Raw genomic sequence first — 57,671 nt, 5'->3', positions numbered from 1 at the left:
TAATAACCCTACTTACCAATAAGTTTAAGCATTTCTGCTGCCGTATCCTGGTCGGTGACCAGCGCGTTGATGTAGCGGCCTTTCAATGCGGCCACAATCGCCTCGGCCTTTTGTATGCCACCAGCGACCCCGACCACGGTCGGGATGGTGGCAAGCGTGGTCAGACTCAGCCCAATCAATTCATGATGGATCTGCATGTCGGGAATGATTGCGCCGTTGGCATCAAAAAAGTAGCCAAGAATATCGCCAACGGCCCCTTTGCGGCCGATCATCAGTTGCTCACCTTCGGTGATATAGCCCGCGCGTAAAATGGTGGCAGCATCTTTTTGGCTGACCGAACCGATCCCCACCACGGCGACATCTGCCGCCTGAGCCGCCAGCAGAATATCCCTGACGCTATTTTCTTCCCGCAGGGTACGGGCGATATCGGCGGAAGAGGCCCGCAACGGAGCTGGAACCATGCTGACGCTGCACGCGGCATCCAGTTGGCCAATCCCGGTCATATAAGGCCCGACGCCGCCGGAAAGCGTGACCAGCCGAATTTGTTGTGAAGAAATAAAGCCGCTTAGGCGCTTCAACGTGCTCATGGCGGCCTCACCAAACCCCGCTGCCAGCAATTGCTGAGGCTGAAGCGACTCCATCAGCATATGTGCCGCCCCGATCCCCAATCTCACGCTGTCATCCGCCTCGGCCAACGCGGGTAACACGCGAATATTTTTCAGGTCAAAATGCTTTTTCAGAGCGTCCTCATACTGCAGGCAGCCTTCAAAACGGGAATTAATCTGCACCCGAATGATCCCTGACTGGTGCCCTTTCTCCAGCAGGCGCGACACCTTAAGGCGCGTCAGCCCAAGCCGGGCGCTGATCTCGCTCTGGGTCAAACCGTCGTGGTAGTAGAACCAGGCGATACGGGCAACCTGCTCTTCCTCACACATTCCATGTTCGCTGGCCGTGGCACTGTCATTTATCATCATAAATCCGCTTCTCTTTGAACATTTTTAAATCCTGAACGCAATTGTTCTTCCATTGACCCACAATAGCTGTGATGCATGCCTCAAATATACATCAAAATTGAACATTGGGTTTCAATAAACACAATTATTCAAAAAACGTGATCCTGGTGGCGGTTTTATCGCCAAACCCTGACTAAGGTTATGAACAATTAGTTTTCAAAAAACTTTTTGTTCAACTCGATAACCCTTTTCGGCTGAACGGAGGCACGATGCAAACCGGTGAATACTCAGTTCCACCTCTGCTCTGCGTACAAAACATCAATAAGCACTATTCCGGTGTTGATGTGCTGAAAGGCATCGACTTTACCCTGCATGCCGGTGAAGTCCATGCCCTGCTCGGTGGCAATGGCGCAGGGAAATCGACGCTGATGAAGATTATTGCCGGCGTGGTGCCCCCGGATGGCGGTTCCATCGAGATCCACGGCCAACGTTGTGCCAATCTGACCCCGGTAAAAGCTCATCAGTTGGGGATTTATCTGGTGCCACAAGAACCACTGTTGTTTCCCAGCCTGTCGGTGAAAGAGAACATTCTGTTTGGCCTACCTGCCAACCGGGCTGCCGTGGCAAAAATGCAGCAGTTACTGGAGCTGTTGGGATGCAAACTTCAACCCAATAGCACAGCGGGTTCGCTGGAGGTGGCCGACCGCCAGATCGTCGAAATCATGCGGGGATTGATGCGTGACTCCCGGATCCTGATCCTGGATGAGCCCACCGCATCACTGACGCCTGCCGAAACAGAGCGGCTGTTTGCCCGTCTGCACGAGCTGCTGGGTAAAGGGGTCGGCATTGTATTTATTTCACATAAGCTGCCGGAAATCCGCCAGATTGCCGACCGGGTCAGCGTGATGCGGGACGGGAGGATCGCCCTCACGGGCAAAACCGCCGCGCTGACCACCGATGAAATTATTCAGGCGATCACCCCAGCCACCCGTAATGTCGATCTCTGCGCCAACCAGAAGCTGTGGCTCGAACTTCCTGGCAACCGCCCTGCCAACCCACAAGGTAAAGCGGTCTTGCAGTTGGCTAATCTCACTGGGGAAGGCTTCATACAGGTCAATTTGGAGCTCCATGCCGGGGAGATCCTTGGCCTGGCGGGCCTGGTCGGCTCAGGGCGTACCGAGCTGGCAGAAACCCTGTATGGATTACGCCCCATCCAGGCCGGCAGTATCCTGCTCAATGGTAAAGAGATAGCCGGGCTGAGCACCCGGCATAGGTTGCAACTCGGCCTGGTCTACCTGCCAGAGGACCGTCAGTCTTCCGGGCTGTATCTGGACGCATCGCTATCCTGGAACGTGTGTGCCCTGACCCACAATCACAGCGGCTTCTGGGCCAATCCGCAACGTGACAACGCTACGCTGGAACGGTATCGCCGGGCGCTGGATATCAAGTACCACGATCCTGAACAACCCGCTCGCACCCTGTCGGGTGGTAATCAGCAAAAAATTCTGATCGCCAAATGCCTGGAGGCATCGCCACAGGTGCTGATTGTCGATGAACCGACCCGCGGGGTGGACGTCGGTGCACGCAACGATATCTATCAGTTGATACGCAGTATTGCCCAGCAGAATGTCGCTATCCTGTTTATTTCTTCCGATCTCGAAGAGATCGCCATGATGGCCGATCGCGTCTACGTCATGCACCAGGGCGAACTGGCCACTACCGCGCTTTGCGGTGAGCAGATTGATGTCGATACCATTATGCATATGGCCTTTGGCGAACAGCACGGCGCCCCCCATCAACCTTATGCCAACGGGGAGGCAACATGTTAAAGGTGATACAAAACAATCGTGAACTGACGGCGCTGTTGGCGATCGTCGGCCTGTTTGCGCTACTGGGCTGCATCGATAGCAACTATTTCAGTTTCCAGACGCTGACCATGATCTTCAGCAGTTCGCAAATCCTGATGCTATTGGCGATTGGCGCTGCGCTGGTGATGCTGACCCGCAACATCGACGTCTCCGTCGGCTCTATCACCGGGATGTGTGCGGTGCTGCTCGGGATAACGCTCAATGCCGGATACAGCTTGCCGTTCGCCTTCACGGTTACGCTGTTGCTCGGCTTGCTGGCGGGGTTTATCAACGGAGTGCTGGTTGCCTGGTTTAAAATTCCTGCCATTGTCGCCACCCTGGGCACTCTTGGCCTGTATCGCGGCATCATGCTGTTGTGGACCGGTGGCAAATGGATTGAGGGGCTGCCCAGTTCACTAAAACAGCTCTCCTCGCCACTCTGGCTGGGCATCTCACCGATTGGTTGGTTGACCTTGTTGTTGCTGGCATTAATGGCGTGGTTGCTGGCGAAAACCCCATTTGGCCGCAGTTTCTATGCCACCGGTGACAATCTGCAGGGCGCACGTCAACTCGGGATCCGCACGGAAGCCATTCGCATCATCGCGTTTTCACTCAATGGGCTGATGGCGGCGCTCGCCGGGATCGTGTTTGCTGCCCAGATCGGCTTTATCCCCAACCAGACCGGTACCGGCCTGGAAATGAAAGCCATTGCCGCCTGCGTGCTTGGCGGTATCAGCCTGCTCGGCGGTTCTGGCACGGTAGTCGGCGCCATTCTCGGTGCCTATTTCCTGACACAAATCGACAGCGTGTTGGTGTTGCTGCGCATTCCTGCCTGGTGGAACGACTTTATTGCTGGCCTGGTGCTGTTGGGTGTGCTGGTCTTCGATGGCCGCCTGCGTTGCGCCCTGGAAAGGAATATCCGCCGCCAGAAATATGCCCGTTTTATCGATCCTCCAGCCTCGGCCCCACCATCCCCTCACTCCACCAAACTGCCTGCGCAGGGCAAAAAACGGGAGATCGCATAATGGCAAACTGGCGACGTTACGGCTGGGAGCTGGCGCTGGCCGCCCTGTTGGTGATTGAAATTCTGGCGTTCGGTGTGGTTAACCCACGCATGCTGGATATTAATGTGCTGCTATTCAGCACCAGTGATTTTATCTGTATCGGCATTGTGGCATTGCCATTGACCATGGTGATCGTCAGCGGCGGGATTGATATTTCCTTTGGTTCCACCATTGGACTGTGTGCCATTGCGCTGGGAGTGATGTTCCAGGCGGACCTGCCCATGCCATTGGCAATCGTCATCACGCTGGCCCTGGGTGCGCTGTGCGGTTTACTCAATGCCGGGCTGATTATCTACACCGGTATCAATCCGCTGGTTATCACCCTCGGCACCCTTTATCTGTTTGGCGGCAGCGCCCTGCTGCTTTCGGGGATCTCCGGCGCGACAGGCTATGAAGGTATCGGCGGCTTCCCAATGGCCTTTACCGATTTCGCCAATCTGACGCTGTTAGGTCTGCCCGTGCCGCTGGTCTTCTTCATTGTCTGTGTCCTGCTGTGTTGGCTGCTGATGCACCGTACGCACAGTGGCCGCAACATCTTCCTGATCGGCCAAAGCAATCGCGTAGCGCAATACAGCGCCATTCCGGTTAACCGTACGCTGTGCGCACTCTATGCGATGACCGGATTGGCCTCAGCCATCGCTGCGGTGCTGCTGGTGTCCTACTTCGGTTCCGCACGCTCCGATCTGGGCGCTTCTTTCCTGATGCCCGCCATCACGGCGGTAGTGCTTGGCGGGGCGAATATTTATGGCGGCTCTGGCTCGATTATCGGCACCGCCGTTGCCGTGTTGCTGGTCGGTTATCTGCAACAGGGGTTGCAAATGGCTGGCGTGCCCAACCAGATTTCCAGCGCACTTTCCGGGGCATTGCTGATCGTCGTCGTCGTTGGCCGTTCCATCAGCCTGCATCGGCATCAAATCAGAGAGTGGCTGCAACGGCGGCGCACCATCAAACAGGCTTGATCTGATCCAACCTCCAGATGCTCTTGGTCTGGCAACGCGATATACGGAGAACAACATGACCATTCAGCGTATCAAAAAAATCGCGCTTTTAAGCGTACTCGGCATGGCTTCACTGAGCATTGGCGTGCAGGCAGCAGAACGCATCGCCTTTATCCCTAAGCTGGTTGGCGTCGGCTTTTTCACCAGCGGTGGCAACGGCGCACAACAGGCGGGGAAAGAGTTGGGCGTTGACGTGACCTACGACGGCCCAACCGAGCCCAGCGTTTCAGGCCAGGTGCAACTGATCAATAACTTCGTCAACCAGGGCTATAACGCCATCATCGTCTCTGCGGTATCTCCTGAAGGACTGTGCCCGGCGTTAAAACGTGCCATGCAACGCGGCGTGAAGGTCTTGACCTGGGATTCAGACACCAAGCCCGAATGCCGTTCTTACTACATCAATCAGGGGACGCCAGCGCAACTCGGCGGCATGTTGATCGATATGGCCGCCAATCAGGTGAAGAAAGAAAAAGCCAAGGTGGCCTTCTTCTATTCCAGCCCGACGGTCACCGACCAAAACCAGTGGGTGAATGCCGCCAAGCTTAAGATCGAAAAAGAGCATCCAGGCTGGGAAGTGGTCACCACGCAGTTCGGTTACAACGATGCCACCAAGTCACTACAAACCGCCGAAGGGATCCTGAAGGCCTACGGCGATCTGGACGCCATCATCGCCCCGGATGCCAATGCCCTGCCCGCCGCAGCCCAGGCGGCAGAGAACCTCAAGCGTGACAACGTGGCGATTGTCGGTTTCAGCACCCCGAACGTGATGCGCCCCTATATACAACGCGGCACGGTGAAAGAATTCGGCCTGTGGGACGTGGTCAAACAGGGGAAAATCTCGGTTTACGTGGCTGACGCCATGCTGAAAAACGGCGAGTTAAAGGTTGGCGACAAGCTTGATGTTCCTGGAGTGGGCCAGGTAGAGGTTTCGCCAAACAGCGTTCAAGGCTACGACTACCAGGCAACAGGCAATGGCATTGTGCTGCTGCCTGAACGCGTGGTGTTCAATAAAGACAATATCGACAAATTCGACTTCTAACCCGCCACACCGATTATTTCGAGGGAGTAATACAATGGCAGATTTAGATGACATCAAAGACGGTAAAGACTTCCATATTGACAAGCCGCAGCAAAATGCCCTGTTTAGTTTGAAGGGCTGCGGTGCGCTGGACTGGGGCATGCAGTCCCGTCTGGCGCGCATTTTCAATCCCCGTACCAACAGAACCGTGATGTTGGCCTTCGATCATGGCTATTTCCAGGGGCCGACGACGGGGTTGGAACGTATTGATATCAATATAGCGCCGCTGTTCGAACATGCAGACGTGTTGATGTGTACCCGGGGCATCCTGCGCAGCGTGATCCCACCGGCCACCAACAAGCCCATCGCCCTGCGCGCGTCAGGGGCAAACTCCATTCTGACCGAGTTGAGCAATGAGGCGGTGGCCGTCGCCATGGATGATGCGGTGCGTCTAAATAGCTGTGCCGTCGCGGCGCAGGTGTATATCGGCACGGAACATGAACATCAGTCGATTAAAAACATCATCCAGTTAATCGATGCCGGTCTGAAAGTCGGTATGCCCACCATGGCGGTAACCGGCGTTGGCAAAGATATGGCGCGCGATCAGCGCTATTTCTCGCTGGCCACGCGTATCGCCGCCGAGATGGGGGCGCAAATCATCAAGACTTACTACGTGGATAAAGGGTTTGAACGCATTGTGGCCGGTTGCCCGGTGCCCATCGTTATCGCCGGCGGGAAGAAACTGCCAGAACGCGAGGCGTTGGAGATGTGCTACCAGGCGATTGATCAAGGCGCATCCGGGGTCGATATGGGGCGTAATATTTTCCAGTCGGAATGCCCGGTTGCCATGATCAAGGCGGTGCACGCTATCGTGCATCAGAACGAATCGGTTGAACACGCCTACGAGCTATTCCTCAGCGAGAAAGGTTGATATCGCTGAAATGCGGGCCGTTTTTTCCAGGCCCGCCCCCATTCAAGGAGGCTGATTATGCATGTGACCCTGGTCGAAATAAACGTTCATGACGACAAGGTTGAACGGTTTATCGAGGTATTTCGCCAAAACCATCTGGGCGCTATCCAGGAAGACGGCAATCTGCGTTTTGATGTGTTACAGGATCCTGATATCCCCACGCGCTTTTATATTTACGAGGCCTACGCCGATGAGCAGGCCGTGGCTTTCCATAAAACGACCCCGCACTACCAAGCCTGCGTCGAGCAGTTGGAATCGCTGATGACCTGCCCGCGTAAAAAGACGACCTTTATTGGTTTGATGCCGTGAATACTTTGCCCCACCGTGCTGGTGGGGCAAACAACGGCTATTCCCGCCACGCAGAGTAAATATGTTCCGCATGTTCATTAGCATCAGCACTGTCACCCTGCAAGCGGGCGGCCAAGGTGAAAGCGAAGTCGAAGACCACACCAAACCCTTTGCCACTGATCAAATTGCCGTCTTCGACTACATTCTGGTCAACATAAACCCCATCGCCGACGTTTTGCCATAAATCGCCAGAACACACGTAGCGCCGTCCATTAAGCAGGCCATTGCCACCCAATACTCGGGCAGCCGCAGAGCAGATCGGGCAGATCAGTTTACCCGCCAAGTCATGGCGACGGACAAAGCTCACCACTTGCTGGCTATTGGCCAGAAACACGCTGCCTTCCGGCCCACCTGGCAACACGATGGCGTCATAATCGATGTCGAAAGCTTGTTCGAGCGTATTGTCTGCTATTACGGGTATTTTATGGTAGCTCACGACCTGTTTATCTGAGGTGCAGGACAGCGTTTCCACCCTGATCTTCAACCGATGCAAAATATCGATAATCACAATCGCCTCCCCTTCCTCAAATCCAGGGGCCAATAGTACGGCAACTTTTTTCATTATTATTTTCCTTTGAATTCGTTAATATCACTACCCGTCGCTGCGTAGGTCAAGCATGCGCAAGATTGTTTGGTGTGGGATCAGAACGTATAGCCAAGCCCGACACGAAAGCGGGTTTGCCGTTCATTACTGTCACTTCTGACTGACACATTGCCTATTTCCACGAATGGCGTCCAGGCATCGAGGTTATAGGCCGTTCTAAAATTATATTCGTAGTTATTCTTGCTGTTATTATACAAGTTATACTTGTCAGCAACTTTATAAATCCCTTCGATGACCAACTCGACATTATTGATTTTATGGCCGACCCAGGCATCGACTCGATTGATGGTGTCATCTTCACGGCTGTCGGACGAGCGCCGGATGTACTCGAAACGGTAGCGTCCAGCGACCCACCATGAGTCATTGATTGTATAGGTGGTGCGTAGATAGGGCTTATATACCGAGTATCCATTACCGGTTTCAAGCACCAATCCAGGTTGTGTGGCTAAGTTGCCGTTATTAAATTGATAGCTGGCCGTATACTCATTGCCTTGAGCTTCCAGGTCATGAAAGGCCTTGTTGGAATCATTCCCTCCAGATTTGGATATGGCTTCGATGGCAAAGCCAAAACCGTTGGCAAAACGATGGGAAATATAAGCACGATCGTAGTTGGCCTTGCTATCATCAAGATACTCATGACGCACATCAACATACACCGCATGCGTTGTCAGAGGTGTTAACAATGAGATTAAAGAGAGTAATAATAAAGATGTTCCTTTCATTACCATTTCCTTGTTGTTCGGTTTATTTTAAATAATCGTTTTTATTAAAATACTGTCGTGCGGTAACGTTAATTCACGGTTGAGGATATATCTCTTACGGGCTGCGGCAACAGCCCGTTGTGGTTACAGGTAAACGTTCAGGTATTCCACCAGGCACAGAATGGCCATCGCCTGGCCATAAGGCATCGAGGTGAGCGGTACCTGGCGATAATAGTCCAGATTTTTGCCCATCGCGGTACCGAACGACACCTGCATCAGTTCGCCATCGGCGTTGATTTGCTTTACCACACCCTGCAACGCTTTTTCGGCGATCGGCAAATACTTCTCGTCGATATAGCGTTTGCGCACCGACTTCAGAATACCGAACGCGAAACCGGCGGAAGCGGAAGATTCCAGGTAAGAATTCGGGTCATCCAGCAGCGTATGCCACAGGCCACTTGGGTGCTGGCACTCTGCCAGTGCCGCCACCTGGCATTGCAATACCTGTAACAGGAAACGGCGGGTGGCATCGTATTCCGGCAGATCCAGCAGCTCAAGGAATTCCGGGATCACAATGGTCAGCCAACTGTTCCCGCGCGCCCAACGGGCTTTGGCAAAGTTGTGTTTGCCATCGAAAGTCCAGCCATGGAACCACAGCCCGCTTTCACGCTCCATCAGGTGCTGAATGTGAACCAGAAACTGATATTTGGCCTCTTCCACATATTGCGGGCGGTTCAGCAGCTTGCCAATTTTGGCCAGCGGCAACACGCTCATCATCAGGGTATCGTCCCACAGCTGCTGATGGTTTTCTTCCGCCAGCGTGACGTGCTGCATGCCTCCGCGCTCGGTGCGTGGCATTTCATGCATCAACCACTCCGCCCAACGCTCCAGATACGGCAGCCAGCGCGTATCACCGGTTTCCTCATAGCGGTAGGCCAGAGTGAGGAATGGACAGGCGGTATTCACATTCTTGGTTGGCGTGCCTTCGGCAAAGCGCGCGGTGAACCAGTCATCAACGATGGCACACATTTTATTATCGCCGGTCTGGCGGTAATACTGGTTGATACCATACAGGCCGATACCGTGCGTCCATTCCCAACCGGCCCAGCCTTTGGTATCGATAACCCGGCCATCGTCGAGGCGCAACAGAAACTCGCCGGTTTCATCGGTGATATTGACCAGGTTATCCACCAGACTTTCAATCAACTGCTGTAATTCCTGGCGGCTGATAAAACGCTCTGGCTGACGCAGTAATGGGCTGTGTTTTACGGGATATACCAACATAGTGATGTCCTTTTAGGCCTGTAGATCAAGGTGTCACGCCGCCCGCCGCTTTCTGGCCTTGAGTGGCCTTGGGCAATGGCGGTGCAGCAGGTTTTTTGCGGTTGAGGTAGCCAATATTGTTGTTACCCCACAGGGATTCATAAGGCATACCTGCCAGCATTTCGACGGTAGCCCGCGCTTCTGGTGTGATGTTCTCAGGCACGACCCGGCCCGCAATGCGCATCTTTTCGGTTTCCTGGCGCAGTACACTGTGTGTGGTCAAGTTGAGTTTGAAGCGCAGCGAAACAGTGAAGCCGATCGCCAGAACGACCAAGGTACCGACGCTCAGGATCATCAGAATGGCATGACTCACTTCAGGTAATTGATGAGCCTGACCGGAAACAAAGCCTGACAATTGCAGAATGACGCCCACCAACATCACCGCACCAGCCTGCGAGGCTTTACGGGTCAAGGTCATGATGCCGGCAAAGATGCCTTCTCGGCGTTGCCCGGTGATCACCTCGTCCACATCGGCAATATAGGTGTAGATATTCCACGGCACGTAGTTGATACCACCCCGTCCCAAACCGGCGAGGGCGGAAACCAGCAGCAGCAGTGAGAAAACGTCACTGAGGTTGGCGTAATACAGCACGGCATAGGAGACCGCCCCCATACCAAACAGCACGACCACCATGCGGTAGGATGGTGCAGGACCGAATCGGATACACAGCGGGATCATGGCGATCACCGCCACAAACTGCATGATGGCCATGGTGCCCATCAGGTTGGAGGCCGTAGCGGCACTCTGCATCAGCACAAACACCACGTAATAGGTGAACACCGCATTGAAGACATCCTGGGCGATATACCCCCCAAGGTACATCCCCAAGTGCTGGCGGAAGATGCGAATGCGCAGCGTGGAGGACAACTCGACGTTCAGGCGCTTCAAGCTCTGGAACAGCGTGAGTTTTTGTTTTTCCGCTTCCAGCGCGGCTGCAGATTTTTGCTCCGCAGGCCGTTCCCAGGTGAAGCAATAAACCAGCGTCAATACGCAGGCACAGATGATCGAGAACACCAGGCTGGAATAGAAGAATGAAACGGCGCTGTCTTTACCCAGATAGTTGAGCAGAATGCCGGGCAGGAATGCCGCCAGAATGGCCGACAGTTGCGCCAGCCCAATGCGGGCACCTGAGAACTTGGTTTTTTGTTTGAAATCATCGGTCATCTCCGGTACCAGCGTCTCATACGGTACCAGGATCATGGTATAGACCACATCAAAGAACAGATAGGTCAGCAGATAGTACCAATAGTCCATGTGGCCAACCCACATCAGGCTGTAGCTGAAGACCAATGGAATACCGAGCAGAATAAAGAATTTGCGGCGGCCAAAGCGTTTGCCCAACCAGGTGGAGCCAAAGTTATCGGTCAGATAGCCCATCAGCGGGCTGACCACCGCATCCAGTACCCTTGCCATCGCAAAGATAAAGGTGGCTTCGATCGGGCTGAGCCCACAGAACGTGGTGTAAAAATAGAGTAACCAGGCGGCGGTAAGTGCCGTGGTACCCGCCCCGAGAAAATCCCCGGAGCCGTAAGCAAGATAGTTAAACAGACCAATTTTACGTGTTTTCATTGTTGCCATCTCCGTAGCCACATCACGTGTTATCTTCCCGGCGATATGCGGGGAATTTTCGTAACATACGGTTATGGCTGGGGGAAAACCTTTGTGTTTTTGCCAGTTATCGCGAGTCTATGGCAATGAAAACAAGAATGGGCCGATCAACCTCTCTAATTTTATAAAACACTGTTTTATTTTTGTGTGGTTGTGATGGTTTTTTGTACTACACACCGTCAGTCACGGCACGAGTTTTAGCGGTTCAATCAGATCTCACTGCCCATAGTGCGGCAATACTGGCTAAAGAACTCCACGCAGACCTTCAGCTTGGCCGACGAGTACAGCGGCATCTGATAGACCGCCCAGATATTGGCGCTCTGCGCATAGTCCGGCAACACCCGTACCAGCTCGCCATCACGTAGAAACGGCAATACGTCCCATTCGGAACGCAGCATGATCCCTTTACCATTCAGCGCCCAGTGCAGGACAATCTCCCCGCTGTTGGACGAGAGATGCCCGGATATTTTTACCGATTTTTTCCCCTGCGGGTTTTCCAACTCCCAAACGCCGATGGTTTGATCGCGCTCCTTGGTCACCAGGCAGTCATGATGCTGCAAATCCGCCAGCGTTGCGGGCATACCCCGCTGCTCAAGATAGGCAGGCGATGCGCAAAGAATGCGCTGGTTCTTGGCCAGCAGCTTGGCGATGTAATTATCCGGGATGTCGTCGTTGATCCGGATATCCAGGTCGACGTTATCCCGGTTAAGATCGATTTGCCGATCGAACAGCTCAAAGTTGATTTGCAACTCCGGATAGATCTCCATGATTTCCATGATGGCGGGCGCAATATAAGCCCGGCCAAAGCCAAAACTGGAACCAATGCGGATCATGCCAACCGGCTGCTCTTTGATATGCGTCACCTCATCCATCAGGTTTTGCAGGCGATCCATAATGTCCAGCGAGTGAACGTAAGCCGTCTGCCCGCTTTCCGTGAGCGCCATACCACGGGAGGAGCGGTTCAGCAGTTTCACGCCCAGCAACGCTTCCATCTGTTGGATGCGTTTTGTCACAAATGCCGGCGTCTGCCCCAATATTTCGGCGGCGGCGCTGAAACTGCCGGTATTAACTACTGCAATCAACACCTGTAAATCTTTAGGCTGAGGATAATGAATTAGCGACATGACTTTCTGACCTCACTGTATTGCTCACTAAATAGTTAACAATGAATTACGCGCTGGTGCTTTAACTGTTTTATTTTGCTGCGCGGGTGTTAAATAAATTTCTCACTTTATTTTTATTTTAATTTTATCCAATTGAATTTAAACACATAACCATGATTAACGTTTTGTGAATCAACGCTTCACAAAGCCGTTGCGGATCGCAACTCATCGCTATGGTAGCGTTTATTCAGGCCAAGAAAACTTATTTTATAACTATTAACAGTGAGCATGTTCATTTCAGCCTGACGGGAGTCACACTTATGCACGTAATTGAAAAAAACGCTAAGGTTGAGCAACTCACCCGCATTGTCGCGAATTTCACAGCCATGATTTCAACGCGCATGCCGGATGATGTCGTCGATAAATTAAAACAGCTTCGGGATTTGGAAACCGAAGGGATGGGCAAGATTATCTACCATACGATGTTTGACAATATGGAGAAGGCCATCGCCCTGAACCGCCCCGCCTGCCAGGACACCGGCGAAATCATGTTTTTTGTCAAAGTGGGCACCTGCTTTCCCTTGCTGGCGGAGCTTCAGGCAGCATTGAAACAGGCAGTGGAGGATGCCACGGTGGCCGCACCGCTACGCCATAACGCGGTGGAGATCTTTGATGAGGTCAACACCGGGAAAAATACCGGCTCCGGCGTGCCATGGGTCACCTGGGATCTGGTACCCAACGGTACCGACGCGGAAATTGAAGTGTATATGGCCGGCGGCGGCTGCACACTGCCCGGCCGTGCCAAAGTGCTGATGCCTTCCGAAGGTTACGAAGGCGTAGTGAAATTTGTGTTTGAAAACATCTCTACGCTGGCGGTCAACGCCTGCCCACCGGTGCTGGTCGGCGTCGGTATTGCGACCTCGGTAGAAACGGCAGCGGTGCTCTCTCGCCGAGCTATCTTGCGCCCTATTGGCACCCGACATCCCAATCCTATCGCCGCCGATCTGGAGTTGCGCCTGGAGGCTGGCCTCAACCAGCTGGGCATTGGCCCACAGGGATTAATGGGCAACAGTTCCGTGATGGGGGTGCATATCGAATCAGCCGCTCGTCACCCTTCCACCATCGGCGTCGCGGTCTCCACCGGCTGCTGGGCCCACCGCCGTGGCACGTTGCTGGTACACCAAGATCTGTCGTTTGAAAGTATTTCCCACACTCGGGAGGCATTATGAAAAAGATCCTTACCACCCCAATCAAAGCTGAAGACCTGGCCGATATCCGCGTGGGCGACGTTATCTATCTCAACGGCACGCTGGTCACCTGCCGCGACGTCTGCCACCGGCGGCTGATCGAACTCAAGCGTGAAATCCCTTACGATCTGCGCGGCAAAGCGATTTTCCATGCCGGACCGATAGTGCGTAAGAACGGTGAAAAATGGGAGATGGTGTCGATCGGTCCCACCACCAGCATGAGGATGGAAAGCTTTGAGAAAGAGTTTATCGAACAAACCGGCGTGCGGCTGATCGTCGGTAAAGGTGGTATGGGGCCAAATACCGAGGCTGGCTGTAAAGAATTCAAGGCGTTGCACGTCATTTTCCCCGCAGGCTGTGCGGTAGTGGCGGCCACGCAGGTCGAAGAAATTGAAGAGGTGCACTGGACCGAGTTGGGTATGCCGGAGTCGCTATGGGTGTGCCGGGTGAAAGAATTTGGCCCACTGATTGTCTCTATCGATACCCACGGCAATAACCTGATCGATGAAAACAAAAAGGTGTTTGCCCAACGCTGCGAACCGATCGTCGAAGAGATCTGCCAGCACGTCCATTACATCAAGTGAACCGCCAGGAGAGGCGCAAGCCTCTCTTACCTATAATTAAAATGAGGTTCCCGCTATGACAAAGCTCAGTTTGTCATGGCGATGGTTTGCCCCGATTATTGTGGCGCTAGCCCTCGCCTTATGTCCAACACCCGCGGGGTTACAACCCCACGCCTGGCTCTATTTCTCTGTGTTCCTTGGTGTTATTGTCGGTTTGATTCTGGAACCGGCTCCCGGTGCGGTCGTCGCCATGACCGGTCTGGCCATTATTGCCATTTTCTCGCCCTGGTTGCTCTATAGCCCGGAACAGCTTGCCGCTCCCGGTTTTAAATACACCTCCAGTTCGTTGACGTGGATGGTCTCCGGCTTTTCCAATTCGGTGATCTGGCTGATCTTTGCCGCCTTCATGTTTGGCACTGGCTACGAGAAAACCGGCCTCGGTAGACGCATTGCGCTAATCCTGGTAAAAAAAATGGGGCATAAAACCCTGTTGCTCGGCTACGCCATCATGTTTTCCGAGCTGCTATTGGCCCCTGTCACGCCCTCCAACTCGGCACGCGGTGCGGGGATTATCTATCCGATCGTGCGTAACCTGCCGCCGTTGTATGACTCCCAGCCGAATACGCCAAGCGCACGCAGCATTGGCTCATATATTATGTGGATGGGTATCTGCGCCAACTGTGTCACCAGCGCGATTTTCCTCACCGCCATGGCCCCCAACCTGCTGTTGGTCGGGCTACTCAAAACGTCGTCCCATGTGACGTTGTCCTGGGGTGACTGGTTTGTCGGCATGCTGCCCCTCAGCCTGCTGTTGATCGCTCTGGTGCCCTGGTTGAGCTATCTCCTGTATCCGCCGACCATCAAAGCCGGTGAGCAGGTGCCCAAATGGGCCTCTGCCGAACTGGCCGCTATGGGGCCACTCAGCCTGCGCGAGAAGAAAATGCTGGGGCTGATGCTCGTCGCTCTGCTGTTGTGGATCTTTGCTGCGCAGTATATTGATGCGGCGCTGGTCGGCTACTCGGTGGTGGCGTTGATGTTGCTAGGTAAAATTATTACCTGGGATGACATCATCAGCAATAAGGCGGCCTGGAGCGTATTTTTCTGGCTGGCTTCGCTGATTGCTCTGGCTACCGGGCTGAACAACGTCGGTTTTATTACCTGGTTCGGCAAGCTGGTAGCGCAAGGCTTGCAGGGATACTCGACGACGGTGGTGATGGTGCTGTTGGTGGTAGTGTTCTATCTGCTGCGCTACTTTTTTGCCAGCGCGACGGCTTACACCTCAGCACTGGCACCGATGATGATTGCGGCCGCGCTGATGCTGCCCGCCATTCCCTTGCCGACCTTCAGCCTGATGATCGGTGCCGCCATTGGCCTGGGGAGCATCGTCACTCCGTATGCGACGGGCCCCAGTCCGATTTATTACGGCAGCGGCTATTTGCCCACCAACGATTATTGGCGGCTTGGAGCCCTCTTTGGTCTGATCTTCCTGGGGCTGTTAATCGTCACCGGATTGGTGTGGATGCCGCTGGTGATGGGTTAGAAAACCGGATTTCCGGTCTTGAATTACGCCAAAGCGGCCACGGCTTAACCACCTGAGCTAAAACCGTAAAAATATTCTTGACCGGTTAGCCGACTCTCCCTATAGTAGCGCCCCGTTGCACTGAGTAACGCGCAACGAAACGGTGAGGTGTCTGAGTGGCTGAAGGAGCACGCCTGGAAAGTGTGTATACGCGTAAGTGTATCGAGGGTTCGAACCCCTCTCTCACCGCCATTTTCCAAGAAAAAGTCTGAACTAACGTTCAGACTTTTTTTTTGCATGTTCCCCAGGAGAGAGGGGTGAGAAGCCTCGACAGGGTTCGACAAAATGGCTCGCAAAGCAGAGACATTTTGGACGGCCGACCGGCCGCCCGCAGGGTGAGCTTGCGAATCAAGCCCGACCTCACCGCCATATTCCAAGAAAGAGTCTGAGCTAACGTTCAGACTTTTTTTTTGCATGTTCCCCAGAAGAGAGGGGGTGAGAAGCCTCGACAGGGTTCGACAAAATGGCTCGCAAAGCAGAGACATTTTGGACGACCAACCGGCCGCCCGCAGGGTGAGCTTGCGAATCAAGCCCGACCTCACCGCCATATTCCAAGAAAGAGTCTGAGCTAACGTTCAGACTTTTTTTTGCATGTTCCCCAGAAGAGCGGGGTGAGAAGCCTCGACAGGGTTCGACAAAATGGCTCGCAAAGCAGAGACATTTTGGACGGCCGACCGGCCGCCCGCAGGGTGAGCTTGCGAATCAAGCCCGACCTCACCGCCATATTCCAATAAAGACTGAGCTATTGGCTGTCAGTTAACACTACTAATTCTCCCTCACCCCAACCCTTTCCCACAATACAGATCGAGTGCCACATTAACGCTGCATCGGGGAGAGGGAGCGGGTCCAGAACTGCGGTCAGATGCAGTAGTCAAACTGTGGCACGTTCAGTCCCCTCTCCTTTTGGGAGAGGGCTAGGGTGAGGGGTGCGGCTTCGAGGTAGTTGTAAGCGCCACGACAATAAATTCGGACAGTGTATCGTCACAATCTGTTTAAACAAAAGTTAGAAAGTTTTTGCTACAATACTGATAGCTCTATAGTTTAGTTACTTTACTCAGGATACAGGTATCATCATGACTAATCAGCACACTAACAACGAATTAACTGAAGAACAAAAAAAAGAAATTGACTTAATAGCGTTACAACGAGTCCAGGCAATGAATAGCGATGAATTCCTTTGCCAGCGCATTGACGAGAAAGTTCACGCGATGGAAGATCACGTCAAAGCCTATTTCAACAGATGCTTTTCACTCCACTTAAACAACAAACATCGCGAAAAGTAAAATGCTTTACGGGCCTGAACTAAAACGCCCTATTCCAAGCCCTTAACCAAGCACGGTTTGTTGGTAAGAGGCTGATAAACATGGAAAACGGAGCTATCTAATTGGAAAGTATCAAAGAAATAATTATATATTTCTCTCTAATGCTACAGGTTTTCTTAGAGTTTCTCTCCATTATTTGCGTTTTTATCGGGCTCGTAAAGGCACTTTATACCACAATAACCAAAGTTAAAAGTCAGTCCATCCTCTACCTGATAAGGGCGCGCTTTGGAACCTGGCTTGCTTTGGCGTTAGAGTTTCAATTAGCGGCTGATATCTTGGCAACGACAATCAACCCTAGCATGGAAGAGTTGATGAAACTGGTTGTCATTGCAGTGATACGTACATTTCTTAATTACTTTTTATCTAAAGAGTTAGATTATGCTGAAAACAATGTTGCTGTCATCGGTAAAACCGACGCAACAACACTGGAGGAGAAAAAGTAACGCTGTCAAAGAAAGCATTGTTTGACCTATCGCTTCCTCACGTTGAAAGCTCCCCCTTTAAGCCGTGAAAATATCAGCAATCACCAAGGAGAGTCGCGGATAAGATTAAGACTTCTTCACCGCCATGTGGCCAAACCCCTTCCCCAACTGCGAAAGTGACATCAGGCGGCTACTGACCACGCGGTTTTTGCCCTCACGTTTAGCGTCATACAGCGCTTCATCCGTCATCTCTATCGCTTTCTCCACCGACATGCCGGGCAGATACAACGAGGTGCCGATGGAGATAGTCATGCGGATGGTATATCCATTCTCGGTAATAAAATCAAAAGCCTCCACCCGGCTACGAATGCGTTCCGCCACCGCCGCAATATGCAGCGGGTCATAACTGGAAGTGATGACGATAAATTCCTCGCCGCCGTAGCGCCCGACAAAGTCCTCATGACGTACACAATCCTTCAGGATCTCCCCTACATGGGCCAGAACCCCGTCACCGGCCAGATGACCATAGGTGTCATTCACCTGTTTGAAATTGTCCAAATCCAGGATCATCAGGCCACAAGACTGCCGCTTGGCATGCTGCAGCATCATTTGGTAATCCACGCTGGCGCGGTTGTTGATGTGGGTCAGGCTATCGGTAGTTGCCTTGTTACGCATGGAGAAAAAGGCGTGAATATGCCGTTCTTTAAAGCTCAAGGCGTGGTAGCAAATCGCCAGGCAAAGTGCCGAAGCCACCTGATACAGCAGAATATCCGGCCACAGTTCGCGGAAGTTGACGAACGAGCCAACCACGGCAATACGGTAAAGCGCTATAACGCCGATGGTGAGATAAAACACCCGATTCGATTTTCTCCGCCACACTCCTGATAGCAGCAACGCCAGGATGATCACCCCGATAAACAGATTATCCAGCGTAAAACCACCGTTAAAACCGAAGCTCACCAGATAGCACACCCCACCGCTGACTGCACCACCAAAAAACATCACCAGGATCATCGGGATCATGGCAAAACTGAAATAGATGTTGCCGGTAAGCAACAGCCGATCCTGATTCAGATATACCACCGCCAGCCCAGCCAAAACACCAAACAACACCCGTTTCCACAGGGCCGACTGATAAGAAAAGGGCGCGTTTTGGCTCAGCGCAAAGTAGGTGATCGACAGCGTGGCATAGGTAATACATGCGTCACTGTAAAAGGATGAGATCGACTCAATGTACGTCATAAATATTCGGCATACTCCAGGGTATGGCAATGATTTTTAATTTGGCCTACTACCGATTTTTCACACGGGCGTAGCATGCAACGCCCCTATGTGGCTCGGTTGTTCTATGATATTGCCAGGCAATCTATGCCCTATCGTCTGTTCAGGATAGACTGTAATCAATCATTTCACGGGGAAAATCTGATGAATATCGATGATGAATTGCAAGCGCTCACGACACAAGAAACCGATCTCACCTTCCACCATTTCGATCATGCCACCGCGTGGGAGTTGGGTGTGGCGCTAAAAAATGCTGCAGAACGTCGTCAATTACCCATCGCTATCGAAATCCAGCTGAGCGGACAAACGCTGTTTTATTACGCTATGCCAGGGGCAACGCCGGACATTGCCGATTGGGTACGCCGTAAACGTAACGTGGTCAATCATTTCCATAAAAGCTCGTATGCGATAGGTTTGCGCCTGCAACAACGACAGATTACGCTGGAGGAGAGATATGGCCTCAGCGTGCGCGACTATGCCGCCCACGGCGGTGCATTCCCCATAAATCTGCTCAATGTGGGCTGCATCGGCACCATCTCGCTTTCCGGTTCCCCACAGCTCGAAGACCATCATTTGCTCGTCAGCACTCTTGCTCAGTTTCTAGGCTTATCCTTACCCTCGGTACACTAAGCGATAAAAGCCGCCCTTTCGTCCCCATTCTCAGTGGATGATCTGCGTAGGTTAGCGGCTTGGCGCGAATAACCCGCAGAACAAATATAAATTAAGCACAATCCTGATGCCTTGATGCAAATCTAGGTATCGGCAGACAGAAAGGGGTATGGTATCAACCAGCTATTCCGAGACGGACCTCCCTGGCCCGCCATTCCGTTCTCTTTTATAGACTTGGTTTGTAACTTAGATGAAAACGCACGAAATCAACGGTATTCGTCCTTTCAGCGCGCTGATAGAAGCCTGCTGGCGTGAACCCTATTCACTTCAACGTCTGCTGAAAGATGCCATTGCCGGGGTCACCGTTGGCATCATTGCCATTCCGCTGGCGATGGCACTGGCCATTGCCAGCGGCGTTCCCCCACAGTATGGGCTGTACACCGCCGCCATTGCCGGCATCGTGATCGCCGTCAGCGGAGGCTCGCGCTACAGCGTTTCCGGCCCCACCGCCGCGTTTGTGGTGATCCTGTTCCCCGTCTCACAACAATTTGGGCTTTCTGGCTTATTGATTGCCACCATGTTATCCGGCGTGTTCCTGCTGATCATGGGGCTGGCGCGGCTTGGCCGACTGATCGAGTACATTCCGCTCTCGGTGACGCTTGGGTTTACCTCCGGGATCGCCATCACCATCGCCACCATGCAGGTGAAAGATTTCTTTGGCTTGCAGATGGCGGAAGTGCCAGAAAACTACATCGGCAAGGTCAACGCGCTGTTACACGCCCTGCCCACCCTGGACTATGGCGACACCCTGATTGGCGCTGTCACCCTGGTGGTCCTGCTACTGTGGCCAAAGTTGGGGCTGCGTATTCCCGGCCACCTGCCTGCCTTGTTGGCGGGTACCGCGGTGATGGCTATCCTGGCGCAGTTCGATCATCAGGTTGCAACCATTGGCTCCCGCTTCAGTTTCCAACTGGCCGACGGTAGCCAGGGCCAAGGTATCCCGCCGATCCTGCCGCAGTGGCTGCTGCCTTGGCATCTGCCTGCAGGCGATGGCAAGCCAACGGAACTGAGCTGGCAGTTGATTTCTGCCTTGTTACCCGCAGCATTTTCCATGGCGATGCTTGGCGCGATTGAATCACTGCTGTGCGCCGTGGTACTCGACGGTATGACGGGCAAAAAGCATCACTCCAACGCCGAGCTGATTGGCCAGGGCGCAGGCAACATCATCGCCCCCTTCTTCGGTGGCATCACCGCCACCGCCGCCATTGCCCGGTCGGCTGCCAACGTGCGGGCAGGTGCAACCTCACCGGTTTCGGCGATCATTCACTCGTTGATGGTGTTATTGGCTCTGCTGGTATTGGCACCCTGGCTGTCCTATCTGCCGCTGGCAGCGATGGCTTCGCTGCTACTGTTGGTCGCCTGGAATATGAGTGAAGCGCATAAAGTGGTTTATCTGCTGCGCCGGGCACCGAAAGACGACATTTTGGTGATGCTGCTGTGTATGTCGCTGACGGTGCTGTTTGATATGGTGATTGCCATTACCGTTGGCATCGTGCTGGCCTCGCTGCTGTTTATGCGCCGTATCGCACGGATGACGCGCCTGAGCGAGTTAAGCGCCGATGATGGCCGCCTGGTGCTGCGCGTCAACGGGCCGCTGTTCTTTGCCGCTGCCGAGCGCATATTCAACGATCTGCTGGTGCGTGGTGAAAACTACCACACCATCATCTTGCAATGGGATGCCGTGCCGGTGCTGGATGCCGGGGGGCTAAACGCGCTGCAACGTTATATCGATGCCCTGCCCGCCGAAAAACAGCTGGTGATCACCGACATTCCGTTCCAGCCGCTGAAAACCCTGGCACGGGCGCGTATGAAACCGATCGAGGGTAAGCTGCATTTCTACCCCACCTTGCCGGAAGCGCTCACCGCGCTGAACGCCCAGTAAAACAAAAGGCCCGGCAAATTAATGACGGGCCTTTTTTCATCACGGTAAAACCTAGTTGCTGGTATCCAGCTCGGCGAAGCTTTTCACCAGATCGTCGATGGCTTTCATCTGTACCAGGAACGGCTCCAGCTTATCCAGCGGCAGTGCCGAAGGACCATCGCATTTGGCATTGCTTGGATCCGGGTGAGCCTCAATAAACAGACCAGCCAAGCCCACCGCCATACCAGCGCGCGCCAGTTCGGCAACCTGCGCACGGCGGCCACCAGAAGCCGCACCAAACGGATCGCGGGTTTGCAGGGCGTGGGTCACGTCGAAGATCACCGGATGGCCACCGGTCACGTTCTTCATCACGTTGATCCCCAACATGTCGACCACCAGGTTGTCATAACCAAAGTTGCTGCCACGATCGCACAGGATAACCTGGTCGTTGCCGCCTTCTTTGAATTTATCGACGATATTACCCATCTGGCCCGGGCTGACAAATTGCGGTTTCTTGACGTTGATCACCGCGCCGGTTTTCGCCATCGCTTCAACCAGGTCGGTCTGGCGTGCCAGGAAAGCGGGCAACTGGATCACATCAACCACTTCGGAAACCGGCTGCGCCTGTGCCGCTTCGTGCACGTCGGTGATCACCTTGACACCAAAGGTGCTTTTGATTTCCTGGAAGATCTTCATCCCTTCTTCCAGGCCTGGGCCACGGTAAGAATGAATGGAAGAACGGTTGGCTTTATCAAAAGAGGCTTTGAAAACGTAAGGGATGCCCAGTTTTTGCGTCACGGTGACGTAGTGTTCGCAGATGCGCATCGCCAAATCGCGTGATTCCAGTACGTTCATACCACCGAACAGGACAAACGGCAGATCGTTCGCTACCAAAATGTCGCCAATACTGACTACTTTCTGTTCCATGCTTGCACCTTATTGATTGATAATCGGAATAAGTGAATTAATGCAGCGTGACCTGCTTGAGCTCGATGGAGTGGATTTGAATTTTTATCACTTCACTCACCGGGTCTTCAGGGCACTGCTCGACAAAATAGTTGAGATCGGAAATGGCGATATGGTTGCATTCCAACTGGGCGTAAATCAAGCCACGGTCGCGGATCTCGTAAGGGTCGTCCGGATCAAAACTCAGCACCACTTCGCTGGCCCGCAACGCAATTTCCATCTGGTCTTCTTCCATCAGCGCGGCTTTCAGGGTATCGAGCATCTTGCGCACCACCAGAATGTTTTCCGATTCATCCAGATCGTCATCTTCCAGTTCGGCACCCAGCCCCAGGTTGCCCTTGAGCCAAACCTCCAGCTGATGTTCGTTGAGCGTTTCCCCGTTCAGCGGATTGACCAGCCACATCTCTTCATCCAGCCAGTCGGCACGCATGATCAGTTGAGTGGGGAAAATCACCGGCATCAACGGCAGCTCCAACTGGTGGGCAATGTGCAGGAAAATGGTCCCCAGCGAGACTGGCGTACCCTGGCGGGCTTCCAGCACCTTATCCAGCCAGATGGCGTCAGAGAGACGATAAACACCGCTGGCACCGCCGAATCCCCAGGTTTTAAAGAATAGCTCGATGAGCGCTTCCAGTTGCTGATCCTGGTTGAGATCGTCTGGGATGGCCGCACGCGCTTCGTCGCTCAGTTGCTGTAGTTTGCGCTCTACTTCGGTCACCGGGAAGTCCCGCCGGATGACTTTAGACACCAGGATCACCCCCTCACTCAGTGAGGAAGTATTAAATTCGAAATCGGCAATGCTACTCATAAGTATCCCATCAACAACGGTATTTTAGTCGTGGCAAGTTTCACGATCAGATACAGGCAGCCCAGCGCCAGCACAAATGCCAAGGTGCGGATATTCCAGCTTTGCGTCTTCTTGCCCAATGCGACATAGCCCAACAGGATATAAATGATAACGCCAAACAACTTCTCGGTCAGCCACGAGTCCATACCCAGCAGTGGATAAAACTTGAACATCACCACCAGCGCGATACCGGTGACAAACAGCACCGTATCATTGATATGCGGCGTGATCTTGACCCAGCGCTTGTCCATCATCGTTGAAGCGCGCCACTTCCAGAAGAAACGCAGTACAAACAGCGTAATGCTGATGGCTACCGTTAATAAATGCAGATGTTTTAGCGCCATGTAAGCTGCCATAGTTGTTTCCTTGGTTTCTTATAGTGGTTTTTGGCCCAGAGTCACACGATCGTTGCCGCCATAGTCGCGATGGGTTGCCACCGCAATAAATCCCGCTGCATTCAACAGCATACGTACATTCTCGCCCTGTTGCCAGCCGTGTTCAAGCAACAGCCAGCCTTGCGGCTCTAAATAGCCTGCGGCCTGCTCAACAATCGTGGCCAGATCGGCCAGCCCCTGTTGGGCAGCTACCAGCGCACTGCCGGGTTCAAAGCGGACATCGCCCTGCTCAAGGTGAGGATCGGCTTCATCAATATAGGGAGGATTACTGGCGATCAGCGCAAACTGTTGCCCGGCAACCGGCGTAAACCAGTCCCCCGGCAAAAAGCGCACATTGTTAATCGCCAGCTTTTGCGCATTATGCTGCGCCAGCGCCACGGCGGCGGGTTGCAGATCGATACCGGTAACCTGGCAGTCTGGCCGTTCGCTGGCTAACGCCAGGGCAATCGCACCGGTGCCGGTGCCAAGATCCAGAATGGCGCATGGCGTAGCGGGCAGACGCTCCAGCGCCAACTCCACCAGGCATTCAGTATCCGGGCGCGGGATCAGCGTCGCGGGTGAAACCGATAGAGGAAGCGACCAGAACTCGCGCTCACCAACCAGATACGCCACCGGTTCCCCGCGTTCACGACGAGCCAGCAGGACCGCCAGCTGCTCGGCCTGCTCTGCCGTCAACAGGGTTTCACCAAAAGCCAACAGATAGGTTCTGACACGGCCGGTCACGAAACCCAACAGGATCTCCGCATCACGTTTGGCGCTGTCACTGTGCGTCAGGCGTAAGGTTGCGGTTTTCAGCCAGGTTTGATAATCCATTACTCAGGCTCGGCCGAAAGTGCCGCCAGTTGATCGGCCTGGTATTCCTGCACGATCGGCTGGATAAGCATATCCAGTTTACCTTCCATTACCTCATCCAGACGGTACAGCGTCAGGTTGATGCGGTGGTCGGTTACGCGGCCCTGCGGGAAGTTATAGGTGCGGTTACGATCGGAGCGATCGCCGGTGCCCAGCAGGTTGCGGCGGGTGGAAGCCTCCGCCAACTGGCGTTTGGCCATCTCTGCCGCGCGGATACGCGCCCCAAGCACTGACATCGCTTTGGCTTTGTTCTTGTGCTGTGAACGTTCATCCTGGCATTCAACCACAATGCCGGTCGGCAAGTGGGTAATACGGATCGCCGAATCGGTGGTGTTAACGTGCTGACCACCCGCCCCGGAGGAACGGAAAGTATCGATCTTCAGATCGCCCGCATTGATTTCCGGCAGTTCAGCCTCTGGCACCGCTGGCATCACCGCCACCGTGCAGGCTGAGGTATGAATACGGCCCTGAGATTCGGTTTCCGGCACGCGCTGCACGCGATGACCGCCGGATTCAAACTTCAACTGGCCGTAAACACCGTCGCCGGACACTTTGGCAATTACCTCTTTGTAACCGCCGTGTTCACCCACGTTTTCACTCATGATCTCAACCCGCCAGCGGCGAGTTTCAGCATAACGGCTGTACATACGGAACAGATCGCCAGCAAAAATGGCCGCTTCGTCGCCACCGGTTCCGGCGCGCACTTCCAGGAAGCAGTCGCGCTCATCGTCCGGATCCTTTGGCAGCAGCAAGACTTGCAGTTGCTGTTCCAGCTCTTCGGTCGCCGCTTTGGCCTGTTTCAGCTCTTCCTGCGCCATTTCACGCATTTCCGGATCGTCCAGCATCATTTCTGCCGTGGCGAGATCGTCTTGCACCTGTCGCCATTCCAGAAAACAACGGCTGACGTCGGTCAACTGCGCATATTCGCGCGACAGGCCACGGAACCGATCCTGATCGGCAATAACGCTGGCATCGCCGAGCAGCGCCTGAACTTCTTCATGGCGCTCTTGTAACGCTTCCAGTTTGGCAACAATAGAAGGCTTCATGCGTGGTTTTAAACCCTGTTAATAAAAGAGAACTAATGCTGATCCAGCCCGAGGCTGTCGCGTAAAATGTGCAACCGCTCCATGTCGCCATCGCCGGCGGCCTGCTGGAGGGATTTGGTAGGGGCATGAATAAGACGATTGGTTAATCTGTGGGCCAGCTCATGGATCACCTGCTCCACGTTAGCGCCTTGGGCAATCGCGGCCAGCGCTTTTGACTCCATTTCCGCACGGATCTGATCGGCCTGCGAACGGTAGTCTCTGATGGTATCTGTCGCGCCCTGTGAGCGCAGCCAGGTCATAAAGTTGCTGCTTTCCTGCTGCACAATAGTCTCGGCCTGTACGGCAGCCGCCTGCCGCTGTGCCATATTGCTCTGAATAATGGCCTGCAGGTCGTCGACGGTGTAGAGATAGGCGTTCGCCAGTTTGCCCACTTCCGGCTCAATATCGCGCGGAACAGCAATATCTACCAGCAGCATAGGCTGGTTACGGCGTGCTTTCAGTGCTCGTTCGACCATCCCTTTGCCGATGATGGGCAGCGGGCTGGCGGTGGAACTGATAATGATATCGGCATCTGCCAGACGTGCATCAATCTCTGGCAATGAGATCACCTCTGCCCCCACCTCTTGCGCCAAGACCTGGGCGCGTTCACGGGTGCGGTTAGCGATGATCATATGCTGCACTTTATGCTCACGCAGATGGCGGGCCACCAATTCAATCGTTTCCCCTGCGCCCACTAACAGCACGTTCAGTTCGGCAAGGGATTCGAAGATCTGGCGCGCCAGCGCACAGGCGGCGAAGGCAACGGATACCGCACTGGCACCGATTTCGGTTTCGGTACGCACCCGCTTGGCAACGGAGAAGGATTTCTGGAACAGGCGCTCCAGCTCACCGGAAAGTGACTGGCCACGCTGGGATTCGGCAAAGGCTTTCTTAACCTGCCCAAGGATCTGGGGTTCACCCAGTACCAAAGAGTCTAGCCCGCTGGCAACGCGCATCAAATGGCTGACGGCTTCGTCACCGTGGTGCCAATACAGGCTTTTGCGAACGTCTTCCGGGCGCAGATGGTGATAATCACATAACCAGGCAACCAGCTGTTCATGCAGATGATCCTGCTGCTCCACGCTGAGATACAGCTCGGTGCGGTTACAGGTAGACAGCACAACGCCGCCCTGCACCAATGGCTGTTGCAGCAAGCTATTCAGCGCCTTGTCGATCGACTCTGGGGAGAAGGTCACCCGTTCTCGCAGAGAAACCGGAGCGGTTTTGTGATTAATACCTAACGCCAGAAGGGTCATTGCTTCGAGTAATACTTCTCTTGGTACGGGTTCTCGTTGACCGGCATTCTACTTGATGCGCGACATCAATAAAAGTGACAACCGCATCTTCCAGCCAATCGCTGGTATTGCCGGGGCAAATCAACCGGCAGTACCAAACCAGGTTGGTCTCAAACTCATCAGCAACCGCGAGGGTAAACACAGCTCAATCCTTGCTAACTCCCCTTGCTGGTTGCCTGAATATGACGCCAGACGGCCCTTTGCATTCCCAACATTAAACATTTCACCTTGCTGACAATCGCGTCAAGTAACAGTTTCCATTGTTTTAATTGCTATTTTTTTGCTTTGTTTTCATAATCCCACCAAATAGTTAGCAAGGTAATCATTTACATAGAAACTGTTTCAGATTTTCACTTTCTGTAACAGGAAAGTGGGTCAAGTAGAAAACCCCGGGTGTTTTCAACCAATGGATTGGTTTTCATATCTTGTTGTCGCAGCACGTAGGAAGGGATGTATTGATGAAATTACGTAGATTAAGCCAGGCGGTTACCGCTGGCCTGATAGCGGGTTGTAGTGCATTTGCCGCACATGGCGAAATCACATTGTTAAAGCAAGATCCGCAGGCAGGCGATCCCCTCAGCCGCCTCACCTTCACCGTTGGTGGCAGTATTCGTCCCCAGTTCAACATGATGACCGGCGACGGTGACAAAGGTTCGTATAAGCGCAACGGCTTCGACGGCGGCACGCGTTTTCGCTTCGCCACCGATTACTACCTGTTCGACGATATCAGTTGGATCAACTATTACGAGTTAGGCGTCAACATCCCGGCGCTGTTCAGTTGGGATAACCACTATGCCGAGGGTGCCAACAACACCTCACGCCGTATGCTGTATACCGGCCTGAAAAGCAAAACCTGGGGCCAGTTGACCTTTGGTAAGCAAAACAGCGTTTACTATGACGTCGTCGGGGCTAAAACCGATATCTGGGATTACGACATGCTGGCCCAGGCGCCAGGCAACGGCATTAACGGCGACTATGACGGCTCTTATCGTTCACGCAACATGCTGAAATATAAAAAGGCCGTGGGCAACGCCGATATCTACGCCGCCTACCTGTTCAACGATGACGAATACCTGCCGGGTAACGGCCTGCGCTATAAGCGCAAGGGCGGCGGTTCACTGGGTGTGGATTATCACCTGAGCAAAGACCTGACCTGGGGCACCGCCTGGAACTACACCAGTGCCGAGATGCGTAACCCCAATAGTAACGACAGCAAAGACTACAACCAGAACATCATCGGTACTGCACTGAGCTGGAAGCCGGACAACTGGACACTCAGCTTCGGCGGCGGCTGGTATGATAATTACCTGACGACCAAGAAGAAAGATGTGAACGACTACTTCGCCGGGGATGCCTGGGGGATTGAATACTTTGCCGGTTACACTTTCCCGGTCGGCGAGTATGCGGTGCAATCCATCATGCCTTATTTTATGGGTGACCGCCTGCAGTACACCACTGGCCGCGATTATCAGCGTATTGATAATGGCCTGGGGATCTCCTTCCAGTTCGACTACGGTTTCCGCGCTGACGTTGAGCATGTGCTGACCTCCAGCACCGATAATCTCGGTGATATGACGGTGGTCCGCTTGCGTTACGATTTCTGATCCGTCAAAACGCGCCCCTTGTTGTATAGGGGCGCCGTTTAACCATAGGCCGTGCCCCACAGATTTCCGACCCAAAAACTCTCACTATCGATTACACTCCTTCACACGTCAGATACCGCCCTTGCTGCAAGGCTTTTGCGCCATGGTATTATTGACGTTACGCCACTCGCCCGTTAGCGTGGTGGCAGAAATGCTAACCCGCACTGCCCCGCAAGGACAAAAGGACAACAAAACGTTATGCCTATCCGCAAAGTCAGTTTGCTTCGCCTGATCCCATTAGCCAGCCTGGTGCTGACCGCCTGTACCCTCACCAAGCCAGGCCCGGCAACCAGCCCGACATCTCCGCAATGGCTCGCTCACGAACAAGCGGTACAGCAGCTTGAGCAGTATCAGACGCGCGGCGCTTTTGCTTACCTGACCGATCAGAAAAAAGTCTATGCCCGCTTCTTCTGGCAACAATACACGCCTGACCGCTACCGCCTGCTGCTGACCAACCCGCTTGGCAGCACCGAGCTGGAGCTGAACGTGCAGAAAAACGTGGTACAGCTCACGGACAACCAGGGCAAACGCTATGTCAGCGACAATCCGCAGGAGATGATCCGCAAGCTCACCGGCATGGAGATCCCAATGGATAATCTGCGCCAGTGGATGCTCGGCTTACCGGGCGACGCCACCGAATTCAGCCTGGATGCCCAATACCGTCTGAACAAGCTGACCTACAAGCAAGGCGATCTGACTTGGGTAGTCACCTACCAGGATTACAACACCGATCTGAAGATCCCGTTACCAAGCCGCCTTGAACTGCAACAGGGCGACCAACGCATCAAGCTGAAAATGGATAACTGGACGCTCAAGTGATGATCCGCCAATGGCCCTCCCCGGCAAAGCTGAACCTGTTTCTCTATATCACCGGCCGTCGTGCAGACGGCTACCATCAATTGCAAACGCTGTTCCAGTTCCTGGATTACGGCGATACGCTGACCATCGTTCCCCGTCAGGATGAACAGATCCGGCTGCTAACGCCCGTTGACGGGGTGCCAGACGAGCAGAACCTGATTGTCCGTGCCGCACGTCTGCTGCAACAGCATTGCGCCAGCCACGCCATTGCCACGCCTTATCGCGGGGCAGACATCAGCATCGAAAAACGTTTACCGATGGGTGGCGGCCTTGGCGGCGGCTCTTCCAACGCGGCGACGGTGCTGGTTGCGCTGAATGAACTTTGGCAATGTGGCTTAAGTGACGACCAACTGGCGGCGATGGGCCTGACTCTCGGTGCCGATGTCCCGGTATTTGTTCGCGGCCATGCCGCCTTTGCCGAAGGGATTGGTGAGCAACTACAGCCGGCAAATCCGGCAGAAAAGTGGTATTTGGTCGCCCATCCTGGTGTCAGCATCCCCACGCCGGTGATTTTTGCCGATGCCGAATTAAAAAGAGACACCCCGGTTCGCCCGCTGAGCGCCCTATTACAGGCACCTTACGCAAATGATTGCGAACCGATCGCAAGAAAACGTTTTCGCGAGGTTGAACAGCTTCTTTCATGGCTGTTACAATACGCGCCGTCACGCCTGACTGGCACAGGTGCTTGTGTGTTTGCAGAATTCGACTCCGAGCCCGCCGCTCTTCAGGTGTTAAATCAAGCCCCGGCCTGGTTGCGTGGATTTGTAGCGCGTGGCGTTAACGTCTCACCACTACATCGCATCCGTTCCGGGCAGTTTGAGCCGTAGCTCAACGTGTTGTTGCACAGGTCGCTAATGGCCTGTCATCTCTGCGCTGCCTGCAGTTCAAGTTAGTTTTACACACCCGTATGTATATTGCGTCGGTGTCGCCAACTGCCCCTTGGCGAAGGCCGTATGACAATATCTTCTCTGGACGCATGCTGAGGTTCTTCTCGTGCCTGATATGAAGCTTTTTGCTGGTAACGCCACCCCGGAACTAGCACAACGTATTGCCAACCGTTTGTACACCAGCCTTGGTGACGCCGCTGTAGGTCGTTTTAGCGACGGCGAAGTGAGCGTGCAAATCAACGAAAATGTACGCGGCGGTGATATTTTCATCATCCAGTCCACCTGTGCACCGACTAACGACAACCTGATGGAACTGGTTGTTATGGTTGATGCCCTGCGTCGCGCCTCCGCAGGTCGTATTACTGCTGTAATCCCTTACTTCGGTTATGCCCGTCAGGATCGCCGCGTGCGTTCTGCGCGTGTGCCAATCACTGCCAAAGTTGTTGCCGACTTCCTCTCCAGCGTAGGGGTTGACCGCGTATTGACAGTCGATCTGCATGCCGAGCAGATCCAGGGCTTCTTCGATGTCCCGGTAGATAACGTGTTCGGTAGCCCGATCCTGCTGGAAGACATGTTGCAACAGAACCTGGAGAACCCGATCGTGGTTTCCCCAGATATCGGTGGTGTCGTGCGCGCCCGCGCGATCGCCAAACTGCTTAACGATACCGACATGGCCATCATTGATAAACGTCGCCCACGCGCCAACGTTTCTCAGGTGATGCATATTATCGGTGACGTGGCAGGCCGTGACTGCGTGCTGGTCGATGACATGATCGATACCGGTGGTACCTTGTGTAAAGCAGCTGAAGCGTTGAAAGAACGCGGTGCCAAGCGCGTATTTGCCTACGCCACGCACCCGATCTTCTCCGGTAACGCCGTGGATAACATCAGGAACTCGGTGATTGATGAAGTGATCGTTTGTGACACCATTCCGTTGTCGGCAGAGATCAAGGCGTTGAAAAACGTACGCACCCTGACCTTGTCCGGTATGCTGGCTGAAGCCATCCGCCGTATCAGCAATGAAGAGTCAATTTCTGCGATGTTCGAGCATTAATCCCCTCTCTGGCGCGGTTAACTTCTGCTGCGCCACACCGTTCGGGTGAACATCTCAGAAACAAAAAACCCGTTGAAGCGTGAGCAACAACGGGTTTTTTACGGGATGTGGGACATAGCCTTAAACCTTATACTGCCAGGCTCCCTTGCCTATGATAGCCAGATCCTTAGGCTTGGTTAATCAATGAGACGGGCGACGCGGGTTGTTTTGACAACGTTTATCAAAGTGTTTTGCCCACCAATAGCGATCGGCTACTCGCTCGCGCCCACCAATACGTGCACCGGCCAGCCACAACAACGCGCCAATAAAAATACTCATGATGGCGCCGTGGGCAAAGAACTGCGGCAAATTAAAGCGTGATACTTCAGCCAGAATGGAGTATCCCACCCCGCCAACCATCACTATCAAACCCAATCCCATTAAAACGTTGCCAATGACATCAGCGTTTTTACGTTTCATATGCCACCTCCAGAGTGCCATTTGCCAACAAGGGGAAACTGATAACTCGTTAACCCGCTTTGATAAGTTAAGTATAGTCTTTATTAAAGCAAGGGTATTGCGTGAGCGATCACAAATGGCAACAAAAGGCTGACAATTCTTTACTTTATGTTAAAAGTTAGCGAGATAACTGAATTGTTTTACTAATGTATTATTCACTTTCCAACGATTTGCGGCCGGTTCGCCAGTTTTTTGTCATTCTTGACGCAGGCAGGTACACTAACGGCCTATAAATTTCGAGTGGCGCCGCCCTGCCCCCGGCGATCGCAACTTGGAAGGCAACGGGCACGCCCTTTCCCTTTATCTAGCATAGTGAATCTCTTGTGAGCAGTATCAAACTGATTGTTGGCCTGGCCAACCCGGGCGCAGAGTATGCCCAGACACGGCACAATGCCGGCGCATGGTATGTTGACCTACTGGCGCAGCGCCACAACCAACCGTTGAAGGAAGAGAGTAAATTCTTCGGTTACACCGCACGCCTGAATCTGGCCGGTAACGACGTTCGGTTGCTGGTCCCTACCACCTTTATGAATCTGAGCGGCAAAGCCGTGGGTGCCTTGGCCACCTTCTACCGAATTTTGCCAGAGGAGATACTGGTAGCCCACGATGAGTTGGATCTACCACCAGGGGTAGCCAAACTCAAATTAGGCGGCAGCAACGGTGGGCATAATGGCCTCAAGGATATCCAGAGCAAGTTGGGCAATAACCCGAACTTTTATCGCTTGCGAATTGGCATAGGCCACCCAGGTGATAAAAACAAGGTGGTGGGCTTTGTGCTGGGTAAGCCACTAGCATCAGAGCAAACGTTGATAGATGATGCCATCGATGAGTCACTACGTTGTACAGAAATCTTGCTGAAGGAAGGTATGACTAAAGCCATGAATCGTTTACATGCGTTTAAAGCGACCAACTAAGCAGTCAGGCCAAGTGGTGCGACTATCGCTTGCTTGGCCTGCTACTTATCGGGCAATAACGGCATAACCTCCGAGTACAGCACGGTTGTGTGGTCTGTACACTGTTTTGCGTAGCAACATCAACCACATCCGGCGATGTTTTCTGTTTCAAGTCCGTATTTCCAGAGAAAAAAGGCCGTTCAATCAGGCTCTTCTTCCGCTCGTTACGAAAATGAATAATAAAAGAAATAACTGAGAGTAATAATAAAACCGGTGCCGAAAGCACATCAATCCCATTCATGGAATAAATTCCTCCTTGAATTCAAATGTTCTAGCTAATAAGACGCGGATAATATCTTAAAAAAATACACTCAACAATACTTGACGGTAAATTTATCGCCCCTTACTCAAATCTAACTCGATATAATTAGGATATTACTTATAAACACATGGAAATATCCTAGAATAAAACAGGATAATTCTCTTAAAAAAGACCTATGAATACTTTATGGAGATCCCCCCCTTATGGTTATATATTAAATTGTTTAATCTTTAACCTCAATCACAAGGAAAATTCCTAGATAATATCTAATCACATTAAATACAAAGGGTTGTATTAAAAAACCGAGGAGTGAAAAGATGATTCATTGAGAGCAAGCTTAAATTGCGATCATATTTCAACCAATGATTTATTTGAAATTAATGAATTTCCCCATCAACCATAGATAGTCACCGATAAGGCAAGTAAAGTATATTGGCTAATGTTTTGAAACTCTTTATCCCCAGTAACTCCGGGCTTTATTATGAGATGTTGCCATGTTGTTTCCGCAGATGATAAAAGAAATGTCTGAGAATAACCTTATGCAAAAAGTGCCTTTATAATCAAACACCCTCCTTTGGCAATAAATAGCCGAGAGTCATTGATCAGACTAATCTTCATTATTGGCGATAATCTCCTATTGCCGATGCTGGTCACCAACCCCCGCATAAAATGCTACTGCAGCTAAGCTGCCTGCACATCCGCAGACATCGGCTTGAGTCCGTCTGTAGGTACGCAGCAACGGGCAGATCGAGATAACGGCCCATTACGTGTATAATGGCGGGATAATTTCGTCCTTTATGCAGCAGGATAATGTTAACCTGTTGATAGTTAAGATATTTAAGGTGATATAAACATGGGATTCAAATGCGGTATCGTCGGTCTGCCTAACGTAGGCAAATCCACCCTGTTCAATGCGTTGACCAAAGCGGGTATTGAAGCAGCCAACTTCCCGTTCTGCACCATTGAACCCAATACCGGCGTGGTACCTATGCCCGATGCGCGTCTGGATCGGTTGGCCGAGATCGTCAAACCCCAACGTATTCTGCCCACCACCATGGAATTCGTTGATATCGCGGGCCTGGTAAAAGGTGCTTCCAAAGGTGAAGGCCTGGGTAACCAGTTCCTGACCAACATCCGTGAAACCGAAGCCATTGGCCACGTAGTGCGTTGCTTTGAGAACGACAACATCATCCACGTGAATAACAAAGTGGATCCGGCAGACGACATCGAAGTCATCAACACCGAACTGGCCCTGTCCGACCTGGATACCTGCGAACGCGCCATTCATCGCGTGCAGAAGAAAGCCAAAGGCGGCGATAAAGACGCAAAAGCCGAATTGGCTGCGCTGGAAAAATGCCTGCCGCAGTTGGAAAACGCCGGCATGTTACGTGCGTTGGATCTGACCGCCGAAGATAAAGCCGCGATCCGCTACCTCAGCTTCCTGACTCTCAAGCCAACCATGTATATTGCCAACGTCAACGAAGACGGTTTTGAGAACAACCCGTATCTGGATGTGGTACGCAAGATTGCTGCCGAGGAAGGTTCCGTTGTGGTTGCCGTTTGCGCCGCCGTTGAATCCGACATTGCAGAGCTGGAAGATGAAGACCGCGCCGAATTTATGGCTGAGCTGGGCCTGGAAGAACCGGGTCTGAACCGCGTGATCCGCGCAGGCTACGAATTGCTCAACCTGCAAACCTACTTCACCGCTGGCGTGAAGGAAGTCCGTGCCTGGACCATCCCGGTAGGTGCCACCGCCCCGCAAGCAGCCGGTAAAATCCACACCGACTTTGAAAAAGGCTTTATCCGCGCACAGACCATCTCCTTTGAAGACTTCATCACCTATAAGGGTGAGCAAGGTGCCAAAGAAGCCGGCAAGATGCGTTCAGAAGGGAAAGACTACATCGTTAAAGATGGCGATGTGATGAACTTCTTGTTTAACGTCTAAATAAAATCTGTTGTCTCATGAGGTTTCAGCGAGCCTCACAAAGACTGACAAAGCTCATAAAATCCACGCAATTGCGTGGATTTTTCTTTTCATAGCGACTCAGATAATATTGTAGAAGCGCAGTTAAACTCGAGTACACAGACGAGTGCAATACGGTACAATAAACCGTTATGCTCACCAATACGTATTACCTCACAACAAAAGCCAAAGAAAAGCTTTACCAGCGCAATGACTTAAACCCAACGGCAAAAAGGCGTAGCGTCAGATGAATATCCAGCGGTTAACTCGCTGAAGCGCGGGGAGAAACGCGAGCAATTATGAAAGCAAGTTGCAGAGGGAGTCAACCCAGCACAGACTCGTGGTTAGATAAGATCCGCAGGGTCAACGGCGCATCCAACACCGTTGAGCTTATCGCTAAAGAGTGGTTGCAGATGAAAAACCAGGCGGAAATAACCAAAACGCGCCGCCTAAATATGCTGTAATGAGTTGTCTTCCCCGCTATCGGCAAGCTTCCTGTCAGAGAAATCACCCCGCACCATATTTTAAAAATTCTTCAGGAAACGGCTAAACGCCGAGCACTGGCCGATGCCGCTGAAGCCCGACGCACCATTTCATCTGATTTCTAGCTGGCAGTGGTGACTCTCACAACCTGTCAAAATGCTCAGAACGCTACAAGATCGGTAGCATCTTTTTCAGGGCAGGGATAATCCGTTAGGTCCAATAACATTGCACTCTCTGCATCAGCGACTTAAAAGCTTCGGCTGGTGTGGTACTTATAGCCCAAATGCAATCTCTAGCGGTATCAGGATCGGCTATTTAGCTGCTGATGAGAAAATCTCCATCTTGAGGAATTAAATTTCTAAGAAAATAATTTATAACTTTGACTAGCGGACCACCTACAACAATTAAAAAAACTGCAACTATCCGTAATGGAACTCACTACATTGAAAAGATTAACTAAAATTCAGGTATACATATCAACACAAACCATAACAGGTAGTACGAGCCCTTGAATTAATGTCACCTGCTCATTAACCTGAGAGATAGAGAAAAAATTTGTACCTCCTAACACCATTTCATTTAACATAAAATCAGGAGCCAAATCCTCTGGAGTTTTAGTCATTTTCACATTTGTTATATTAAAAATATTCGTACCAGCGACTTTATCCACACTAACCTGATAATCTCTATTAATCAGATAGCCTCCCCCCCTCTCCGTCATTATTCCTTTATGAATGATAGTCGCCATTCCAGAATTATTAAATATGAAAAAAGATGTCATACGTATTTCTGCATCTTCAGCAGATGGATAAGTTTTACGTACAACGACATCTGACTGACAACGAAAATCATCAAAATGATATCCATCACGGATAGAATAATAGATGACAGCACAAACACTGGAAATCAACACAATTATTACAAATATTGTTTTTAATAATTTATCAGCCATTATCTAAAGTCCTGTCATGTTCCTGTAGGATGTGCAATTTTTATAGTCACGGCTCTCTTTATTCCAATAGCAAACACCTAAAAAAATAATTTCAATCCGGTGTTTCACAAAGTTTGAATAGTAAACATCGGTACCAGAAAATTGACAGTTAATATGTTCATCAGCAATCATTTTTCTTATCCTATCCAGATAATCATTTACTGGCTCAACCTTATTTTTCCCAACAAAATACACGGCACATTCACTAATCTTACCGAGAAAATGTTGATTAAAACCTTCTGAGTATAGGTAATCATCTCTTCTAATAAGCAAAAAAAATGTAGTTATACCTATAAAAACACTGATGAAGAATACCCTTTTCCTCCATACATGCTGCCGTAAAAGCTGAAAACAAAAATGCCAACTGATATTAATGAAGAAATTTTTATTGAGGGGTGTTTTTTCCACCACCTGTTTTTGACTATCAGAAACCCTCAGTGTGTGATGCTCAACATTCGCCCCCAAACAGAACCCCTTTCCACGAATGGTCTTAATCAGCATGGGGTCACATCCGAGGTGACGAAACGCTTTCCTTATTTCACTTATAGATACATTTAGACTCACTGAAGAACCTATGAAGCCATGATCTTCCCATACTTTCATTATCAAGTCATCACGTTCTACTACATGTCCATTATTAATGATTAGCAGGTATAACAACCTTGCACCTTGGTTAGATAAGCGTATCGATGATTCTGCTTCTCCATTAATCATAATAATTCCGGTATCAACTTCGTAAAGCATTGTAAGATCGATGAGGTACTTCATAAATATCCTTACGAGCTTGTGTATAGGAGAAATAATACCCACAAAACATTATGCGTCAAGTAGAGTCAACTCGTTGACTGCAATAAAGTTATATATCCTGATTAATTAATGATTATTAAATCATTATTATACTTAGCTACATCAGACAAAGCAGATAGTAATAGTAATTTATATTAAAAAAGTAGATTATAATTCCGTTTATTGAAATTAATTAGTATAATGTTTTGATGTGTATCTTTTTGTTGCATCATACTCACATTGAAGCAGAGTCGTTTCATCGTTATGCATATTGCTATGATTTTTCTGATTAGAGCATTTTTAATCATATTTTAAATTAAATGGTAAATCGGTGCGAAAGAATCAACTCTCCGCGGCATCCCCATATTACTTGATATCATTTGAACGGAGTTTATTATGTTTAAGAAGTTCATTACCGTATCTGCACTAGCAGCAGTTATCTCTTCAGCAAATGCAATTGCTGCCGAAAATACTGCTGGCGGCGTTATCAACTTCAGTGGTGCTATTACGGATACAACATGTACAATTAATGGAGGTAAAAGTGCTGACTTTACTGTAGCACTCTCTCCAATTACAATTAAAGAAGCAGGAAATACTGTAGGTCTTATCACCAAAAATAAAAAATCATTTTCAATGACATTCTCTGAATGTACGCCAGCAGCAGGCATAACAGGTACCCCTTTGAAGATTCACTTCTTTTCTGCTGATAACATTTCAACTGATGGGAAATATCTGTTAAATAATTCCGTTAACGAAGGCGATTTAAGCGTAGCACGCAATGTTGGCTTCTCACTTGTAGCGCCAAATTCTGGCATACCAATTATTCTTAATCAGCCATATACAACCTCTATTACAGGAGCGGCAACAACAGCAGATGAAGAGACGCTGACTCTTGATGTTTACTACTATAAGACAAATGTCACTGCCGCCACGGTGGGGGCATTAAGTTCGAATGTTATTTATACCATCTCATATCAGTAATTCTCACCCATTCAGACTCTGCAAAAGCAGAGTCTGAAGTAAAGGTTATAATCATGCATAAAGCAACTTTACTGGCTGTATTTTTTCTAAGCATTACCAATACACATGCTAATATAGTGATCAATGGCACGCGAATTCTTTATCATGAAAAGAGTAAAGAAGTTATCGTTCAATTAATTAACAATGGTGATTCTCCTGCTTTAGTACAATCATGGATCGATGATGGGGACATAAAATCAACCCCAGAAACTGCAAATGTACCCTTTTTGCTCTCCCCCCCAGTAATAAAGGTTAACCCTAATAATGGTCAACATCTTCGTATCAAAAAGTTACCAGCGAAACTGCCAACAGATCGTGAATCTGTTTTCTTTCTAAATGTACTGGATATCCCACCGTTCCCAGAAAACTTACACGGTCAGAATACTGTACAGCTTGCGATCAAGTCTCGTATAAAACTTTTTTATCGCCCTGCGGTTTTAAATGGCTCTGTTGATAGCGCATTGTCTAAACTAAAATTTATCTCAGAAGAAAAACAGTTCCGTATCATTAATGAAAGCCCTTTTAATATTACTATTGCTAATATAGAGAATATTCAAAAAGACAAGTTACTGAATGAGTCTTTGATGATCTCACCATTCACACATAAAATCGCTTTAACCAAAAAAAATATAGAACGAGGTCAAATGTACTCGGTCATGTATGTTGATGACCAGGGAGCATATAAATACTACACTATCAACAGCCAGTGATAGGAATGTTTCATTATGCAAATGATACAAAACAAACTTTATCTGCTGGTTATATGTCCGCTTCTATTTTCGTACAAATCAAGTGCCATTACCTTCGATACCTCTATACTTGCTGGAGCATCTAGTGAATCTGATCTTTCTCGCTTTTATGAAAACAATGAAATGCCAGTTGGTAAACATGAAATAAATATCTACGTGAATGGCAACTGGAAAGGCTGCTATGATGTCATATACGGCAAAGAACGAGATGATATCCGTCTCGGCTGGAAAGATTCACAACTACTAGGAATTAATACTCAAAATATCCCTATACCTTCTACTGCATTCGGTCAGGTACAATTGCATGATTTGGTCCAGGGAGGACATATTGAAACAGATCCAAGCACCTTAAGTGTAAAACTTACGGTTCCTCAAGCAGCGATAATTCGCACCGAAGAAGGCTATGTTCCCCCACAATTTTGGGATGAAGGCATCCCTGCACTAAAACTTTCATACAATATGACCTACTACAGTACGCAAACTAAAATTAGCCCAAAAGTCAATACTGATGATTTCTATGCTGGCCTTAATTCCGGAGTTAATCTGCTCGGTTGGCAATTTCGTGATAACAGTACGTGGAGTAAGCGTACCAATAACGAAGGCAAATGGGAAAATAATACCCGTTACTTTCGAAAACCCATTGCTGAACTGAAATCAAATCTGATTTTCGGTGATTTCTTTACACCCGGAGAGCTCTTTGACTCCTTTAGGGTCCGCGGATTTTCAATTACTTCCGAGATGAAAATGCGTCCTAATTCTCAGCAGGGTTTTTCTCCAGTGATACATGGTGTCGCACGTACTAATGCTCTCGTTAAAGTAATCCAGAGCGGCAATATCATTTACCAGGAGAATGTACCGCCGGGCCAATTTTCCCTGGATAGTATTCAGCCAACGGGTTCCGCAGGGGATCTCCAGGTGGTCGTTAGTGAATCTGATGGGACAGAACAATCTTTCACTGTGCCTTTTTCATCTGTGCCAGGTATGTTAAAAGCAGGGGTGACTCAATACGGTATTATCGCAGGAAAAGTAAACCAGATCACTATTGATACCAATCCTTCTTTTTTTCAAGGGACACTCAGTTATGGCTTCAATAATCTAATTACGGGTTACACGGGGGCTATCATTAGTGATAACTATCAGGCTAGCTTGTTCGGTTCTGGCTGGAACCTTCCTTTCGGCGCAGTTTCAATAGATTTCACCCATGCAAACACGAAGCTAGATAATGATACGAATAGCGGGCAAAGCTATAGGATTGCCTATAGTAAATTTATCGATGCCACGGCGACAAACTTTACTCTAGCGGCTTATCGTTATTCAACAAATGGATATTATAGTTTCAACGATGCACTTTATTCACATGAGGATTATCATCTTCTGAATAGAAGCTATAAAGATTATGAGGATCATATTTATAATGCGACAGATATTCCTGTTAGTACAACGGGAGAAATACTCACTACACGGCCTAAAAATACATTTACACTCAACTTAAACCAGCGTCTGACTGACTCATGGGGGACTGTATTTTTCTCAGGCACACGCAGCGATTACTGGGGTTCAGGACAAAAAAAACTTGAATATCAAATGGGATATTCCAATTCGTTAGGGAAATCTAGCTACACCATATCTTCCAGCCGGGTAAGATATGTTCAAGGAAAAGAAGAAACTCGTATTTATGCATCATTAAGCTTGCCATTTTCACTTTTTGAAGAAATTGGTTGGATAAGTTCCAGTCTTTCTGCCAGTGACACTCATTATGAACAAAGTAACATTAGTATAAGCGGTACAGCTATGGAGTCTAACCGCTTAACTTATTCTCTATCCGGAAGTCACGCAAATGATGGTGATAACATGGCAACTTTTAATGCCACATATAGATCAAACTATTCTACACTGGGGACATCATACAGCAAGTCAGCGAATTTTCGACAGTCAGGGCTTAGCAGCCGGGGAAGCATTGTAGCCTTCCCATGGCATGTTCTTACTTCTAATGAAGTAAGCAATACAATGACTATCGTAGAAGCACCTGCAGCCTCAGGGCTAATGATAAATGGTGATGGAAGCATCATTACCAATAATAAGGGCCTGGCACTTGTACCTTATGCTACGCCTTATCGCAAAAACTCAGTTACGCTGGCTGTAACAGACACCCATTCAGGAGCTGAAATAATTGGAAACATGGCAAATAGCGCACCATACGATGGCGCAATTAATTATCTACATTTTGAAACAGATAAACGACAAACATGGGAACTTCGTGCAACACGGTCTGATCAAACTCCCCTACCTTTCGGTACTGAAGTCTTTAATGAAGATAATACCTCCGTTGGTTATGTCGGCCAAGCGAGCATTCTCTATCTGCGTGCAGAAAATGCACCAAGACTCCTGAGAGTCAGGATACGTGATAGTTACTGTGACATAGCATATCCCGTATTTGGTTTGAATTCACCTACTGCTATTTGTAAGTAAAAACAGGAACGATAATAGTGAAGTTTCTCCTTCTGATACTACTTATTTTTGTCAGCAGCACTAGCTATGCAACCTGCTCAGGTAATGGCATAAGCTATGCCGCTCCCATAAATGTCGATTTATCTGACAAGCTAAACGCGACTACACCAGAGTGGACGGGGACGTTCACTACTCAGTATACTGGCTCTTTTTATTGTACAACACGTAATAGTGAATTTGCATATACTCCCATACTCTCAAATAATATAAATCACCCAACCATTCTTGGATTCAATAATAACAAACACATGGTCCGGGCAGAAATAACGAGTGTTAATTCAAACGTTACTTTGACATCGAATGGATGGCATACTGCTTCAGAGTTAAATACTCGTTTCAACGTACGATTTACACTGGTAAATCAAGGAGGAATGGCTATCACAGGAGAAATAGCAAACCTATATGATGTTTTGTTCGTGAGTGATCTTAGTGGAATGTCTTTTTTAGAAACATTAGCATGGCCATTTGAGCAACTACAAAAAATGGTTACATGGTTTTTCAACGGTTTTAGGTGGCCTTATGATACACGCGACATGTTTGGTCAACCCATGATAATTAAATATTCACCGAAACAGACCACTTGTTCATTTATTAATGCTGGGTTGACGGTCAATCTCCCCACGCTAGGAATAAGCCAGATTATCTCCTCACACCAGCCAGGACTAACACCTTTCATATTAAATATTCGATGTCAGGATATAAGCAAAACTGGCACTTCAGACCGGGCAATAGAAATATTTTTGTCAAGTAATTCATTGCTCTCATCCGATAACTCAGTGCTCGTGGACAATAGTGCATCTGGAATAAAAGGCATTGGATTACGTTTGACTCTGCAGGATATACCGCACGCACCAGTTATAATTTCCACCTCAAACACCAGCAGAGGTATGGCAACGGTACTTTATAGCGTTACGGCTGAGCGCTCTGTAAGCGATAATTTCTCAATTCCAATGGCAGTATATTATTACGCATGGGATAAAGAAAAAATCACCCAGGGGAAAATAAATACATCTGCCACATTAAATATCATTTACCCATAAAGAACGCCTCACTGAATGATAAAATGTAACATCAGTAACATTTTCATCAAAATTATATAATGGGTAAAAAGAGAAAAGCTTCCACAAATAAAAAAGTAGAACGCTGCATTGATATCCTTGTGAACAAGCACCGTATTCTAATTTCAGTTATGCAAGCACAGGTGCACATTTTATTTTCAGCTAAATTAAACACGTGATTTACATCACATATTTATCACTCCCCCAAAGCAATATTCCTTGGGGGAGCGAACGTTTTCAACAAAACCTTTACCAACGCAGCCATATGGTGTATGCAACACTTGAGCAATTGTTCCTTCATGCAATATAACTCAACTTGCGGCTACGAACTGGTCCCCCCGCAGTCAACTCAAACTCGTCACCTTATTGACAGCAGGCTAACTACCACGCTCCGAGCAAAAAAACATGCGCCATAACCACCTATCCTTGCGCTTCACCAAGCGTTAACTAGGCTGATTTAATGAAAACGGCTTGCTCGCTACACGAGAAGTCATCACCTTCCCGGCCCTCCCTTATAGGATAACGGAGCCATATCAACTATCGGATAACTATCGAAAAGAGAACATGCCGTGAGTACCAACTATGAAGCGTTGTTCAATAGCAGTTACGATCTACTTATATAAAAATCCACGCCATTGCGTGGATTTTTATATGCATCTAACAAGGTTATATCTCAGGTTTAGGCAGCTTGCTTCACCATTGGCCTGAACCTGCGCGCCAAGATCGTGACCAAATAGTAAAACAGGCTGGCGGCGACTAGAGAGTTGATCGCCGGAACGCCTACCTCAATAAAGAAACCGATGAAGCCCCCAAATGCACAGCCAATGATCCCTGGCCAAACGATACTGGGAGTATTTTGATGGTCGGGCAATGCTTCGGTAGTCCGTGAGCTATCCAACGCATTTTTATAGGTACGAACGAAATAGTACTCAACCAACATAATGCCCACGATCGGCGGGAACAAGATGCCCATTAACTCCAGGAAACCAATGAATTGGTCTAGAATACCTAAAATTGACAATGTGGTTCCCACCGCCCCGATCGCCAACGTGGTAGCAATATAATTGAGCCTGATGCCAAAGAGGCATTCAATCGCATTTGCCAGGCCAAGGGAAGAAGAGTAAAGGTTGAGGTCGTTGACACGCAGCGTTGAGAAAATCACGATCAATAAACCAATCCCACCGGCGGCGGTGGACATGATAGTCACCACATCAGAAGAGCCGATGACCCTGGCAAGCGTGATCGCCAGCCCGTTGACAATAAACTCACCCACAATGATGGTGATGAGCGATACACCCAATACCTGCTTTTTATTGCTGAGATAACGAGTGATATCCGGCGTTGTCAGGGCCGCCAGAGTGTAGGAGCCAATGATGATCGTGATGGCCGTGCTGATGCTGATAGCCTCACCACTTGGCTTTATCAGTATTAACCCCGAAATGTCATGACCAGAGAGCGTGAGAAATGAAATATAACAGATTGCAGCGATAAAGAGAGGAATGGCGAATTTAGCAATGAAACGCAGCGCGCGAAAGCCAATAGCGACCAGGATAGTCAATGCTATGCCCGCAATGGCTGCGGCGGCATTAAAACCCAGATGCCCGCCCAAGGCGAAATCCAGTGATTTACCAAATATCGCCGTTTGAATACCAAACCAGCCCATCAGGCTGACGGCAATGACGATGCCTATCAACGCCGATCCGATACGTCCAAAACCGCACCATCTCGCCAGCAAACTGCACGACATGCCCTCATTCATACCGGCCACGCCCATGCCATAGGTAAGCACGCCGCAGATGACACTGGCGATAAAAATCGCGGTGTAGGCATCAAGAATTGACATGCCATGCCCTAATGCGGCACCTAACATAAACTGATCGAGCGCGGTTAGCATGCCAGCATGGACCAGAGCGACACCTATAAACGGCAACCGCTTGTTGCGGGGAACGCGCCTTAACGCGAATTCATCTATTCCTTCAGCCACAATGGTTATCCTTAAATGAATTTAACACCTTTCACAATAAACTCTTCGGGTATATAGCAGTCCAGCCCGATGACCAAGGCAAACTCAATGAACTGATACAGGCTCGAAACTTTCGCTTTTCGGTAGATGGTGTAAGTATGACGTTCTACCGTTCGGGTATTGATAGTTAAAATCCTGGAGATTTCTTTAGCTGAGTATCTCTGTATCAGGAAAAATATAACTTTAAGCTCTGTGGGGGAAAATAATTCCGTCGGCGCCAATGAACTGACAAATCGCGCCTTTTCATTTCTAAAATAATTCATTGGCGTGAGCAGTTTAAAGGGCCGGGAAGACCACAAAGTGCCTACCACCTTATCACCGAGAAAGATGGGATACTTATCGCCAATGTACGGTGATAAATAGGCGCCACCATTCCAGTAATTGGTTTCTATGACCGGCACATCCGTTTTATTTTGGATAACCAGCAGATCCTGGTTGGTGTACTCATCGGCCAGTTCGCTCCAATCAACAGGAACCTCTTTATCAAGCCGGCCAACAATATCATATCCTTTGGGGATATTGGCATACCGCGCCGCCGCTTCATTCATGTAAACATTGACGGATTCAAGATCTTTGATGCCCCATGGAATGCTGGTTGCTTCAAGATAAGGAATTAGCTCTTCCAGGTTATTTTTAATATGGTAGAACATAGCCGACCCTCCACTGGTGTCCCTGACAGGATACATTAGCTATTTTGAACTTTCAAGCAAGCGGCAAATTGATCATACTACGTAATAAATACGTATATACAAATGTAATTTATTCCGTAAGATTTGTGATTAGCCAACATCAGGGAAACGCCATGATTGCAGCAATTAAGATTAGGCGTGATGCGGCCCTCAAATAATAACATTATAAATCACTTAAAAAAGCTCGCCTTACAGACTTTAAATCTGACATTAATATGTGAGTTACATCACAAATTAATCACTCCCCCAAAGTAATATTCCTTGGGGGAGCCAACGTACTCGAATAAAATCACTGCCCGTGTTGCCATGTGTTGTATAAGCCACTGGAACCCTCACAGCCTCACGCACTACTTCCACAATGGCTAAACCCTGGATAAAGCCACTAATCGGTAATTACGGCGCTGGCACTACGCCCTGAATTTCTCCGCTATACCCGGTACGGGAAATGGCCGTCAACAATAGCTGGTTATCAAACCCCTCGGGCACAATCACCTCGGCCTGATGCGTTTTCAGCGAGGCTTTCGCCTTGATCACCCCATCTGTAGAGCGCAACGCCTTATTGATGGAGATAACGCACAGCGAACAGGTCATTGCCTTGATATCGATAGTCACTTTCTGGTTCTCCGCCCAGAGCCGTGGTGCGATCAGCACCAACGCCAGCAGCAGAAAAATACGCTTTTTCATTCCATCATTTCCCATAACCAAGGTAATACATAGGGATAAGTCATCAATGCCAACAGCAGCGGTAACGACAGCCAGTAAAGCCAAACCAGCACCCGACGACTAACGACATTCACACAGACCGGGCGTGGCGACAGATATAGCCGCCAAAACCCTCGCAGCATCAGCCCAACAGCGAGAATTATCATCGGCCACTGTAGCCAGGATAACGCCGGGATCCCCGTAAGCCCGGCGGCCGAAATGCCAAACACCAGATACAACAGTGGGCCCAGGCAGCAGAGTGTCGACGCTGCGGCGGCAAGCAACGCCGCCAACAACGTAGCCACGCTCCCCTTAACGCTGCTCGACAGAGACATAGTCATAGCTGAACTCAGCAGGATCGTAGAAGTTTAACGGGTCACCATCCACTTCGGCATAAGGGTAACCAAAGTTATTAAGATCGCCCTGCTCTGCTTGCGGCGAAAGCGCAAAATCACGGGCGTAGTTAAAGCCAACCCAGTTCATTTCCCAGTTGCCGAACAGATATTCGCTGACGGCCTCCACGGCGGGATCGCCATTCTCTTTTTTCTCTGTCAGACGCATTTTGGTGACATCGGCCGGATCGGCCGGCAGCCAACCGAAACCCGCCAGCCAGAACATCGCACGGCAGTGCTGCCCTCCGCTGACTTTCGCCACGCCCTGCTCATCAGCGCTGCCAAATGCTTTCTTCGAATAACTCTCCAGCTTGCGGGTTGCCCCCAGGCGGATACCAAACATCTCACGCGCGGGGATGCCGCTGGCACGACACAACGCGACGAACACCGAGTTGATATCGGTACATTTCCCGCCCAGTTTGCCCGCTTTAAGGATTTGCCCTACATCACCGGTACCGCAGCCAATCACCGCATCGTCGCGATGCATATGGGTTCTTACCCATTCATGGATTAACCGCGCCTGTTGCAGTGGGGATTTCTCATCGCCAATTATCTTCAACGCGGTTTCTTTTACCAGACCGTCCACCGGGATATGGGGCGTCGCGTTAAGATAAGGCTGCACCTCTGCGGGGATCACTTGCCCGGTTTGTGGCAGGTGCCATTCGGATAGTTGGTTGCCCTTCAGCGGCTCCCAGTCCAGAGTTTCGATCAGCATTTCGACTTTCAGCTCCATCGGCCCTTTGGAGTCCGCCCAGGTAGCAAACAGCGTTTTAGCCGCGTAGCTATTATTCGCCGTGAGATAGGCCTGCTGATAGTTACCAGAAAAAGAAATGTGCTTCAGTTGCTGAAAGGCGGTGTCCACCGGAACCGGGATCCACAGATTAGCCTTACCTTCGGAGCCTGCTGGTGCTTTCAGTTGATAGGTCTGCGTCATCACAAAACGTCTTCTGTTGTCTACGCAGGTTGACGCTGGGATGTCAGTTTTACGCGACTCAGACCAGACCGGGCCGATCAGCCCAAAAGAAGATAACGCCGCCGCACCCTTGAGAAAATTACGCCTTTTCATCACAGTTCCTTTTTTATTATCAGATAACGCCAAAGCCTTGCCCACCGCCTTTGGGAGGGCAATAGTATGCGCCCAGGCAGCACAAAACGACATACCGCTTACACAAAAAGACATCAGGGAATATATAGTAAACGACATGCAGGAAAGTGGAGACGTTTCAAGAATAATGAAAATGCGCTAAGGAGTAAAAGATCGAGTCGGAGGCGGGATGACTCCCACCGCCCTTGCAACGAGAAGATTATACGATAAATCGATTCACTAATTTGGTCATCACTGCCGCTTGGTTATCCAGTACCTGGCTGGCACTGGCCGCTTGGGAAACCAAAGCCGCATTTTGCTGTGTGACTTGTTCAAGTTGATTCAAAGCCAGATGTACTTGCCCCACCCCCAGTGATTGTTCGTTGGCGGCCTGAGCGATATCGCTAACATATTGTTTCATCAGTCCTGAATTATCGGCTGCCGCTTTTAGTGCGATCCCCGAAGCCGAAACCCGGGCGACGCCTTCCGCAATTTTTTCCATATTTTGATTAATCAGCTCACGGATCTGACTCGCCTCTTTAGCACAACGTTGTGATAAATTACGCACCTCACTCGCTACCACCGCAAATCCCCTTCCAGACTCGCCAGCTCTAGCGGCTTCTACCGCAGCATTGAGTGCCAATAAATTGGTCTGAAAAGAGATATCGTCAATAGAGGCCACGATACGTGCAATCTGCTCACTGGAGTTACGGATCTCCGCCATGCTCTGGCTGGCTTCATTTGCCACGAGATTCGCCTGCATGACATCGCGCTCCATCGCCTGCGTGAGTTGTTCAGCTTCGCGGGCGTTATCTGCAGTCTGGGAGATCGCCGTGGATATTTGTTCCATACTTGCCGCAGTTTCAACGATAGATGCCGCCTGTTCATCAGTACGCTGCGCTAAATCCTGATTGCCAGCGGCAATATCACCGCTAGTATGGTGAAGCACCTCCGAACCGGATTTAATCTCTTTAACAATATGCTGAATGTTTTCAATGGATTGGTTATAGGCATGATTCAATGCTGACAACTCATCACTACCCGGCACGCTAAGGCGTTGAGTTAAATCCCCCTCCATTTCACCAATCGTTTTCAGCGTTCCTTGCAGTTGCAGATGGATACTCCGCGCAACGATGATGGCTATCGCCAATGCCACAGCCAGGGAAAGAAGGCTGATGCATAGGAAAGCCATCCATTCGCCACGCGCCGTTTGTGACAACTCTGCAGCATGCTTTTGTAACGTGCCTGCGGTTTGATTCTCTATTTGACGCAGCACTTCAATGCGCAGAGTCTGAGCCTTGAACCAATCGGTAGGATTAACCTTAAATCCACCGGTTGCGGCTTTAACGAGCGCAATCTCACGAAGCTTAAGAGCATCAGCAGCCGGCGTAGAGCGCAATGCACCATCAAGCGCCGCCGCCTGCTCCGCAGTACTGAAACGACGGGTCGCAGAAAGCCAGGCTTCTTGTTTTCCCACCACATCGCTCAGTTGGCGGAATTGCCCATCACCAAAACGATCGCTAGAGAAAACGCCTGAGAGTAATGCGCGCTCTATACCCGACTGTTCTTTCAGGTTAAGCAGGCTGTAATAAGCTGACAATTCTTGGCCGATCTTGCCCGATGTTGTCAAATGCCCAATACCACCGACAAAATCCAGCACTTGGGCGATGGTCTTGGTATAGAAACCAATAGCCGACGGCGCCGCGGTCTTTAAATGGCTGACGTTATTACGCACCTCGTTCAGTAACTGGGTTTGGTCGTTAAATAACTGAATCGCCGATGTATCAATCCCTTTCAATGCGCTGCGATCCGTTTTAGCTAACAGTTGACTAAATTTCGTCATAGTCGCATCTGTCAGTTTACGTTGATCCGCTAGTTCAGCGCGAAACTGCCCACCGCCAGAGCCCAGGTAACCTGCGCTCATGCCACGTTCCTTTTGCAGTTCATGCACCACATCCCCTGCGCCACGCGTAATTGCCGTTAGCTGAACGATGACATCCATCTGACTTTCGATATTGATACGGGTTTTCATACCCGAACCGGCAAACCAGCATAAAGCCAGTAACAGTGGAAACAGAGCAATGAAAAGCTTCATCCTCATCGATATACGGTAGATCCCTAACATCCGGCTTCGTCCTATTTTGGTGACAACATCAATAGAACAGCTATCGGCCTGCTTTAAGCACCCTTTAACCACAATGATGCAATTGTTATTATTATATTGATATATATCATTATTTTTATTTCAACATGCGCGCTGCCGATGCGACTTCCCATCCGCCGCACTCTACCACTTCATTCTCACTTCACACAGCCCCGATAAACTGGCTAGATTCTAACTTCGAGGGATTGAACGTGATTTTTAGCAAACGCCTGTGGGCGACTCTCTTTCTCACTATCGGCCTGATGACCGTGCTGGTCAGCCAAGCCCGCGAACTGCCTGTTTTGCAGGATGGTGACCTTATTTTCCACACTTCCCGTTCGGTACAAAGCCTGGCGGTTCAGCAAGCCACCGGCTCACGTTACAGCCATATGGGGATCATTGTGCTGCGTGATGGCAAACCTTACGTATTCGAAGCGGTATCGACGGTGAAATATACGCCGTTGACCGCCTGGATCGATCGGGGAGAAAAGAAGCATTTTGTCGTCAAACGGCTGAAGAACGCCGAGCAAGTGATGACGCCGTCCGCGCAATTAAAAATACGCCAGCAGGCCAAAAGCTTTGCCGGGAAGTCCTACGACATGCAGTTTTCCTGGTCAGATGAGAAGCTATATTGCTCGGAGTTGGTGTGGAAGATTTACCAACGCGCACTAGGGATACAAATCGGCAAGCTGCAAAAAGTACGTGAATTTAACTTTGGCGCTCGCGCGGTGCAGCAGAAACTACTGGAGCGCTACGAAACGCAAATCCCCTGGGATGAGTCGGTTATTTCACCCAAGGCGATGTTTGAATCACCGCTGTTGGTCACGGTGATCGCCAATTAATGGGTTATTGGTCGAGCCATCTAATGATGCATGAAAATTCTTAATATTCAATAAAATAAGTCCCTCACCCTAACCCTCTCCCACAGGGCTGAGTGATCCCCAGTAATATGGTCAACATCCCATGACCATATTACTGTACTCTTTTCCTAACATTTTCAGTGCATTAACTATTTTTATCCTTCTCACTATTCTGGGGCGGTCTCGTAATATCTCCCAGGCAAGCCTCAGATATGACAGGACCCTCCTGTCTTTCACCGTATTTGCCTGATAATGTCGATGGAGTTGCTTCTTTTCTGCCATATACCCCGTCAGCCACATCACCAGGCTCGCCATGGCCGCCACAACACTCAGCACCTCCAGCCGCCCCTTGCCCTGACTCCGCCCATACCTCATCCCATACCCGAAGCGGTGACTCTTTTCATCACGGAAGTTCTGCTCTATCTGCATCCGACGGCTATAGAGTGTCATTATCTGAGCGGGCTCCAGACCTTCCACGTTGCTGAACAGTAGCCACGGTTCCTGCGCACTTTTTCTATGTTCTTTTTCTGTTTTTGACTGCGTCCCTTTTCCATGCCGCCCTGCCGATGGGCGCTTTTGCAGATAAAGGCTGCCACTGCAAGGGAGTTTAGGTTTACGCGCAAGCACACCATTGCCGACTTTCCGGGGGCTAGCCTCTGCCTGAAGTTCACTGACTTTCATCCAGTGTTTGCTTCCTTCAGGACAGAAGCAGATAACGCCTTTGACCCTACCTGTAAAAAACCAACCCAGTTGGCTTATATGTCTGAACCAGTCAGTTCTGAAGCCGGCATCCGTGATTATCGTGACGGATTTTCCGGCGGGAATAGCTGCATGCAGGCGGTCGAGGAAGGCGCACTGTACCTGACTGTTTTGTGCCAGTTTGGCAGGCACCACTTCGCTCATCAGCGGCAATGAACGACCATCACAGATCAAGCTGGCTCGCAACAAGTGCCAGTTTTTATCGTGCCACCCAGTCCAGTCGACAGCGATAACGCAGAACGGCATCAATGATGTGATAGCACCGGTAAGCAACTGCTGGATACGAGGAAGGTCGCGATGAAGAGCGGTATTACCGAGGGTTCGATCGGCGCGCTTGATTTTATTTTTGACGTGGGCCTTGCCTGGAAGCATGCGGCCGATGCTGGTTAGCGTCAGGTCAGCGCCGTTGCAGAGTGCAGCGGCCATATCAGTAAGTCCCTTAATACGAAAGGAATGGATACCACGTAAAGACTCGGAGAAAAATTTCTGGCAAACTGTTTGTAAAGGCACGATGAGGTCTCTTCTGTTTTGTTAGCGCAACCAGTAGATCACACTTTATCGTGCCTTTCACTTTTTTCTGGGGATACCTCAGCCCACAGGGAGAGGGGACTGTATGTGCTATAACTTAGCTCCTGTGCCTAATGACTATTATGTGCTAATCCAACGTGCCTCAGATTGCTTACCATATCTAACCGCAACGACGAACTGGCTCCCTCGCCCTTTGGGAGAGGGTTGGTGTGAGGGGATATTGGCAGAGGTTAGCTGGCGTCCTGCACCCGTAGCTCCACTTCATGCGCCTCGTCCGCCTGCGGGATCTCCAATTTACTCAGCATGCGAGCCATCGCCTCGGCCGGTACGCTATATTCCCGATCGGCATTTTGCCGCAGCCACTGGGCGTAAGGCACTTCCAGATAAACAATCTTCACCCTTGCGCCATAAGCGGTAAACAGCTCAACCAGTTGACCGCGTAGTTGCCGGGTAATATTGGTCGCATTCCAGACAAAGGGTTCACCGCGCCGCAGCAATGTTTTAGCCTGCAACTTGGCCTGCTGCACGACCCAACCGGTCGCATTTTTGTCGGCAGGCGATAACCGATGCTGGCGGCGGATATTGTCCAGACTGATGACCTCCATCCCCGCGGCATGCTCGGCGATATAGCGATCTTTGCCCATTCCCGGCAAGCCACTAAGCAGGATCACCTGGCTTTGAAATTGCTCGTAGGGAACAAAATCCACGCTGGCCTGCGAATGCGTCAGATAGTGGTAACGATGGTTATCGTTGGCAAAAGGACGCACCTGCCCCCAGCATTGCTGCTCCTGGCAAAACAGTTCAAACAGCTCGATACTCTCCAGCAAACCGTTTTGGTCTTCGCACTCACGTCCCATCACGTCCGCCCGTGCCAATATCGCCAGCAACCGCGTGTCTAACCGTAACGCTGCTAGTAACAACGCCCGCTCCGGCGATGGACGCCCCATGATCCACAACGGTAAACCATGAAAGCGCACCAAGGCCGCGATCTGTTCACGCAGTTGAAACGGCGTCACGATATCCCGATATAAAATCGCGCGTGTAGTCAGTTCCCCGCGCTTGGCATGGTTGGGCGACGTCACCGAACCATCGTCCGCAACACGCGTGGTGCTGCGTTTTTCCACATCGTGCAACAACGCTGCGGCCCAGACGACTTCCTGCTGTTGCTCTGGCAGCGCCAGATACTCCACCGCTTCGGTAAGTGCCGCCAGCACCCGCTGGGTATGAATTGCCACATCGCCTTCTGCATGGTGACGGGGATCTTGCGGCACCTGATGCATATCGGCCACCCAGCGAAATCTCTCCGCCAGCCTGCGCCACTGTTTATCTTCACTTAATCGCCACACGATCGCTCTCCTGCTGATACTCATGCGCCATACGGGCTCGTTGCCAGTTCACCGTCCAATGGCGGTCGGTTTTCACATGGTTTTTGCGCACATATTTAAAAACGTGGTGGGCAAATTGCGCCACCGGGAATTCAGCCGCATTGCGGGTGACGATCCCTTCCATGGTACAAGGCAGGCCAGTATGCACATCGTACGGTGCAAAGCTGCCTTCTCCACCTACTTGCTCAAGGATCGCCAAGCGATATTCTTTTTCCGTCCGACGCGGCACGTTCTGCACCACTTCGGGTACGCAGGCAAAATCAAATAATGCCGCGTAGAACTTCACCTCTTCCCAACTCAGCCACATATCCCGGCAGCGCACCGCGAATAAGTAAAAATCCTGCTCCAGGCCGCGATATTCAATTGAGTGCGTGGCATACAGATTCTCGCCAAACAGTTCGATATCGCCCAGGTCATTTTTAATCAGCTGCCAACGCTGGCGGATCTGGCGCGTCCAGGCAGACACCGTTGGTGCCGCATGGGATCGCGCGAATACGCCGTATTGGTTCAGACAGTTATTCTCACCATCGAGTTTTTCGGTGTGAATAAGAGAATCAATGAGCTGTATATCTTGCCAATAGTGTTTATTGATCCGATCGTCACTGGTGGTCCCCAGCGAGAACGGATAATGGTACGTCCGACCATATTTCTGCATTTCCATAACTTTTCTTCTTATTCATTGTGTTATCGGCCTGCCCCATCAGGCCGATAGTCTGGTTAAGCAACTGGCGTAAAGCCCTCGCCTTTAAATACGCGCACTGGTGAGCCACGCACGATTTGATGATGAAACATCCTGCGTTCGGCACGCTGTTGGTCCAACTGCTGCTGCTCAAGCTGTTGCAAGCGGTGAGCGATCAGCACATACGCCAAACGTTTATTGGCATGTTGGCTGCGCTCGGTTTGCACCTTGACGCTAATACCGCTGGCAATATGGGTGGCACGAATAGCCGACTCCGTTTTATTGACGTGCTGCCCACCCGGCCCGGAGGACTTCAAAGTCTCAAAGCGGATCTCGCTCTCTTTTGGCACCGCTGCCGGGGAGAAACTCGCTACACCTATGAACCAGTTCTTTCTTGAGCGTCCGGTACGCCACGGGCTTTCGCAAATCCATTGCAATGTCCCGCACCACTTGGCGGCCAATGACTCCGCCACATCCCCGTTAAGCGTCAGCAGCACCGAGCGCAAGGTACCGGAAAGGCGGCCATCTTCCCGCTCGACTTCATGCAGTTCCACCCGCATTGCCTCAGCCTCTTTATGCAGCTGACGCAGCGCCAGGCTCACCGCCAGGCAACACTCATCCGGCCCCTGGGCGGCAGAAATCTGTAACAAGATCATCCCTGCCCCCCGCTGGTTTTGTAGGTCAGCACCGGTTGCATTCGCGCCACCAGCGTGACCAATCCGGCCTGCTGCAAAGCTCCGACTACGCTATCAATCGGTTTGTAGGCTTCCGGGGCTTCCTGATAAATCAGCTGGCGGTCGCGGCAAATTACCCGGCTGCCAAAGCGGGTTCTGGCCAACTGCTCGGTGCTGAAACGCGCCGATAAGCGGTCTTTACACTCGGAGCGCATCCACTTACGCCCGGCACCGTGCGCCAGCGAATACAAACTGCTGGCGGCAGGTAGCGGTTGAACGATGTAGCTGTAATCGCCACGTGAACCCGGGATCACCACCAATCCTTCATCCGACGGCGTGGCCCCTTTACGATGCAGCCAGCCAGACACACCGTCGATAGTGGCTGCCGCCAACAGATTATGGTGGATATCCAGCAGGCAATCGCCAGCGGTTCGTAAGCGTTGCATTATCCGCTGAGCGATTAATTGACGGTTATAACCGGCAAAATCCAGCGCCTGTTGGTGCTGTTGTAAATAATCGTTGGCCGCAGCGCTATTTTCCAGCAGGCCATGATGACCATGGGCACGCACATGCTGTTCCAGTATTAACTGGCCCAAACCACGCGAGCCACTGTGCACCAGCAACATCAGACGTTTTTTATCGAGACCGGGCTGCGGCTGATATATTTCGTCGATGCGTAACAGTTCGGCAAAATGATTACCACCACCGATGGTGCCCAATGCACGCGAGTATGCACCCAGCGCCGGGGGGAATATCCCCCAACGCCTTTTGCTCTAACGGGCCGTCAATATTGCCCAGGTTTTTTTCCAGCTTATCCAGCGACTGTTTCATCGCCAGTAACTCGGTTTGCCACAGCGACATGCCGCAACCGATATCATTACCGATTAACGCCGGGTAAAAGCGATGTTGAGAAAAGAAAGCGGCACCGACCGGATAACCCCGGCCAGGATGTAAATCGGGCATCCCAACCACACGCACCATATCCGGCAGCTTGGCGGTAATTTCTAATTGTTGGATTGCATTGCCTTCAATCCAGGTGTGTTCCGACGCGATCAGTGAAACTCGCGGTGCAATAGTATTGCTCATAACCAATCCTGATTATTAAATCATGTTATTTTTTGGATTTGGCGGGCGGTAGCCCTAGCAATACCTGAAGAGCAGGAAATTATGCCTGAGGATACGACCCGCAAAGGGTAAACAGTGCTTGATAATTCATGATGTACCTCCTTTGTCGAGTGAATGAATGGGGAAAACGCGGCGATAGTACCTACAAACTACGGCGTTAGCAACGGTTGTTCACTATTGCCACAAAATATCCGCGCCGGGGGCCGGAATAAATTGATCTAAATCAAAGGTGCATTTGTTTTGCGTCTTATCGCGTGGACTCTTGTCGTCATTGTCAGTATACAAATGCAAATGGTAATCATTTGCATAATAATGTATAAGGTTTAATCATGTTGACCAGGATCTGCCAGGGGCCATTTATTCTCTCAACCCTCTCACTGTTGGTGGCGGGAACCGCCGCTGCCGACGCGACGCACAAGAAAACCACGGGCGAAGAAACGCTTGTCGTTACCACTAACCGGTCAGAAACCAGCCAGTGGGAGAGCCCGGCTACGATCCAGGTCATCGATCGCCAAACGCTGCAAAACTCCACCAATGCCTCCATCGCCGACGATTTGCAGGATATTCCCGGCGTCGAAGTCACCGATAACGCATTGGCAGGCCGCAAGCAAATCCGCATTCGCGGCGAGGCCTCTTCCCGTGTATTGATCTTGATCGATGGCCAGGAAGTCACCTACCAACGTGCCGGGCAAAATTACGGCGCGGGTCTGCTTATCGATGCCTCTGCGCTGGAACGCATTGAAGTGGTGAAGGGCCCCTACTCGGTGCTATACGGCTCACAGGCCATCGGTGGCGTAGTCAACTTCATCACCAAAAAAGGCGGTGATAAACCGCTGGCAGGTACGGTCAAAGCCGTCTACAACTCCGACACCGCTGGCTGGGAAGAATCGGCCGCCGCCTGGGGCAGCATCGAAAACTTTGATTACCGCTTCAACGGCAGCTATACCGATCAGGGCGATCGCGATACGCCAGATGGCCGCTTGCCCAACACCAACTTTCGCAATAACAGCCAGGGGTTATGGCTGGGCTATAACTTCGCGCGTCACAAAATTGGCCTCTCGCTCGATCGTTATAAGCTGGCCACACAGACCTATTTTGAGGATCCAGCAGGACAATATGACGCCTTCAGCGTCAAGATCCCGAAGCTGGAACGCGAAAAGATCGGGCTGTTTTACGACTATGACGTTGGCGGCAACTACCTGAAAACCCTTCATCTCGATGCCTATCATCAGACGATTGAGCGCCGCTTCGAAAACCAAGTCGCCACTACGCAGGCCATCCCTAGCCCGATGATCAAGGCGCTGACCATTCGCAACCAAACGCAGACCAACGACAAGCAATACACCCAGGGCGTGACGCTACAAAGCAGCTTATCCTTGCCAGCCAACAATAAGCTGGTGGTCGGCACACAGTACCAGCGCGACAAGGTCAAGCAAACCACCGACGGTTATACGCGCCAGACGGCGGCAACGGGGTTCTTCGATACCACCACGACCACCCTTTCCCATAATGAATCGCAGCAGAGTAACGTTTCCCTGTTCGCACAAAATGACTGGCGGCTCGCCGATAACTGGACCTGGACCTTGGGTGCCCGCCAATACTGGCTTTCCTCCAAGCTGACCGAGGGCAACTCACAAACCACCCAGAGCGGTATCGTCAGCAATAGGTCCATCACAGGGGATGCCATTCATGATAATGAGTTCGTCACCGCCACCAGCCTGCGTTATTCCGGCTTTGATAACCTCGAACTGCGCGCAGCCTTCGCCCAAGGCTATGTGTTCCCGACGCTCAATCAGCTGTTTATGCAAACGTCGGCGGGCGGTAGCGTCACCTATGGCAACCCGGATCTGAAGGCGGAGCACTCCAATAACTATGAGCTGGGAGCGCGCTATAAAGGCAATCTGTGGCTCATTGACGGCGCTATCTACTACTCCGAGGCCAAAGACTATATCGCGAATATCGCCTGTGCGGGCAAAGCCCTTTGCGAAGGGAA

51 protein-coding genes, 1 tRNA gene and 2 pseudogenes (1 of these 54 cut by a window edge) are annotated in these 57,671 nt (G+C 50.7%); 27 read left to right on the top strand and 27 right to left on the bottom strand.

Annotated features, from left to right (window positions below; genetic code table 11):
• Positions 1 to 8 precede the first annotated feature (8 nt).
• On the bottom strand, positions 9 to 974 hold the full coding sequence (lsrR, locus tag ACRDCA_RS18005; protein ID WP_438690763.1) for a transcriptional regulator LsrR: 966 nt from the start codon (positions 972 to 974) through the stop codon (positions 9 to 11).
• A gap of 248 nt (positions 975 to 1,222) precedes the next feature.
• Between lsrR and lsrA the strand changes: the two genes are divergently transcribed.
• Genes lsrA through lsrG form a run of 6 tightly spaced genes read left to right on the top strand, consistent with a single transcriptional unit; the run spans position 1,223 to position 7,159 of the window.
• Positions 1,223 to 2,782: an autoinducer 2 ABC transporter ATP-binding protein LsrA gene (gene lsrA / locus ACRDCA_RS18000; RefSeq protein ID WP_438690762.1), complete on the top strand. Its 1,560-nt coding sequence runs from the start codon at positions 1,223 to 1,225 to the stop codon at positions 2,780 to 2,782.
• On the top strand, positions 2,776 to 3,825 hold the full coding sequence (gene lsrC / locus ACRDCA_RS17995) for an autoinducer 2 ABC transporter permease LsrC (protein WP_438690761.1): 1,050 nt from the start codon (positions 2,776 to 2,778) through the stop codon (positions 3,823 to 3,825). The genes lsrA and lsrC overlap by 7 nt, the downstream gene beginning before the upstream one ends.
• A complete protein-coding gene (gene lsrD / locus ACRDCA_RS17990; RefSeq protein WP_438690760.1) occupies positions 3,825 to 4,823 on the top strand; it encodes an autoinducer 2 ABC transporter permease LsrD in 999 nt (332 codons plus the stop codon). Before lsrC ends, lsrD begins: the two co-directional genes overlap by 1 nt.
• Before the next feature lie 55 nt (positions 4,824 to 4,878).
• On the top strand, positions 4,879 to 5,901 hold the full coding sequence (lsrB, locus tag ACRDCA_RS17985; protein WP_438690759.1) for an autoinducer 2 ABC transporter substrate-binding protein LsrB: 1,023 nt from the start codon (positions 4,879 to 4,881) through the stop codon (positions 5,899 to 5,901).
• 34 nt (positions 5,902 to 5,935) lie between these two features.
• The gene (lsrF, locus tag ACRDCA_RS17980; protein WP_438690758.1) at positions 5,936 to 6,811 is read left to right on the top strand and encodes a 3-hydroxy-5-phosphonooxypentane-2,4-dione thiolase; all 876 of its coding nucleotides are present in this window, start codon (positions 5,936 to 5,938) and stop codon (positions 6,809 to 6,811) included.
• 57 nt (positions 6,812 to 6,868) lie between these two features.
• Positions 6,869 to 7,159: a (4S)-4-hydroxy-5-phosphonooxypentane-2,3-dione isomerase gene (lsrG, locus tag ACRDCA_RS17975; RefSeq protein WP_438690757.1), complete on the top strand. Its 291-nt coding sequence runs from the start codon at positions 6,869 to 6,871 to the stop codon at positions 7,157 to 7,159.
• 37 nt (positions 7,160 to 7,196) lie between these two features.
• Here the strand turns inward: lsrG and ACRDCA_RS17970 are convergent, their stop codons facing one another.
• From ACRDCA_RS17970 to ttdR, 5 genes are all read right to left on the bottom strand, one after another.
• Positions 7,197 to 7,760, bottom strand: coding sequence for a DJ-1/PfpI family protein (locus ACRDCA_RS17970; protein WP_438690756.1), 564 nt, complete (start codon positions 7,758 to 7,760; stop codon positions 7,197 to 7,199).
• Positions 7,761 to 7,840: 80 nt separating this feature from the next.
• Positions 7,841 to 8,524, bottom strand: coding sequence for an oligogalacturonate-specific porin KdgM family protein (locus ACRDCA_RS17965; RefSeq protein ID WP_438690755.1), 684 nt, complete (start codon positions 8,522 to 8,524; stop codon positions 7,841 to 7,843).
• 123 nt (positions 8,525 to 8,647) lie between these two features.
• A complete protein-coding gene (gene bglB, locus ACRDCA_RS17960) occupies positions 8,648 to 9,787 on the bottom strand; it encodes a beta-galactosidase BglB (protein WP_438690754.1) in 1,140 nt (379 codons plus the stop codon).
• Between the two features lie 25 nt (positions 9,788 to 9,812).
• Positions 9,813 to 11,405 carry an MFS transporter gene (locus ACRDCA_RS17955; protein ID WP_438690753.1) on the bottom strand — a complete coding sequence of 531 codons (1,593 nt, stop codon included), beginning with the start codon at positions 11,403 to 11,405 and terminating at the stop codon, positions 9,813 to 9,815.
• Between the two features lie 239 nt (positions 11,406 to 11,644).
• Complete coding sequence (gene ttdR, locus ACRDCA_RS17950; RefSeq protein WP_438690752.1) at positions 11,645 to 12,559, bottom strand: L-tartrate utilization transcriptional activator TtdR; 915 nt, start codon at positions 12,557 to 12,559, stop codon at positions 11,645 to 11,647.
• 299 nt (positions 12,560 to 12,858) lie between these two features.
• On the opposite strand from ttdR, the gene ttdA reads away from it, so the two are divergent.
• The 6 genes from ttdA (at position 12,859) to ACRDCA_RS17920 (ending at position 17,692) form a co-directional block, all read left to right on the top strand.
• Entirely contained in the window at positions 12,859 to 13,767 is a 909-nt protein-coding gene (ttdA, locus tag ACRDCA_RS17945) for a L(+)-tartrate dehydratase subunit alpha (protein ID WP_438690751.1), read from the top strand.
• A complete protein-coding gene (ttdB, locus tag ACRDCA_RS17940; protein WP_065685612.1) occupies positions 13,764 to 14,369 on the top strand; it encodes a L(+)-tartrate dehydratase subunit beta in 606 nt (201 codons plus the stop codon). The genes ttdA and ttdB overlap by 4 nt, the downstream gene beginning before the upstream one ends.
• A gap of 55 nt (positions 14,370 to 14,424) precedes the next feature.
• Entirely contained in the window at positions 14,425 to 15,888 is a 1,464-nt protein-coding gene (locus ACRDCA_RS17935; RefSeq protein WP_438690750.1) for an anion permease, read from the top strand.
• A 141-nt stretch (positions 15,889 to 16,029) separates the two neighbouring features.
• Positions 16,030 to 16,119: transfer RNA gene (locus ACRDCA_RS17930), tRNA-Ser, on the top strand.
• Between the two features lie 881 nt (positions 16,120 to 17,000).
• Positions 17,001 to 17,210 carry a hypothetical protein gene (locus ACRDCA_RS17925; protein ID WP_438690749.1) on the top strand — a complete coding sequence of 70 codons (210 nt, stop codon included), beginning with the start codon at positions 17,001 to 17,003 and terminating at the stop codon, positions 17,208 to 17,210.
• Positions 17,211 to 17,311: 101 nt separating this feature from the next.
• Complete coding sequence (locus ACRDCA_RS17920) at positions 17,312 to 17,692, top strand: DUF1622 domain-containing protein (RefSeq protein WP_438690748.1); 381 nt, start codon at positions 17,312 to 17,314, stop codon at positions 17,690 to 17,692.
• Between the two features lie 105 nt (positions 17,693 to 17,797).
• Here the strand turns inward: ACRDCA_RS17920 and ACRDCA_RS17915 are convergent, their stop codons facing one another.
• Positions 17,798 to 18,913, bottom strand: a complete 1,116-nt coding sequence (locus ACRDCA_RS17915) for a diguanylate cyclase (protein ID WP_438690747.1) — start codon at positions 18,911 to 18,913, stop codon at positions 17,798 to 17,800.
• Between the two features lie 183 nt (positions 18,914 to 19,096).
• Between ACRDCA_RS17915 and ACRDCA_RS17910 the strand changes: the two genes are divergently transcribed.
• The gene (locus ACRDCA_RS17910; protein ID WP_438690746.1) at positions 19,097 to 19,582 is read left to right on the top strand and encodes a heme-degrading domain-containing protein; all 486 of its coding nucleotides are present in this window, start codon (positions 19,097 to 19,099) and stop codon (positions 19,580 to 19,582) included.
• A gap of 229 nt (positions 19,583 to 19,811) precedes the next feature.
• Positions 19,812 to 21,503 carry a C4-dicarboxylic acid transporter DauA gene (dauA, locus tag ACRDCA_RS17905; protein WP_438690745.1) on the top strand — a complete coding sequence of 564 codons (1,692 nt, stop codon included), beginning with the start codon at positions 19,812 to 19,814 and terminating at the stop codon, positions 21,501 to 21,503.
• Positions 21,504 to 21,554: 51 nt separating this feature from the next.
• Here dauA and kdsA read toward each other — a convergent pair whose 3' ends face one another.
• From kdsA to hemA, 6 genes are read right to left on the bottom strand one after another with little or no spacing between them, the layout of a single operon-like run.
• Positions 21,555 to 22,409, bottom strand: a complete 855-nt coding sequence (gene kdsA, locus ACRDCA_RS17900; protein ID WP_438690744.1) for a 3-deoxy-8-phosphooctulonate synthase — start codon at positions 22,407 to 22,409, stop codon at positions 21,555 to 21,557.
• Positions 22,410 to 22,446: 37 nt separating this feature from the next.
• Positions 22,447 to 23,256, bottom strand: a complete 810-nt coding sequence (sirB1, locus tag ACRDCA_RS17895; protein ID WP_438690743.1) for an invasion regulator SirB1 — start codon at positions 23,254 to 23,256, stop codon at positions 22,447 to 22,449.
• Positions 23,253 to 23,651 (bottom strand): SirB2 family protein, encoded by a 399-nt coding sequence (locus ACRDCA_RS17890; protein WP_438690742.1) that lies wholly within the window; start codon positions 23,649 to 23,651, stop codon positions 23,253 to 23,255. Before ACRDCA_RS17890 ends, sirB1 begins: the two co-directional genes overlap by 4 nt.
• A gap of 18 nt (positions 23,652 to 23,669) precedes the next feature.
• On the bottom strand, positions 23,670 to 24,503 hold the full coding sequence (gene prmC, locus ACRDCA_RS17885) for a peptide chain release factor N(5)-glutamine methyltransferase (protein ID WP_438690741.1): 834 nt from the start codon (positions 24,501 to 24,503) through the stop codon (positions 23,670 to 23,672).
• The gene (gene prfA, locus ACRDCA_RS17880; RefSeq protein ID WP_021181103.1) at positions 24,503 to 25,588 is read right to left on the bottom strand and encodes a peptide chain release factor 1; all 1,086 of its coding nucleotides are present in this window, start codon (positions 25,586 to 25,588) and stop codon (positions 24,503 to 24,505) included. Before prfA ends, prmC begins: the two co-directional genes overlap by 1 nt.
• Positions 25,589 to 25,620: 32 nt before the next feature.
• The gene (gene hemA, locus ACRDCA_RS17875) at positions 25,621 to 26,883 is read right to left on the bottom strand and encodes a glutamyl-tRNA reductase (RefSeq protein WP_024528845.1); all 1,263 of its coding nucleotides are present in this window, start codon (positions 26,881 to 26,883) and stop codon (positions 25,621 to 25,623) included.
• A gap of 497 nt (positions 26,884 to 27,380) precedes the next feature.
• Here hemA and ACRDCA_RS17870 point away from each other — a divergent pair, with 497 nt between their 5' ends.
• The 4 genes from ACRDCA_RS17870 to prs all read left to right on the top strand — a co-directional run bounded on the left by ACRDCA_RS17870 (position 27,381) and on the right by prs (position 31,364).
• On the top strand, positions 27,381 to 28,526 hold the full coding sequence (locus ACRDCA_RS17870) for a porin (protein WP_438690740.1): 1,146 nt from the start codon (positions 27,381 to 27,383) through the stop codon (positions 28,524 to 28,526).
• 237 nt (positions 28,527 to 28,763) lie between these two features.
• A complete protein-coding gene (gene lolB, locus ACRDCA_RS17865) occupies positions 28,764 to 29,384 on the top strand; it encodes a lipoprotein insertase outer membrane protein LolB (protein ID WP_438690739.1) in 621 nt (206 codons plus the stop codon).
• Positions 29,384 to 30,250 (top strand): 4-(cytidine 5'-diphospho)-2-C-methyl-D-erythritol kinase, encoded by an 867-nt coding sequence (ispE, locus tag ACRDCA_RS17860; RefSeq protein WP_438691004.1) that lies wholly within the window; start codon positions 29,384 to 29,386, stop codon positions 30,248 to 30,250. Before lolB ends, ispE begins: the two co-directional genes overlap by 1 nt.
• Positions 30,251 to 30,416: 166 nt before the next feature.
• Positions 30,417 to 31,364 (top strand): ribose-phosphate diphosphokinase, encoded by a 948-nt coding sequence (gene prs / locus ACRDCA_RS17855; protein ID WP_002211240.1) that lies wholly within the window; start codon positions 30,417 to 30,419, stop codon positions 31,362 to 31,364.
• A gap of 180 nt (positions 31,365 to 31,544) precedes the next feature.
• Here prs and ychH read toward each other — a convergent pair whose 3' ends face one another.
• Entirely contained in the window at positions 31,545 to 31,823 is a 279-nt protein-coding gene (ychH, locus tag ACRDCA_RS17850) for a stress-induced protein YchH (RefSeq protein ID WP_438690738.1), read from the bottom strand.
• Between the two features lie 362 nt (positions 31,824 to 32,185).
• On the opposite strand from ychH, the gene pth reads away from it, so the two are divergent.
• The 3 genes and pseudogenes from pth to ACRDCA_RS17835 all read left to right on the top strand — a co-directional run.
• Entirely contained in the window at positions 32,186 to 32,776 is a 591-nt protein-coding gene (gene pth / locus ACRDCA_RS17845; RefSeq protein ID WP_438690737.1) for an aminoacyl-tRNA hydrolase, read from the top strand.
• A gap of 1,154 nt (positions 32,777 to 33,930) precedes the next feature.
• On the top strand, positions 33,931 to 35,022 hold the full coding sequence (ychF, locus tag ACRDCA_RS17840) for a redox-regulated ATPase YchF (RefSeq protein WP_025121136.1): 1,092 nt from the start codon (positions 33,931 to 33,933) through the stop codon (positions 35,020 to 35,022).
• Positions 35,023 to 35,192: 170 nt separating this feature from the next.
• Positions 35,193 to 35,811: pseudogene (locus ACRDCA_RS17835) on the top strand (phage integrase central domain-containing protein); the annotation flags it as partial.
• Positions 35,812 to 35,986: 175 nt separating this feature from the next.
• Here ACRDCA_RS17835 and ACRDCA_RS17830 read toward each other — a convergent pair.
• Together ACRDCA_RS17830 and ACRDCA_RS17825 are read right to left on the bottom strand one after the other, a co-directional pair.
• On the bottom strand, positions 35,987 to 36,475 hold the full coding sequence (locus ACRDCA_RS17830) for a hypothetical protein (RefSeq protein WP_438690736.1): 489 nt from the start codon (positions 36,473 to 36,475) through the stop codon (positions 35,987 to 35,989).
• Positions 36,476 to 36,478: 3 nt separating this feature from the next.
• Positions 36,479 to 37,282: a winged helix-turn-helix domain-containing protein gene (locus tag ACRDCA_RS17825; protein ID WP_438690735.1), complete on the bottom strand. Its 804-nt coding sequence runs from the start codon at positions 37,280 to 37,282 to the stop codon at positions 36,479 to 36,481.
• Between the two features lie 414 nt (positions 37,283 to 37,696).
• On the opposite strand from ACRDCA_RS17825, the gene ACRDCA_RS17820 reads away from it, so the two are divergent.
• From ACRDCA_RS17820 to ACRDCA_RS17805, 4 genes are read left to right on the top strand one after another with little or no spacing between them, the layout of a single operon-like run.
• Positions 37,697 to 38,281, top strand: coding sequence for a fimbrial protein (locus ACRDCA_RS17820; protein WP_438690734.1), 585 nt, complete (start codon positions 37,697 to 37,699; stop codon positions 38,279 to 38,281).
• Between the two features lie 53 nt (positions 38,282 to 38,334).
• The gene (locus tag ACRDCA_RS17815; protein WP_438690733.1) at positions 38,335 to 39,030 is read left to right on the top strand and encodes a fimbrial biogenesis chaperone; all 696 of its coding nucleotides are present in this window, start codon (positions 38,335 to 38,337) and stop codon (positions 39,028 to 39,030) included.
• Between the two features lie 15 nt (positions 39,031 to 39,045).
• Entirely contained in the window at positions 39,046 to 41,538 is a 2,493-nt protein-coding gene (locus tag ACRDCA_RS17810; RefSeq protein ID WP_438690732.1) for a fimbria/pilus outer membrane usher protein, read from the top strand.
• Between the two features lie 14 nt (positions 41,539 to 41,552).
• Positions 41,553 to 42,617 (top strand): fimbrial protein, encoded by a 1,065-nt coding sequence (locus ACRDCA_RS17805; protein ID WP_438691003.1) that lies wholly within the window; start codon positions 41,553 to 41,555, stop codon positions 42,615 to 42,617.
• Positions 42,618 to 43,314: 697 nt separating this feature from the next.
• Here ACRDCA_RS17805 and ACRDCA_RS17800 read toward each other — a convergent pair.
• The 6 genes from ACRDCA_RS17800 to ACRDCA_RS17775 all read right to left on the bottom strand — a co-directional run bounded on the left by ACRDCA_RS17800 (position 43,315) and on the right by ACRDCA_RS17775 (position 49,650).
• Positions 43,315 to 44,619, bottom strand: coding sequence for a cytosine permease (locus ACRDCA_RS17800; protein WP_438690731.1), 1,305 nt, complete (start codon positions 44,617 to 44,619; stop codon positions 43,315 to 43,317).
• 11 nt (positions 44,620 to 44,630) lie between these two features.
• Complete coding sequence (locus tag ACRDCA_RS17795) at positions 44,631 to 45,308, bottom strand: helix-turn-helix transcriptional regulator (RefSeq protein WP_438690730.1); 678 nt, start codon at positions 45,306 to 45,308, stop codon at positions 44,631 to 44,633.
• Between the two features lie 432 nt (positions 45,309 to 45,740).
• Positions 45,741 to 46,031, bottom strand: coding sequence for a heavy-metal-associated domain-containing protein (locus tag ACRDCA_RS17790; RefSeq protein WP_202728990.1), 291 nt, complete (start codon positions 46,029 to 46,031; stop codon positions 45,741 to 45,743).
• Positions 46,028 to 46,354, bottom strand: a complete 327-nt coding sequence (locus ACRDCA_RS17785) for a hypothetical protein (RefSeq protein ID WP_438690729.1) — start codon at positions 46,352 to 46,354, stop codon at positions 46,028 to 46,030. Before ACRDCA_RS17785 ends, ACRDCA_RS17790 begins: the two co-directional genes overlap by 4 nt.
• A gap of 7 nt (positions 46,355 to 46,361) precedes the next feature.
• Positions 46,362 to 47,507, bottom strand: a complete 1,146-nt coding sequence (locus tag ACRDCA_RS17780) for a transglutaminase domain-containing protein (protein ID WP_438690728.1) — start codon at positions 47,505 to 47,507, stop codon at positions 46,362 to 46,364.
• A gap of 238 nt (positions 47,508 to 47,745) precedes the next feature.
• Positions 47,746 to 49,650, bottom strand: coding sequence for a methyl-accepting chemotaxis protein (locus ACRDCA_RS17775; RefSeq protein ID WP_438690727.1), 1,905 nt, complete (start codon positions 49,648 to 49,650; stop codon positions 47,746 to 47,748).
• A gap of 281 nt (positions 49,651 to 49,931) precedes the next feature.
• Between ACRDCA_RS17775 and ACRDCA_RS17770 the strand changes: the two genes are divergently transcribed.
• Positions 49,932 to 50,510, top strand: a complete 579-nt coding sequence (locus ACRDCA_RS17770; protein ID WP_438691002.1) for a YiiX family permuted papain-like enzyme — start codon at positions 49,932 to 49,934, stop codon at positions 50,508 to 50,510.
• Between the two features lie 111 nt (positions 50,511 to 50,621).
• On the opposite strand, the gene ACRDCA_RS17765 is transcribed toward ACRDCA_RS17770, so the two are convergent.
• The 5 genes and pseudogenes from ACRDCA_RS17765 to ACRDCA_RS17745 form a co-directional block, all read right to left on the bottom strand.
• Positions 50,622 to 51,713, bottom strand: coding sequence for an IS4 family transposase (locus ACRDCA_RS17765; RefSeq protein WP_438690726.1), 1,092 nt, complete (start codon positions 51,711 to 51,713; stop codon positions 50,622 to 50,624).
• A 332-nt stretch (positions 51,714 to 52,045) separates the two neighbouring features.
• The gene (locus ACRDCA_RS17760) at positions 52,046 to 53,164 is read right to left on the bottom strand and encodes an AAA family ATPase (RefSeq protein ID WP_438691001.1); all 1,119 of its coding nucleotides are present in this window, start codon (positions 53,162 to 53,164) and stop codon (positions 52,046 to 52,048) included.
• Positions 53,145 to 53,861, bottom strand: coding sequence for an RNA ligase family protein (locus tag ACRDCA_RS17755; RefSeq protein WP_438690725.1), 717 nt, complete (start codon positions 53,859 to 53,861; stop codon positions 53,145 to 53,147). Before ACRDCA_RS17755 ends, ACRDCA_RS17760 begins: the two co-directional genes overlap by 20 nt.
• 56 nt (positions 53,862 to 53,917) lie before the next feature.
• Positions 53,918 to 54,535 carry a peptide chain release factor H gene (gene prfH, locus ACRDCA_RS17750; protein ID WP_438690724.1) on the bottom strand — a complete coding sequence of 206 codons (618 nt, stop codon included), beginning with the start codon at positions 54,533 to 54,535 and terminating at the stop codon, positions 53,918 to 53,920.
• A pseudogene (locus ACRDCA_RS17745) lies at positions 54,532 to 55,639 on the bottom strand (RNA ligase RtcB family protein). Before ACRDCA_RS17745 ends, prfH begins: the two are co-directional and overlap by 4 nt.
• 368 nt (positions 55,640 to 56,007) lie before the next feature.
• Between ACRDCA_RS17745 and ACRDCA_RS17740 the strand changes: the two are divergent.
• A protein-coding gene (locus ACRDCA_RS17740; RefSeq protein WP_438690723.1) for a TonB-dependent receptor plug domain-containing protein crosses the window boundary here: on the top strand, positions 56,008 to 57,671 show its 5' portion. Its footprint extends 475 nt past the window's final position; the window shows 1,664 of its 2,139 coding nt (coding positions 1-1,664); its start codon is at positions 56,008 to 56,010; the stop codon falls past the right edge of the window.

The sequence above is a fragment of the Serratia sp. (in: enterobacteria) genome, from assembly GCF_051654945.1.
In the GTDB taxonomy this organism is placed as follows: Bacteria; Pseudomonadota; Gammaproteobacteria; order Enterobacterales; family Enterobacteriaceae; genus Chania.
The sequence above is the reverse complement of the archived record's forward strand: the minus strand, read 5'-3'. Positions and strand labels throughout refer to the sequence as shown.

Coding starts and splice junctions, on each gene's coding strand:
- lsrR (WP_438690763.1), bottom strand. CDS start 974: ATGATGATAAATGACAGTGCCACGGCCAGCGAACATGGAATGTGTGAG.
- lsrA (WP_438690762.1), top strand. CDS start 1,223: ATGCAAACCGGTGAATACTCAGTTCCACCTCTGCTCTGCGTACAAAAC.
- lsrC (WP_438690761.1), top strand. CDS start 2,776: ATGTTAAAGGTGATACAAAACAATCGTGAACTGACGGCGCTGTTGGCG.
- lsrD (WP_438690760.1), top strand. CDS start 3,825: ATGGCAAACTGGCGACGTTACGGCTGGGAGCTGGCGCTGGCCGCCCTG.
- lsrB (WP_438690759.1), top strand. CDS start 4,879: ATGACCATTCAGCGTATCAAAAAAATCGCGCTTTTAAGCGTACTCGGC.
- lsrF (WP_438690758.1), top strand. CDS start 5,936: ATGGCAGATTTAGATGACATCAAAGACGGTAAAGACTTCCATATTGAC.
- lsrG (WP_438690757.1), top strand. CDS start 6,869: ATGCATGTGACCCTGGTCGAAATAAACGTTCATGACGACAAGGTTGAA.
- ACRDCA_RS17970 (WP_438690756.1), bottom strand. CDS start 7,760: ATGAAAAAAGTTGCCGTACTATTGGCCCCTGGATTTGAGGAAGGGGAG.
- ACRDCA_RS17965 (WP_438690755.1), bottom strand. CDS start 8,524: ATGAAAGGAACATCTTTATTATTACTCTCTTTAATCTCATTGTTAACA.
- bglB (WP_438690754.1), bottom strand. CDS start 9,787: ATGTTGGTATATCCCGTAAAACACAGCCCATTACTGCGTCAGCCAGAG.
- ACRDCA_RS17955 (WP_438690753.1), bottom strand. CDS start 11,405: ATGGCAACAATGAAAACACGTAAAATTGGTCTGTTTAACTATCTTGCT.
- ttdR (WP_438690752.1), bottom strand. CDS start 12,559: ATGTCGCTAATTCATTATCCTCAGCCTAAAGATTTACAGGTGTTGATT.
- ttdA (WP_438690751.1), top strand. CDS start 12,859: ATGCACGTAATTGAAAAAAACGCTAAGGTTGAGCAACTCACCCGCATT.
- ttdB (WP_065685612.1), top strand. CDS start 13,764: ATGAAAAAGATCCTTACCACCCCAATCAAAGCTGAAGACCTGGCCGAT.
- ACRDCA_RS17935 (WP_438690750.1), top strand. CDS start 14,425: ATGACAAAGCTCAGTTTGTCATGGCGATGGTTTGCCCCGATTATTGTG.
- ACRDCA_RS17925 (WP_438690749.1), top strand. CDS start 17,001: ATGACTAATCAGCACACTAACAACGAATTAACTGAAGAACAAAAAAAA.
- ACRDCA_RS17915 (WP_438690747.1), bottom strand. CDS start 18,913: ATGACGTACATTGAGTCGATCTCATCCTTTTACAGTGACGCATGTATT.
- ACRDCA_RS17910 (WP_438690746.1), top strand. CDS start 19,097: ATGAATATCGATGATGAATTGCAAGCGCTCACGACACAAGAAACCGAT.
- dauA (WP_438690745.1), top strand. CDS start 19,812: ATGAAAACGCACGAAATCAACGGTATTCGTCCTTTCAGCGCGCTGATA.
- kdsA (WP_438690744.1), bottom strand. CDS start 22,409: ATGGAACAGAAAGTAGTCAGTATTGGCGACATTTTGGTAGCGAACGAT.
- sirB1 (WP_438690743.1), bottom strand. CDS start 23,256: ATGAGTAGCATTGCCGATTTCGAATTTAATACTTCCTCACTGAGTGAG.
- ACRDCA_RS17890 (WP_438690742.1), bottom strand. CDS start 23,651: ATGGCAGCTTACATGGCGCTAAAACATCTGCATTTATTAACGGTAGCC.
- prmC (WP_438690741.1), bottom strand. CDS start 24,503: ATGGATTATCAAACCTGGCTGAAAACCGCAACCTTACGCCTGACGCAC.
- prfA (WP_021181103.1), bottom strand. CDS start 25,588: ATGAAGCCTTCTATTGTTGCCAAACTGGAAGCGTTACAAGAGCGCCAT.
- hemA (WP_024528845.1), bottom strand. CDS start 26,883: ATGACCCTTCTGGCGTTAGGTATTAATCACAAAACCGCTCCGGTTTCT.
- ACRDCA_RS17870 (WP_438690740.1), top strand. CDS start 27,381: ATGAAATTACGTAGATTAAGCCAGGCGGTTACCGCTGGCCTGATAGCG.
- lolB (WP_438690739.1), top strand. CDS start 28,764: ATGCCTATCCGCAAAGTCAGTTTGCTTCGCCTGATCCCATTAGCCAGC.
- ispE (WP_438691004.1), top strand. CDS start 29,384: ATGATCCGCCAATGGCCCTCCCCGGCAAAGCTGAACCTGTTTCTCTAT.
- ychH (WP_438690738.1), bottom strand. CDS start 31,823: ATGAAACGTAAAAACGCTGATGTCATTGGCAACGTTTTAATGGGATTG.
- ychF (WP_025121136.1), top strand. CDS start 33,931: ATGGGATTCAAATGCGGTATCGTCGGTCTGCCTAACGTAGGCAAATCC.
- ACRDCA_RS17830 (WP_438690736.1), bottom strand. CDS start 36,475: ATGGCTGATAAATTATTAAAAACAATATTTGTAATAATTGTGTTGATT.
- ACRDCA_RS17825 (WP_438690735.1), bottom strand. CDS start 37,282: ATGAAGTACCTCATCGATCTTACAATGCTTTACGAAGTTGATACCGGA.
- ACRDCA_RS17820 (WP_438690734.1), top strand. CDS start 37,697: ATGTTTAAGAAGTTCATTACCGTATCTGCACTAGCAGCAGTTATCTCT.
- ACRDCA_RS17815 (WP_438690733.1), top strand. CDS start 38,335: ATGCATAAAGCAACTTTACTGGCTGTATTTTTTCTAAGCATTACCAAT.
- ACRDCA_RS17810 (WP_438690732.1), top strand. CDS start 39,046: ATGCAAATGATACAAAACAAACTTTATCTGCTGGTTATATGTCCGCTT.
- ACRDCA_RS17795 (WP_438690730.1), bottom strand. CDS start 45,308: ATGTTCTACCATATTAAAAATAACCTGGAAGAGCTAATTCCTTATCTT.
- ACRDCA_RS17790 (WP_202728990.1), bottom strand. CDS start 46,031: ATGAAAAAGCGTATTTTTCTGCTGCTGGCGTTGGTGCTGATCGCACCA.
- ACRDCA_RS17780 (WP_438690728.1), bottom strand. CDS start 47,507: ATGAAAAGGCGTAATTTTCTCAAGGGTGCGGCGGCGTTATCTTCTTTT.
- ACRDCA_RS17775 (WP_438690727.1), bottom strand. CDS start 49,650: ATGTTAGGGATCTACCGTATATCGATGAGGATGAAGCTTTTCATTGCT.
- ACRDCA_RS17770 (WP_438691002.1), top strand. CDS start 49,932: ATGACCGTGCTGGTCAGCCAAGCCCGCGAACTGCCTGTTTTGCAGGAT.
- ACRDCA_RS17765 (WP_438690726.1), bottom strand. CDS start 51,713: ATGGCCGCTGCACTCTGCAACGGCGCTGACCTGACGCTAACCAGCATC.
- ACRDCA_RS17755 (WP_438690725.1), bottom strand. CDS start 53,861: ATGGAAATGCAGAAATATGGTCGGACGTACCATTATCCGTTCTCGCTG.
- prfH (WP_438690724.1), bottom strand. CDS start 54,535: ATGATCTTGTTACAGATTTCTGCCGCCCAGGGGCCGGATGAGTGTTGC.